General features: G+C 69.9%; 48 protein-coding genes and 3 pseudogenes (1 of these 51 cut by a window edge). 24 read left to right on the top strand and 27 right to left on the bottom strand.

Annotation, left to right across the window (positions count from 1 at the left end):
* From ABZS64_RS12705 to ABZS64_RS12690, 4 genes are all read right to left on the bottom strand, one after another.
* Positions 1 to 58, bottom strand: partial view of an NADP-dependent succinic semialdehyde dehydrogenase gene (locus tag ABZS64_RS12705; protein ID WP_355827232.1) — the 5' portion only. It extends 1352 nt beyond the left edge of the window; 58 of the gene's 1410 nt are visible here — the first part of the coding sequence; it begins with the start codon at positions 56 to 58; the stop codon falls past the left edge of the window.
* Positions 59 to 75: 17 nt separating this feature from the next.
* Entirely contained in the window at positions 76 to 474 is a 399-nt protein-coding gene (locus tag ABZS64_RS12700; RefSeq protein ID WP_355827229.1) for a hypothetical protein, read from the bottom strand.
* A 96-nt stretch (positions 475 to 570) separates the two neighbouring features.
* Entirely contained in the window at positions 571 to 831 is a 261-nt protein-coding gene (locus ABZS64_RS12695; protein WP_355827226.1) for a hypothetical protein, read from the bottom strand.
* Between the two features lie 40 nt (positions 832 to 871).
* On the bottom strand, positions 872 to 1513 hold the full coding sequence (locus tag ABZS64_RS12690) for a DUF6629 family protein (protein WP_355827223.1): 642 nt from the start codon (positions 1511 to 1513) through the stop codon (positions 872 to 874).
* Positions 1514 to 1630: 117 nt separating this feature from the next.
* Between ABZS64_RS12690 and ABZS64_RS12685 the strand changes: the two genes are divergently transcribed.
* Positions 1631 to 1972: a nuclear transport factor 2 family protein gene (locus ABZS64_RS12685; protein ID WP_355827220.1), complete on the top strand. Its 342-nt coding sequence runs from the start codon at positions 1631 to 1633 to the stop codon at positions 1970 to 1972.
* Positions 1973 to 2059: 87 nt separating this feature from the next.
* Positions 2060 to 2527: a DUF4442 domain-containing protein gene (locus ABZS64_RS12680; protein ID WP_355827217.1), complete on the top strand. Its 468-nt coding sequence runs from the start codon at positions 2060 to 2062 to the stop codon at positions 2525 to 2527.
* 39 nt (positions 2528 to 2566) lie between these two features.
* Here the strand turns inward: ABZS64_RS12680 and ABZS64_RS12675 are convergent, their stop codons facing one another.
* On the bottom strand, positions 2567 to 3064 hold the full coding sequence (locus ABZS64_RS12675) for a MarR family transcriptional regulator (RefSeq protein ID WP_355827214.1): 498 nt from the start codon (positions 3062 to 3064) through the stop codon (positions 2567 to 2569).
* Between the two features lie 69 nt (positions 3065 to 3133).
* On the opposite strand from ABZS64_RS12675, the gene ABZS64_RS12670 reads away from it, so the two are divergent.
* Both ABZS64_RS12670 and ABZS64_RS12665 read left to right on the top strand, forming a co-directional pair.
* Positions 3134 to 4027, top strand: a complete 894-nt coding sequence (locus ABZS64_RS12670) for an EamA family transporter (protein WP_355827211.1) — start codon at positions 3134 to 3136, stop codon at positions 4025 to 4027.
* Positions 4018 to 4656: an NAD(P)H-binding protein gene (locus ABZS64_RS12665; RefSeq protein ID WP_355827208.1), complete on the top strand. Its 639-nt coding sequence runs from the start codon at positions 4018 to 4020 to the stop codon at positions 4654 to 4656. Before ABZS64_RS12670 ends, ABZS64_RS12665 begins: the two co-directional genes overlap by 10 nt.
* Here the strand turns inward: ABZS64_RS12665 and ABZS64_RS12660 are convergent.
* Positions 4650 to 5009, bottom strand: coding sequence for a VOC family protein (locus ABZS64_RS12660; RefSeq protein ID WP_355827497.1), 360 nt, complete (start codon positions 5007 to 5009; stop codon positions 4650 to 4652). The two genes, ABZS64_RS12665 and ABZS64_RS12660, sit on opposite strands and share 7 nt — an antisense overlap.
* A gap of 88 nt (positions 5010 to 5097) precedes the next feature.
* Complete coding sequence (locus tag ABZS64_RS12655; RefSeq protein ID WP_355827205.1) at positions 5098 to 5487, bottom strand: MerR family transcriptional regulator; 390 nt, start codon at positions 5485 to 5487, stop codon at positions 5098 to 5100.
* A gap of 46 nt (positions 5488 to 5533) precedes the next feature.
* On the opposite strand from ABZS64_RS12655, the gene ABZS64_RS12650 reads away from it, so the two are divergent.
* The 5 genes from ABZS64_RS12650 to ABZS64_RS12630 all read left to right on the top strand — a co-directional run bounded on the left by ABZS64_RS12650 (position 5534) and on the right by ABZS64_RS12630 (position 12793).
* Positions 5534 to 6823, top strand: coding sequence for an MFS transporter (locus ABZS64_RS12650; protein WP_355827202.1), 1290 nt, complete (start codon positions 5534 to 5536; stop codon positions 6821 to 6823).
* Positions 6804 to 8696, top strand: coding sequence for a methylmalonyl-CoA mutase family protein (locus tag ABZS64_RS12645; protein WP_355827199.1), 1893 nt, complete (start codon positions 6804 to 6806; stop codon positions 8694 to 8696). The genes ABZS64_RS12650 and ABZS64_RS12645 overlap by 20 nt, the downstream gene beginning before the upstream one ends.
* Positions 8696 to 10897, top strand: coding sequence for a methylmalonyl-CoA mutase (gene scpA, locus ABZS64_RS12640; RefSeq protein WP_355827196.1), 2202 nt, complete (start codon positions 8696 to 8698; stop codon positions 10895 to 10897). Before ABZS64_RS12645 ends, scpA begins: the two co-directional genes overlap by 1 nt.
* A gap of 4 nt (positions 10898 to 10901) precedes the next feature.
* Positions 10902 to 11891, top strand: coding sequence for a methylmalonyl Co-A mutase-associated GTPase MeaB (gene meaB / locus ABZS64_RS12635; protein ID WP_355827193.1), 990 nt, complete (start codon positions 10902 to 10904; stop codon positions 11889 to 11891).
* Positions 11892 to 12040: 149 nt separating this feature from the next.
* Positions 12041 to 12793 (top strand): metalloregulator ArsR/SmtB family transcription factor, encoded by a 753-nt coding sequence (locus ABZS64_RS12630; protein WP_355827190.1) that lies wholly within the window; start codon positions 12041 to 12043, stop codon positions 12791 to 12793.
* 210 nt (positions 12794 to 13003) lie between these two features.
* Here ABZS64_RS12630 and ABZS64_RS12625 read toward each other — a convergent pair whose 3' ends face one another.
* Positions 13004 to 14218 (bottom strand): DUF2993 domain-containing protein, encoded by a 1215-nt coding sequence (locus tag ABZS64_RS12625; protein ID WP_355827188.1) that lies wholly within the window; start codon positions 14216 to 14218, stop codon positions 13004 to 13006.
* A gap of 149 nt (positions 14219 to 14367) precedes the next feature.
* Here ABZS64_RS12625 and ABZS64_RS12620 point away from each other — a divergent pair, with 149 nt between their 5' ends.
* Entirely contained in the window at positions 14368 to 14955 is a 588-nt protein-coding gene (locus tag ABZS64_RS12620) for a putative glycolipid-binding domain-containing protein (protein WP_355827185.1), read from the top strand.
* Between the two features lie 17 nt (positions 14956 to 14972).
* Here ABZS64_RS12620 and ABZS64_RS12615 read toward each other — a convergent pair whose 3' ends face one another.
* Together ABZS64_RS12615 and ABZS64_RS12610 are read right to left on the bottom strand one after the other, a co-directional pair.
* A complete protein-coding gene (locus tag ABZS64_RS12615) occupies positions 14973 to 15242 on the bottom strand; it encodes a hypothetical protein (RefSeq protein ID WP_355827182.1) in 270 nt (89 codons plus the stop codon).
* Positions 15239 to 16081, bottom strand: coding sequence for a phytanoyl-CoA dioxygenase family protein (locus ABZS64_RS12610; protein WP_355827180.1), 843 nt, complete (start codon positions 16079 to 16081; stop codon positions 15239 to 15241). The genes ABZS64_RS12615 and ABZS64_RS12610 overlap by 4 nt, the downstream gene beginning before the upstream one ends.
* Positions 16082 to 16151: 70 nt before the next feature.
* Here ABZS64_RS12610 and ABZS64_RS12605 point away from each other — a divergent pair, with 70 nt between their 5' ends.
* The gene (locus tag ABZS64_RS12605; protein WP_355827177.1) at positions 16152 to 16958 is read left to right on the top strand and encodes a helix-turn-helix domain-containing protein; all 807 of its coding nucleotides are present in this window, start codon (positions 16152 to 16154) and stop codon (positions 16956 to 16958) included.
* A 12-nt stretch (positions 16959 to 16970) separates the two neighbouring features.
* Here the strand turns inward: ABZS64_RS12605 and ABZS64_RS12600 are convergent, their stop codons facing one another.
* The 4 genes and pseudogenes from ABZS64_RS12600 to ABZS64_RS12585 form a co-directional block, all read right to left on the bottom strand.
* Positions 16971 to 17825 carry a carbohydrate ABC transporter permease gene (locus tag ABZS64_RS12600; protein ID WP_355827495.1) on the bottom strand — a complete coding sequence of 285 codons (855 nt, stop codon included), beginning with the start codon at positions 17823 to 17825 and terminating at the stop codon, positions 16971 to 16973.
* Positions 17826 to 17846: 21 nt separating this feature from the next.
* Complete coding sequence (locus tag ABZS64_RS12595; protein ID WP_355827174.1) at positions 17847 to 18806, bottom strand: sugar ABC transporter permease; 960 nt, start codon at positions 18804 to 18806, stop codon at positions 17847 to 17849.
* Position 18807: 1 nt separating this feature from the next.
* Positions 18808 to 20087: pseudogene (locus ABZS64_RS12590) on the bottom strand (extracellular solute-binding protein).
* Positions 20088 to 20140: 53 nt separating this feature from the next.
* Entirely contained in the window at positions 20141 to 21157 is a 1017-nt protein-coding gene (locus ABZS64_RS12585) for a PfkB family carbohydrate kinase (protein WP_355827171.1), read from the bottom strand.
* 137 nt (positions 21158 to 21294) lie between these two features.
* Between ABZS64_RS12585 and ABZS64_RS12580 the strand changes: the two genes are divergently transcribed.
* Genes ABZS64_RS12580 through ABZS64_RS12570 form a run of 3 tightly spaced genes read left to right on the top strand, consistent with a single transcriptional unit; the run spans position 21295 to position 26442 of the window.
* A complete protein-coding gene (locus ABZS64_RS12580; RefSeq protein ID WP_355827169.1) occupies positions 21295 to 22044 on the top strand; it encodes a DeoR/GlpR family DNA-binding transcription regulator in 750 nt (249 codons plus the stop codon).
* Positions 22041 to 23381 (top strand): 6-phospho-beta-glucosidase, encoded by a 1341-nt coding sequence (locus tag ABZS64_RS12575; RefSeq protein WP_355827166.1) that lies wholly within the window; start codon positions 22041 to 22043, stop codon positions 23379 to 23381. Before ABZS64_RS12580 ends, ABZS64_RS12575 begins: the two co-directional genes overlap by 4 nt.
* A gap of 10 nt (positions 23382 to 23391) precedes the next feature.
* Positions 23392 to 26442, top strand: a complete 3051-nt coding sequence (locus ABZS64_RS12570) for a glycoside hydrolase family 38 C-terminal domain-containing protein (RefSeq protein ID WP_355827163.1) — start codon at positions 23392 to 23394, stop codon at positions 26440 to 26442.
* Between the two features lie 10 nt (positions 26443 to 26452).
* On the opposite strand, the gene ABZS64_RS12565 is transcribed toward ABZS64_RS12570, so the two are convergent.
* Positions 26453 to 27394 carry a lytic polysaccharide monooxygenase gene (locus ABZS64_RS12565; protein ID WP_355827160.1) on the bottom strand — a complete coding sequence of 314 codons (942 nt, stop codon included), beginning with the start codon at positions 27392 to 27394 and terminating at the stop codon, positions 26453 to 26455.
* A gap of 216 nt (positions 27395 to 27610) precedes the next feature.
* Here ABZS64_RS12565 and ABZS64_RS12560 point away from each other — a divergent pair, with 216 nt between their 5' ends.
* The 4 genes from ABZS64_RS12560 (at position 27611) to ABZS64_RS12545 (ending at position 32561) form a co-directional block, all read left to right on the top strand.
* Positions 27611 to 28441 carry a hypothetical protein gene (locus ABZS64_RS12560; RefSeq protein ID WP_355827159.1) on the top strand — a complete coding sequence of 277 codons (831 nt, stop codon included), beginning with the start codon at positions 27611 to 27613 and terminating at the stop codon, positions 28439 to 28441.
* 83 nt (positions 28442 to 28524) lie between these two features.
* The gene (locus ABZS64_RS12555) at positions 28525 to 30882 is read left to right on the top strand and encodes an FHA domain-containing protein (protein WP_355827156.1); all 2358 of its coding nucleotides are present in this window, start codon (positions 28525 to 28527) and stop codon (positions 30880 to 30882) included.
* 15 nt (positions 30883 to 30897) lie between these two features.
* Complete coding sequence (locus ABZS64_RS12550) at positions 30898 to 31542, top strand: hypothetical protein (RefSeq protein WP_355827154.1); 645 nt, start codon at positions 30898 to 30900, stop codon at positions 31540 to 31542.
* A complete protein-coding gene (locus ABZS64_RS12545; RefSeq protein WP_355827151.1) occupies positions 31542 to 32561 on the top strand; it encodes a serine/threonine-protein kinase in 1020 nt (339 codons plus the stop codon). The genes ABZS64_RS12550 and ABZS64_RS12545 overlap by 1 nt, the downstream gene beginning before the upstream one ends.
* A 30-nt stretch (positions 32562 to 32591) precedes the next feature.
* Here the strand turns inward: ABZS64_RS12545 and ABZS64_RS12540 are convergent, their stop codons facing one another.
* Positions 32592 to 33860 carry a streptophobe family protein gene (locus tag ABZS64_RS12540; RefSeq protein ID WP_355827149.1) on the bottom strand — a complete coding sequence of 423 codons (1269 nt, stop codon included), beginning with the start codon at positions 33858 to 33860 and terminating at the stop codon, positions 32592 to 32594.
* A 464-nt stretch (positions 33861 to 34324) separates the two neighbouring features.
* Between ABZS64_RS12540 and ABZS64_RS12535 the strand changes: the two genes are divergently transcribed.
* Complete coding sequence (locus tag ABZS64_RS12535; protein ID WP_355827147.1) at positions 34325 to 35368, top strand: DUF6777 domain-containing protein; 1044 nt, start codon at positions 34325 to 34327, stop codon at positions 35366 to 35368.
* Between the two features lie 201 nt (positions 35369 to 35569).
* Here ABZS64_RS12535 and ABZS64_RS12530 read toward each other — a convergent pair whose 3' ends face one another.
* The 3 genes from ABZS64_RS12530 to ABZS64_RS12520 all read right to left on the bottom strand — a co-directional run bounded on the left by ABZS64_RS12530 (position 35570) and on the right by ABZS64_RS12520 (position 39056).
* Positions 35570 to 36451 (bottom strand): GNAT family N-acetyltransferase, encoded by an 882-nt coding sequence (locus tag ABZS64_RS12530; protein ID WP_355827144.1) that lies wholly within the window; start codon positions 36449 to 36451, stop codon positions 35570 to 35572.
* A gap of 53 nt (positions 36452 to 36504) precedes the next feature.
* On the bottom strand, positions 36505 to 37956 hold the full coding sequence (locus ABZS64_RS12525) for an amino acid permease (RefSeq protein WP_355827141.1): 1452 nt from the start codon (positions 37954 to 37956) through the stop codon (positions 36505 to 36507).
* A gap of 143 nt (positions 37957 to 38099) precedes the next feature.
* Positions 38100 to 39056, bottom strand: coding sequence for a hypothetical protein (locus ABZS64_RS12520; protein WP_355827138.1), 957 nt, complete (start codon positions 39054 to 39056; stop codon positions 38100 to 38102).
* Positions 39057 to 39416: 360 nt separating this feature from the next.
* On the opposite strand from ABZS64_RS12520, the gene ABZS64_RS12515 reads away from it, so the two are divergent.
* Both ABZS64_RS12515 and ABZS64_RS12510 read left to right on the top strand, forming a co-directional pair.
* Complete coding sequence (locus ABZS64_RS12515) at positions 39417 to 39851, top strand: DUF6299 family protein (RefSeq protein WP_355827135.1); 435 nt, start codon at positions 39417 to 39419, stop codon at positions 39849 to 39851.
* A gap of 160 nt (positions 39852 to 40011) precedes the next feature.
* Positions 40012 to 41484 (top strand): annotated as a pseudogene (locus tag ABZS64_RS12510) (beta-N-acetylglucosaminidase domain-containing protein); the annotation flags it as partial.
* A 77-nt stretch (positions 41485 to 41561) separates the two neighbouring features.
* Here the strand turns inward: ABZS64_RS12510 and ABZS64_RS12505 are convergent.
* From ABZS64_RS12505 to ABZS64_RS12485, 5 genes and pseudogenes are all read right to left on the bottom strand, one after another.
* Positions 41562 to 42608 (bottom strand): annotated as a pseudogene (locus ABZS64_RS12505) (ROK family protein); the annotation flags it as partial.
* Positions 42605 to 44065: an FAD-dependent monooxygenase gene (locus tag ABZS64_RS12500; RefSeq protein ID WP_355827132.1), complete on the bottom strand. Its 1461-nt coding sequence runs from the start codon at positions 44063 to 44065 to the stop codon at positions 42605 to 42607. The pseudogene ABZS64_RS12505 and the gene ABZS64_RS12500, both read right to left, overlap by 4 nt.
* Positions 44062 to 45249 carry an MAB_1171c family putative transporter gene (locus tag ABZS64_RS12495; protein WP_355827129.1) on the bottom strand — a complete coding sequence of 396 codons (1188 nt, stop codon included), beginning with the start codon at positions 45247 to 45249 and terminating at the stop codon, positions 44062 to 44064. The genes ABZS64_RS12500 and ABZS64_RS12495 overlap by 4 nt, the downstream gene beginning before the upstream one ends.
* A gap of 3 nt (positions 45250 to 45252) precedes the next feature.
* Positions 45253 to 45786, bottom strand: a complete 534-nt coding sequence (locus tag ABZS64_RS12490; RefSeq protein ID WP_355827492.1) for a toxin-antitoxin system, toxin component — start codon at positions 45784 to 45786, stop codon at positions 45253 to 45255.
* A gap of 45 nt (positions 45787 to 45831) precedes the next feature.
* A complete protein-coding gene (locus ABZS64_RS12485) occupies positions 45832 to 46464 on the bottom strand; it encodes a helix-turn-helix transcriptional regulator (protein ID WP_355827128.1) in 633 nt (210 codons plus the stop codon).
* A gap of 232 nt (positions 46465 to 46696) precedes the next feature.
* Between ABZS64_RS12485 and ABZS64_RS12480 the strand changes: the two genes are divergently transcribed.
* The gene (locus tag ABZS64_RS12480; RefSeq protein ID WP_355827125.1) at positions 46697 to 47797 is read left to right on the top strand and encodes a helix-turn-helix domain-containing protein; all 1101 of its coding nucleotides are present in this window, start codon (positions 46697 to 46699) and stop codon (positions 47795 to 47797) included.
* 56 nt (positions 47798 to 47853) lie between these two features.
* Here ABZS64_RS12480 and ABZS64_RS12475 read toward each other — a convergent pair whose 3' ends face one another.
* Complete coding sequence (locus tag ABZS64_RS12475; RefSeq protein ID WP_355827123.1) at positions 47854 to 48519, bottom strand: response regulator transcription factor; 666 nt, start codon at positions 48517 to 48519, stop codon at positions 47854 to 47856.
* Complete coding sequence (locus ABZS64_RS12470; RefSeq protein WP_355827120.1) at positions 48486 to 49772, bottom strand: sensor domain-containing protein; 1287 nt, start codon at positions 49770 to 49772, stop codon at positions 48486 to 48488. The genes ABZS64_RS12475 and ABZS64_RS12470 overlap by 34 nt, the downstream gene beginning before the upstream one ends.
* A 124-nt stretch (positions 49773 to 49896) precedes the next feature.
* On the opposite strand from ABZS64_RS12470, the gene ABZS64_RS12465 reads away from it, so the two are divergent.
* The gene (locus tag ABZS64_RS12465; protein WP_355827117.1) at positions 49897 to 51789 is read left to right on the top strand and encodes an FtsX-like permease family protein; all 1893 of its coding nucleotides are present in this window, start codon (positions 49897 to 49899) and stop codon (positions 51787 to 51789) included.
* Between the two features lie 244 nt (positions 51790 to 52033).
* On the opposite strand, the gene rph is transcribed toward ABZS64_RS12465, so the two are convergent.
* Positions 52034 to 54631 (bottom strand): rifamycin-inactivating phosphotransferase, encoded by a 2598-nt coding sequence (gene rph / locus ABZS64_RS12460; protein ID WP_355827114.1) that lies wholly within the window; start codon positions 54629 to 54631, stop codon positions 52034 to 52036.
* Between the two features lie 862 nt (positions 54632 to 55493).
* On the opposite strand from rph, the gene ABZS64_RS12455 reads away from it, so the two are divergent.
* Positions 55494 to 56980, top strand: a 1487-nt coding sequence (locus ABZS64_RS12455) for a hypothetical protein (RefSeq protein ID WP_355827111.1), incomplete at its 3' end; no start/stop codon positions are given.

Raw genomic sequence — 56980 nt, 5'->3', positions numbered from 1 at the left:
GCGCGTCGAACGTCCGCAGCGTCTCACCGGTTGCGGGATTCACCGTGGCGATGGGCATGGCAGGTCCTCCTCGAACTATCCGCTGCCGCTCTCGAGAAGAAGCTGGACGTCCTTCTCCTGGTCACCCGCGGCCATGCCCTGTGCCTTGACGGCAAAGGCGTCCGCCAGCGTCTCGGTCATCCGGTCCACTCCCCAGTACGTGCCCTGAAGATCCACCCTGACGGGCGCCGTCAACCGCACCGGTCCGGGTTTGGCGTGCGAGGGCGACACCTCGAAGGTCGACGTCCACACAGTCGTGTGCTCGGCCGAGATGTCGTGAGGAGTGTCGTGGGAGGTGTAGTCGGGTACGTCGTTCTCCGCGCGATCCGAGGCGAACGACTGCGTCAACAGCCGGAAGACGCTGTGCGCATCCTCCTTCGCGCAACTACTGAGCGTCACGACGACCGGCGTCGTGTACTCCTGTGTCGTGTTCACGGTGATTCCTGCCTCTCGGGATGCTGTGCGCGGTCCCGGCTCCGGAAGGTGTGCCTCCTCCAGACTCACCCGGTGGGGCACCGTCTGCGACCGGACTCAGCCGGAGGGCTCGTCCGGCACGGGCTGCTCCGGGTGCACGCCGCCACTGCGCGGCGCTCCGCTGCGGCCTGCGCCCGACTCGTCCATGTCCGGAAGGCTCGGGTCGGGGTCCTGTGCGTCGTCGTCCGTGTCCTGCAGTCCGGGTGTCTCCAGCGGGTCACCGTCTTCCTGCGCCTGCTGATCGGGCAGGTCGCGGGGCACCTGCGTGCCGGGGTCCTGCCCGTTGTCTGCGGGGTTCTGAGGCCTACGGCCGGTCATGGGTCCTCCTCCTCGAAGGGACGCCGGGCGGGTACCCGGACTATGCGCGGCCAACCGGGGCCAGATCCGGGCCGGTGGGGCGCTGCCGGGCCCAGCGGAAGAGGACCACGGAGGCCACCGCGGCGAGGGCGCACCACGTGGAGACGAATTCCAGCCGCCACAGCAGCGCGCAGGCCACGGCCCCGAGCCCGGCGACGGCGCCGAGCAGCCGGAGCACCGGGTCGCCGCTGAGCAGGAGTGAGCCGACCGTGGCCAGCAGATAGCCGACGATGATCAGCGGGGAGCGCGGCAGGTCCAGGACATAGCCGAGGGTGTGCCCCCGGATGTCCGCCGTCACCGTCCTGGTCGCCAGGCTGTAGGCGAGGACGGCAGCGGTGGCGATCCCGACGGCGGCGAGGACGGCGAGCCTGCGCCGGGCGGGCGGCGGCGCGGCGAGGAGTACGCCGAGGGGCACCCACACCGGCAGCAGGGGCAGTGCGATGACGGCCCAGGCGAAGGTGGCGGGACCCGTGCCGCCGCCGGAGCGCCAGACGACCGACTCGATGATCTGGTGGGCTCCGAGCAGCAACGGCAGCGCGGCGAGCGGCAGATCGCGGACTCGGCGTACCTGCGCGACGCAGGCCACCCCGATCGCGGCGACGCATGTGCCCGCCGCGAGGTCGGCTGTCGCACTCCAGCACATGGCGTCATCCAGGGAGACAAGGAGAGGGAAGGCGAAGGTCGGTCCAGCTATATCCCACAAGGCCCTGTGGATCCGTGAACACAATGGGTGCTCGCCGAGACCGGGAGGAAACAACCCATGTCCAACGTCGATGTCATCCGTGCGTGCCTGGAGAGTTACCTGGCTCAGGACCGCGATACCGCGGACCGTCTGATCGCCGAGGACTTCGTGTTCACCAGCCCGCAGGACGACCGGATCGACAAGGCGGCGTTCTTCGAGCGCTGCTTCCCCACAGCCGACCGCCTGCGGTCCCAGGAGATCATCGAGGCGGTTCCTGCCTCGGGTGACGGCGTCTTCCTCGCGTACGAGTACGAGCTCAAGAACGGCGAGCGCTACCGCAATGTCGAGCTGAGCACCGTCCGGGACGGCCGGATCACCGAGATCCAGGTCTTCTTCGGCGGCCGCGTTCCCGGCGCGTGACGGGCAGGGTCGAAGCGTCATTGCGAGGGACCGGATGTTGACCGGGCGGTCATGCGACCGTCGTCTCGGGCGGCCACTCTTTGACGTGTGGATGTCACGCCTCTGGCCCGCTCCCTCCTGGATCCCATTCCGGCGCACCGTACGGCCGGTATCGAGGTGCTGCGCGCCGCCGACGGTGCGGCGGAAGTCGCCCTGTCGACGCCCGAGGCGCTGACGAACGTGATCGGGTCCCTGCACTCCAGCGGACTGATCACGCTGATCGATGCCGCCGGACTCGCCGCGATGATCGGGGCGGTCGAAGACGAGAAGGAGTTCCACGGAATCGTCCCGCTGGGAGCCGTCGCGACCATGGAGTTCCTGGCGCCCGCGCGGGGCAGGCTGGTCGCCTCCTGCCGGCTGACTGAGCAGGCTCTGCGGGCGCTGCGCCCGGTCCTGGCGGGGGCCGCGCTGCGCGCCCGGCTCAGCACTCATACCGAGGTCGTCGACTCCACCGGCGTGCTGGTGTGCCGTGGCGGCTTCGACTGGAGCGTACGGCGCACGCCGGATGCGGCCTGACGGACGGCAACCAGGCCCCCGTATACGGAAATCCGGGCGTCAGTCCGTGCGGTCGCCCAGGGATTCCAGCAGATTCCGCAGGGCGTCGGCGAGTGCCTCGCGTTCCGTACCGCTCAGCGCGGCGAGCAGCCGGTTCTCGTTCCGTACGTGATCGGGCAGGGCCTCGTCGATCAGCGCCCGCCCTTCTTCGCTGAGCTCAACATGGACGACGCGACCGTCCGTCGCGCTGGGCGTGCGGGTCACCAGGCCGCGCTCCTCCAGCCGGTCGAGGCGCTGGGTGACGGCTCCCGAGGTGACCATCGAGGCCCGCATCAGCTCGGCGGGTGTCAGCCGGTGCGGCGGTTCGCTGCGGCGCAGGGTGGCCAGCACGTCGAACGACGCCGCGTCGAGCCCGTGGGCGGCGAAGGTGCGACGCAGTTCGGCCTCGATCAGCCGCGACAGCCGCTTCAGCCGCCCGATCACCGCCATGGGCGAAACGTCGAGGTCGGGGCGCGCGGCGCGCCACTGTTCCAGCACCCGGTCCACGTGATCTGCCATCGGTTCAGACTAGCGGATACCTTAGCGATGAGATACATTCTCTTAGTGCTAAGTAATCGGATCGGAATCGTGCTGGTGACAGCCCTGGCGCCCAGCATCTGGGGAACGACCTATCTGGTCACCACGGAACTGCTGCCGCCGGGCCGCCCGCTGCTGGCCGCCGTGGTCCGCGCCCTTCCCGCGGGTCTTCTGCTGGTCGCCCTGACCCGGCGGCTGCCGCAGGGGATCTGGTGGTGGCGCGCGCTGGTGCTCGGCGCCCTCAACATCGGCGTGTTCTTCGCGCTGCTCTTCGTCGCCGCGTACCGGCTGCCCGGCGGGGTTGCCGCCACCGTCGGCTCGCTGCAACCCCTGCTGGTCGCCGCACTGTCCGCCGGGCTGCTCCGCGAGCGCCTGTCCCGGCGTACCGTGCTGGCCGGAATTGCCGGAGTGGCCGGCGTGGGACTGCTCGTTCTGCGGGCGGACGCACAACTGGACGGCCTGGGCATCGCGGCGGCCCTCGGCGGCGCGGTCGCCATGGCCACCGGAGTCGTACTGAGCAAACGGTGGACCTCGCAGGCACCGCTGCTCGCCACCACGGGCTGGCAACTGGTGGCAGGCGGGCTGCTGTTGCTCCCGGTCGCCTTCCTCGTCGAAGGCCCGCCGCCGGCCGCGCCGACCGCCGCCAACCTGGCCGGCTACGGCTATCTCACGACCATCGGCGCCGCCCTCGCCTATGCCCTGTGGTTCCGGGGGATCCACGCCCTGTCACCCACCCAGGTCACCTTCCTCGGCCTGCTCAGCCCGGTCGTGGCCACCGCCCTCGGATGGCTCGTGCTCGACCAGCGGCTCACCTGGGCCCAGGCCCTGGGAGCGGCCGTCGTTCTCGCCGCCCTCGTCGTGGCGCAGATCCGCAGGACCCCTCCCCCCACCCAGCTCGTACTGCCCGTGCAGCCCGTACACAAGGAGAAGGAATCGTGCGCATAGTCGTCTTCGGAGCCGCAGGAAACGTCGGCGGCCGCGTAGTGGTCGAGGCCCTGTCCCGGGGCCATGAAGTCACCGCCGTGGTGCGCGATCCCGCCCGTTTCGCCGAGGTGCCGGCCGCCGCACACGCCCGCGCCGGGAACGCATCGGACATCGAGGACGTCGCGCGCCTCAGCGCCGGCCAGGATCTGGTGATCAGCGCGACACGCCCGGCCCCCGGCAGCGAAGGCGAGTTGGTCACGACCACCGAGGCGCTGCTGGCCGGAGCCGCGAAGACAGGCGTCCGGGTGCTCCTGGTCGGCGGCGCGGGAAGCCTGATCGTGCCCGGCACCGGTGGCGCCACCGTGATCGACGACCCCGAATTCCCCGCCGCCTGGCGGGAGATCGCGCTCGCCTGCAATGAACAGCTCGCGGTCTGCCTCGTCGAGACGGTGACGGACTGGGCCTATCTGAGTCCGGCAGCGCTGCTGGAGCCGGGAGAGCGGACCGGCATCTACCGGCTCGGCGCCGACGAGCTGTTGGCCGACGCCCAGGGCATTTCGGCGATCTCCATGGAGGATCTCGCCGTAGCTCTCCTGGACGAGGCCGAAGAACCGCGGCATCACCGGACCAGGTTCACGGTGGCCTACTGAGGCGGCTCGTGGAGGCCGAACGGTGAGCCCTGATCGTCGTGGCAGAGCTTGAAGCGGCCGAAGCGGGCAACCGTCTCGTCGTCGCTGCCCGCGTCGAAGTCGTCGACCGTGCCGCCCAGTTCACGGACCCGTTCGAGCACGGTCTTCATGTCGTCGACCCGGAAGAAGAGGTACGGGCTCGCGCCCGCGTCGCCGCCGTGCACGCCGCCGGGGACGTTGGGCGTGGTGATCGCATAGCCTCCGCCCTCGGTCGGGCCCGGCTCGAAGGTCCAGCCGAACAGGCCGCTGTAGAAGGTGCGGGCTGCCTCGAAGTCGCCCACGCCCAGTTCGAAGAAGGAGATCTCACCGGCCATCGCGGGTCCCGCCTTCCGTACGGAGACTGTCCGTCCCATCGTGTGCATCCACGGTACGGCCGCCCCCGCACCCGTGCACCCGGCCCGCTCACCCCGTCCGGGGCGGGTCCGCGGTGTCCGGCCGGACCGCTGCGAGATAGGCGAGGATCGCGTCGCGGTTGCGCGCCAGGCAGTCGATGCGCTGCTGGATCCGGTCCGCCTCGCCCCGCAGCAGCGCCTCGGTCTCCTCCGTCAGGCACTGCGGATGCACATGGATCTCGTCCGGCTCGGTCAGGAAGGGCAGGATCCTGCGGATGATCTCCGTGGTCAGGCCGGAGTCGAGCAGCCCGCGGATCTGCTGGACCCGGTAGACGGCGGGCGCGTCGTAGGTGCGGTAGCCGTTCTCGGCCCGCTCCGGGTGCAGCAGGTCCTGTTCCTCGTAGTAGCGCAGCATCCTGGTGGGGATGCCGGTTCGCCTGGACAGTTCGCCGATCTTCATGGCTCTCCTTGCCTTCACACTGATGTGAAGGTTTCACCATGGTCGCATGCCGATCGCACCCGAGCGGGACGCGCTCAAGCCGCCCGCGCCCAAGCTGCCGCTGTCGGGGCTGCTCGCCCTGTTCACCGCGGCCTTCACCGCAGTGACGACCGAGCTGCTGCCGGGCGGGCTGCTGCCTCTGATGAGCGCAAGCCTCCAGGTGTCCCAGGGCCACATCGGATTCCTGGTCACCGGGTACGCGGCCGCCTCCTTCCTCTCGGCGATTCCGCTCACCGCCGCGCTGCGCGGCCTGCCCCGGCGAACCGTGCTCGTCGGCGCGCTCACCGGCTTCGCGCTCTGCAACACCGTCACCGCGCTCTCGTCCTCGTACGCGCTCACCTTCGGCGCCCGGCTGCTGGCCGGCGCCATGGGCGGCACTCTGTGGGCGATGCTGGCCGGCTATGCGGCACGTATGGTTCCCGCCGAGCGCCGCGGACGGGCCATCGCGATCGTCCTGGCCGGGATCACCGTCGCGCTCTGCCTCGGCATCCCCGCGGGCACCGCGCTCGCCGAGGTCCTCGGCTGGCGCGCCGCGTTCGCCGCACCGGCCGTCCTCGCCGTGGTCCTCGTGGCCTGGGTGGTGCGGAAGGTCCCCGACTTCCCCGGTGAGGCGGCGGCCGACCGTGTTCCGCTGCGTCGCATCGCCGCGCTGCCCAGCATCCCCGCCGTTCTGCTCATCACCCTGCTCCTGCTCCTTGGCCACCAGACGATGTACACGTACATGTCGCCGCTCGCCGAGCGCGCGGGACTTGCCGACGCGACTCTGGTTCTCTTCGTCTTCGGCATCTCCACGGTCGCGGGGATCTGGACCGTCGGCGTCCTCGTCGACCGCCACCTCCGGCCGACCCTGCTGACCGCACTGGCACTGATCGCGGCCGCGATGCTCGCCATCGGACTGTTCGGGCGGGCTCCCGCCGCCCTTCTGATCGCGACAGCCGCGTGGGGCGCGGCCTTCGGCGGGGCGCCCACCGTGCTGCAGACCGCACTGGTCGACTTCTCTGGACCCGCACATGCGGACGTGGCCACCTCCATGCAGGCCACCGTCTACAACATCGGCATCGCCGGCGGTTCCTTCACCGGTGGAATCGTCCTGGAACGCACAGTCGTGGGCGACTTGCCCTGGACCGCACTCCCGCTGATCGCCGCCGCACTCGCCGCCACCGGCGCCGCCCGCCGGATAGGCCATCGCACCGCAAGGATCAAGAGCGGTCCTGAGAGTGCAAGGTCACAGCCTTCTCCCCTGCTGCACCTTTGCGCCGTTGGCCTAACATCTGAGCATGACGGTCCTCCCCGATGACGGGTTCTCACTGGCCGCCGAATTCCCGGATGCGACCCACGAGCAGTGGCAGCTGCTGGTGGCCGGCGTGCTGCGCAAGGCAGGCAAGGACGTCCCGGACACGGCGGCCGATGACATGCTGTCCACGGCCATCGAGGACGGGCTCACCACCCGGCCTCTGTACACCGCGGACACGGCACGCGACGGCGCGGACGGCGCCGGCTATCCGGGTTTCGCCCCGTTCACCCGGGGCGGCAGGCCCGAGGGCGGCGCCGTCTCCGGCTGGGACGTACGCCAGCGCCATGAACGACCCGATCCGGTACGGACGAACGAGGCGGTGCTCGCGGACCTGGAGAACGGGGTCACCTCGCTCTGGCTGTCCGTCGGCGCGGCCGGTGTTCCGGTTGCCTCACTCGCCACCGCTCTGGAGGGCGTCTATCTCGACCTCGCCCCGGTCGTACTCGATGCGGGGGCCGAATTCGACGCCGCGGCACGGGAGTTGCTGCGGCTGTACGAGGAGCGGGGCGTCGCACCCGAGGCCGCGCTCGGCAACCTCGGCGCCGACCCGCTGGGGCACGCCGCGCGCACCGGCCGGTACGAGGACATCGCCGGGCTCACACCCGCAGCGGCCGAACTCGCCCTGCTCTGCCACGGCAAGTACCCCGGGCTGCGGGCGCTGACCGTCGACGCCCTGCCGTACCACGAGGCCGGGGCATCGGCCGCCCAGGAGCTCGGCTGTTCGCTGGCCACCGGTGTCGCGCTGCTGCGCGGGCTGACCGCCGCGGGACTGTCCGCCGAAGCGGCCTGCGGCCAGCTGGAGTTCCGGTACGCCGCGACCGCCGACCAGTTCCTCACGATCGCGAAGCTGCGTGCCGCGCGGCGCGTGTGGGCCCGGGTCGCCGAGGCGTGCGGGGCGGATCCGGCCGCGGGCGCCCAGCGCCAGCACGCTGTGACGTCCCCGGTGATGATGACCCGCCGCGACCCCTGGGTGAACATGCTCCGCACCACGGTCGCCTCGCTCGCAGCGGGCGTCGGCGGCGCCGATGCGGTGACCGTGCTCCCCTTCGACCACGCGCTCGGACTGCCCGACGGCTTCGCCCGGCGGATCGCCCGCAACACCTCGACGATCCTGGTCGAGGAGTCGCATGTGGGCCGGGTCATCGACCCGGCGGGCGGCTCCTGGTACGTGGAACAGCTCACCGACGAACTGGCGCACGCCGCCTGGGCCTGGTTCCAGGAGATCGAGCGCGCCGGGGGCCAGGAGGCCGCGTTGCGCGGGGGTCTGGTGTCCGAGCGGATCGGCGCCACCTGGGAGAACCGCTCCAAGAACCTGGCCAAGCGGCGCGAACCGGTCACCGGTGTCAGCGAGTTCCCGATCCTCACCCAGCCTCCGGTCGAGCGCGACCCCGCGCCCGCGGCACCCTCCGGCGGCCTGCCGAAGGTCCGCCGCGACGAGGCCTTCGAGGCGCTGCGTGCCCGCTCCGACGCGCATCTGGAGGCGGCCGGCACCCGGCCGCGCGTCTTCCTCGCGGCGCTCGGCCCGGCGGCAGCGCACACAGCACGCGCGTCGTTCGCCGCCAACCTCTTCCAGGCGGGCGGCATCGAACCGGTCCATGACCCGGTATCGGTCGATGAGGCCTCGGTCGCGGCGGCGTTCACCGCCAGTGGTGCGAGCGTGGCGTGCATCTGCTCGAGTGACGCGCTCTATGCCGAGCAGGCCGCGCCGGTGGCCGAGGCGCTGAGGGCGGCCGGGGCTCTGCGGGTTTTCCTCGCGGGCCGTCCCGGCGAGCAGCGTGAGACGTATGTAGGGGCCGGAGTCGACGAGTTCGTCGTCGCGGGCGGCGACGCGGTCGCCGTCCTGACCTCCGCGCTGGACCGGATGGGAGTGGCGTGATGGGAATCCCCGACTTCTCAGGAATCGAGCTCGGGCCCGGCGACACGTCCGGGGTGTCCGGCGACCAGTGGCGCAGCGCCGTCAAGGAGGCCACCGGCAATGGCGCGGGCGACCTGGCGTGGGACACGCCCGAGGGCATTCCCGTCAAGCCGCTGTACACCGGCGAGGATCTGGCGGGACTCGACTTTCTCGGTACGTATCCGGGCATCGCGCCGTATCTGCGCGGCCCGTATCCGACGATGTACGTCAATCAGCCCTGGACGATCCGTCAGTACGCCGGGTTCTCCACCGCCGAGGAGTCCAACGCCTTCTACCGGCGCAATCTCGCCGCCGGGCAGAAGGGTCTGTCGGTCGCCTTCGACCTGCCCACCCACCGCGGCTACGACAGCGACCACCCGCGGGTGACGGGCGATGTCGGCATGGCCGGTGTGGCTATCGACTCGATCTACGACATGCGCCAGCTGTTCGACGGCATCCCGCTGGACAGGATGAGTGTGTCGATGACGATGAACGGCGCGGTGCTGCCCGTGCTGGCGCTGTACATCGTGGCCGCCGAAGAACAGGGCGTACCGCCCGAGAAGCTGGCCGGGACCATCCAGAACGACATCCTCAAGGAGTTCATGGTCCGCAACACCTACATCTATCCGCCGCGGCCCTCGATGCGGATCATCTCGGACATCTTCTCCTACACCTCGCAGAAGATGCCCCGCTACAACTCGATCTCTATCTCCGGCTATCACATCCAGGAGGCCGGAGCGACGGCCGATCTGGAGCTCGCGTACACACTCGCCGACGGGATGGAGTATCTGCGGGCAGGCATCGGCGCGGGACTCGACGTGGACGCGTTCGCGCCGCGGCTGTCGTTCTTCTGGGCGATCGGCATGAACTTCTTCATGGAGATCGCCAAGCTGCGCGCCGCGCGGCTGCTGTGGGCGAAGCTCGTGAAGAAGTTCGACCCGCAGAACCCCAAGTCGCTCTCGCTGCGCACCCATTGCCAGACCTCGGGCTGGTCCCTGACGGCGCAGGACGTCTTCAACAACGTCACCCGCACCTGCGTGGAGGCGATGGCAGCCACCCAGGGGCACACCCAGTCGCTGCACACCAACGCCCTGGACGAGGCACTGGCACTGCCGACGGACTTCTCCGCGCGCATCGCCCGCAACACCCAGCTGCTGCTCCAGCAGGAGTCGGGAACCTGTCGGGTCATCGACCCCTGGGGCGGCAGTGCGTACATCGAGAAGCTGACGCACGACCTCGCACGCCGCGCCTGGCAGCACATCGAGGAGGTCGAGGCCGCGGGCGGTATGGCGAAGGCCATCGACGCCGGTATCCCGAAGCTGCGCATCGAGGAGGCGGCGGCCCGTACGCAGGCCCGTATCGACTCCGGACGCCAGCCCGTCATCGGCGTGAACAAGTATCGCGTCGAGACCGACGAGCAGATCGATGTGCTCAAGGTCGACAACTCCTCGGTGCGCGCCCAGCAGATCGAGAAGCTGCGGCGGCTGCGCGCCGAGCGCGACGAGAACGCCTGCCAGGACGCGCTGCGCGCGCTGACCGCTTCCGCCGAGGCGGGTCCGGGCCCCGGTCTTGAGGGCAATCTGCTGGCGCTCGCCGTCGACGCGGCGCGTGCGATGGCGACCGTCGGTGAGATCTCCGACGCCCTGGAGAAGGTGTACGGACGGCACTCGGGGCAGATCCGTACGATCTCCGGTGTGTACCGGAACGAGGCAGGGACGTCACCCGCGGTGGAGCAGACCCGCACGCTGGTCGAGGAGTTCGAGGAGGCCGAGGGCCGCCGCCCGCGCATCCTGGTCGCCAAGATGGGCCAGGACGGCCACGACCGCGGCCAGAAAGTGATCGCGACGGCCTTTGCCGACCTCGGCTTCGACGTGGATGTCGGCCCGCTGTTCCAGACGCCGGAAGAGGTGGCACGCCAGGCGGTCGAGGCGGACGTCCATATCGTCGGCGTCTCCTCGCTGGCCGCCGGGCATCTCACGCTCGTACCGGCGCTGAGAGAGCAACTGGCCGCCGAGGGACGGGAAGACATCATGATCGTGGTGGGCGGTGTGATTCCGCCCCAGGACGTGCAGACGCTGCACGAGGCCGGAGCAGCCGCGGTCTTCCCGCCCGGAACGGTGATCCCGGATGCGGCCAAGGACCTGGTGAAGACGCTGGGTGCCTCGCTCGGCCACGAGTTGTAGGCCCATGCCACCCACAATCGACATCGACAGCTATGTCAAAGGCGTGCGTGACGGGTCGCGGGCGTACATCGCCCGTGCCATCACGCTCGTCGAGTCGACGCGCGCCGATCACCGGGCGCTGGCGCAGCGGCTGCTGACCGAGCTGCTGCCGTACTCCGGTGCGGCGCGGCGGGTGGGTGTCAGCGGTGTGCCCGGCGTCGGCAAGTCCACCTTCATCGACGCGCTCGGCACCATGCTCACCGGCCTCGGCCACCGGGTCGCGGTCCTCGCCGTCGATCCGTCGTCGACCCGTACGGGCGGCTCCATCCTGGGCGACAAGACCCGGATGGAGCGGCTCGCGGTGGATCCGGCGGCCTTTGTGCGGCCCTCCCCCACCTCGGGCACGCTGGGCGGAGTGGCCAAGGCGACCCGCGAGACCATCATCGTGATGGAGGCCGCGGGCTACGACGTGGTGCTCGTGGAGACGGTCGGGGTCGGCCAGTCGGAGACCGCCGTGGCCAACATGGTGGACTCCTTCCTGCTGCTGAGCCTGGCCCGTACCGGTGACCAGCTCCAGGGCATCAAGAAGGGCGTCCTCGAGCTGGCCGACGTCATCGCCGTGAACAAGGCGGACGGCCCGCACGAGCGCGACGCACGCTCGGCAGCCCGTGAACTGGCGGGTGCGCTGCGGCTGATGCATCCCGCCGACGCGGCCTGGACTCCCCCGGTGCTGTCCTGCAGCGCCCGCGAGAGCACCGGGCTCGACACCCTCTGGGAGCGTCTCGAGCAGCACCGGGCGCTGCTGGACTCGACCGGCAGGCTCGCCGCGAAGCGCCGTGACCAGCAGATCGACTGGGCCTGGACGATGGTCCACGACGAACTGCGGGACCGGCTGCGCAGCCATCCCGGGGTGCGCGCGCTGGCGCCCGGCCTCGAACAGCAGGTCCGGGACGGCGGGCTGACGGCGACGCTCGCCGCCGAACGGATCCTGGACGCATTTCAGCAGCCGCGCTGAGGGTCCCACTCACCGCTGCGGTGCAATTCCTGATGTCCACCTTGCGACGCCCCTGCCTGAAGGCAGGGGCGTCGCAGCTGCGCGATCAGCCCGGGCGTGCCATTGCCCGCCATTGACAGGTGACCAAATGGTCACCTATTTTGGAAGGCATGGACGAGGTGTTCAAGGCACTGGCCGACCCGACGCGCCGCAGCCTCCTCGACGAGCTCTTCCGGGAGGACGGGCAGACGCTCAGCGCGCTCGAGGCGCGCTTCGACATCAGCCGCTTCGGCGTGATGAAGCACCTCAAGCAGCTCGAGGAAGCAGGCCTGATCGTCACCAGGCGCCGCGGCCGGGAGAAGCTCCATTTCCTGAATCCCGTCCCCATCCGGCTCGTCCACGACCGGTGGGTGAGCAAATACGCGGAACCCTGGGCGGCCGCACTCAGCGGCCTCAAGAGCCGACTGGAGAGCCCCATGGAGAAGGTCTTCGAGATTTACATCCGCACCACCCCTGAGCGCCTCTGGGAGGCGATCACCGATCCCGATATCAGGAGCAAGTACAACTTCGGCATGCGGGTCACCTCGGACTGGAAGCCCGGCGGGCGCTTCGAGATGAGCTCCCCCAAGGCCGAAGGCCTGCTCGGCGAGGGGGAGATCCTCGAAATCGATCCACCGCGCAGGCTCGTCCAGAGCATGGTTGCGCTCTGGAGCGACGAGGTGAAGGCCGAGGGCACGTCGAGGGTCACCTGGGACATCGAGCCCGTCGGCGACTCCTGTCGGCTGACCGTCACGCACGACCAGCTGCGCGAGGGCGCGAACGACGAGCTGTACGGCGGTTGGCCGATGATCCTCTCCGGCCTGAAGACCTGGCTGGAGACGGGCGAGCTGCTGACCACGCCGGGGTCACTCATGTACACCTAGGTCCTGTCCGGTCGATCAGGCCGGATCAGTGAGCGGTCTGGCGATGGGGGCACCTCCCGTGCCCGAGAGGCTACGGGGGAGTGCCGTGCCAGGGCACGCGAGCCCGGCAAGATCGGCCGGACAGGACCTAGACCGGCCCCGGCGACCGGCTTTTCCGGTACGGCTGTGCGCGGCGGGAGGGACTCGTACCGGAAGAGCCGCCGGGTCACCTCAGGAACCGCCGCCCGCCTGCCCGATACGCAGGCCCGAGCCGACGACGCGGGCCTTGATGCCGTCCTGCTCCACGGTGATGTTCTGCAGCTGCAACTCCCTCAGCGATCGCGGAAGTTCGAACGAGAGCGACAGGCGCTCGGAGAGCTCCGGGGGCTTGAGCGCGACCAGCGCCTCGACCAGGCCGGGATCGATGCCCACCTTCCGCAGCAGCTGCGGATGCTCGAGCACCACATCGACGAGATTGACCTTCATCAGCCGCTCGATGAACTTCGGTGCGTCGGTGAGCCGGTGGAGCTCCTCCTCGCTCCGCAGCGCCCGGCGCACCTGCTCCCTGGGCACTCCCAGCCGGTCCACGATCGCGGGCACTGACAGCAGGGACTTCAGCCGGCCGCCTTCCTGGCTGATCAGCTCGGCCGCCTCGCGGTGGAGCCGCAGGCCGGAGTGTTCCGGGTCCTTGCCGGGCCGGTAGGTGGCCACCCGGGGGATGTCGAGCTGCATACCGTCCAGGGTGGTGGTCAGGGACCGCTCGCTGTCGCGCTGGATGTGCGCCTGTGCCCGTACGCGCAGATCCTGTCCGGCGACAGCGAGTTCACCGTTCACCCGCACGGCGTCGGCGCCGCTGCCGGTGAACTTCAGCTGTGAGGCGCCCAGTTCACGGTTCAGATCGTCGAAGGAGAGCAGCACCTCGCCGTCCAGACTGCCGATGACGGCACCCTTGATCGAGCTCGGGGCGTCTCCGACGATGCGTATGTCCGTGGCGGTGGCCCGCACCTCGGCCAGCGAGACACGATCGGCGGAGACGTCGGGCACAGTGACATCGACGCGGTCGATCCGCTCGTCGAGCAGCTGGGTGAGAAACGGAAAACCGTGGATGTCGACCTCGGGCCTGGTGGCGAGCCCGAGCGACTTCTGGAGCTTGTCCGCCGCCTTGCTCTGCGCGTAGTACTCCGCGAGGCGGTCGGCGAGCAGCAGACAGAGGGTGCACAGGACGGCCGCGGCGGCCAGCTTCACCACCGCGGGCAGCGCCGAGAACCGGCTCCTGCCCCGGTGGTTGGGCGGTGTCCAGTCGTCGTCGTCCGGGTCGGGCGTGAGCCCGAGCTCCAGTGGGTCCCGCGGGTCGTAGACACTGAAGTCCGGTTCTGGGTCTGCCAGTTGAGCGAGTTCTTCGTACGGATTTCGTGGATGCGCTGATATGCGTGTGGGGGGTCGCATCGCCTCATCCCACCACGCGGGACACCCTCGAACGCAAGTCCTACTACCGATGCGTAATGGTTTGAGCCAAAAATCGGCGACTCTGCGGCGGCGATGGCGTGGCGCGCGTCACCGTGCCCGCGGCGTCGCAGGCTCATAGGCTGGGGGACATGGTCACGTCTCACGTCCTCACATGGGAAGTCACCGAGAGCCAGGGGTACGAGACCGCGTGGATCGAGTTCCGTGGCTCGACGCTCCAGGCCCGCGGACGCGCCGTCGGAACCCGGCCCGAGGTGTACTGGATCTCGTACGACCTCGACACCGGCGAGGACTTCGTGACCCGTGAGCTGCATGTGCGCGCCGCGACCGCCCACGGTTCGCGCGAACTGCGCCTGCTGCACGACGGCTCCGGCCGGTGGACCGCGGACGGGAAGCATCTGCCCGAGGTCGACGGCGCGCTCGACTGCGATCTCGGGCTGTGTCCGCTCACCAACACCATGCCGGTCCTGCGGCACGGGCTCCACCTGGCGCCCGGTGAGCGGACGTTCCTGATGGCCTGGGTCTCGGTGCCGGATCTGACCGTGCACGCCTCGCGGCAGACGTACACGCATCTCGGACGCACCGGGAGCGGTGCACGCATCCGTTACGCCTCGGGCGACTTCCGCAGCGATCTCGAGTTCGACGCGGAAGGGCTTGTGATCGACTATCCGGGTCTCGCCCACCGCATGTCTGCGAGCGCGGGGCCGCGACCCGAGTAACGAGATCCGGGTGCCAGTCAGTTCACCTCGTGCAGCTTCTCGAAGAGGAACTCGTGCTTGAGGAAGGACGTGTCGTACTCATGGCCGGCCTGCGGGGGAAGCAGCTGGGAGGCCTGGAACAGCCGCCAGCCGTCCTGGAGCGCGGCCACCCCGGACTCGTAGGGAGGCTCGTCACTGTCCCCCGTGGTCGGCCTGGTGCCGCCGGTGCCGTCGTAGCGCGACCAGCCGACCACCTCCGAGTCGAGCGCGGATGTCGCCAGATACAGGACGAGGACCTGCTGCCTCATGAGGTGCTCCCGAGGGTCGGGCGGTTGTCCACGCGGGTCGCCCAGTAGTCGATGTCGAAGGAGTCGTCGCCGGTCAGGGCGCGCCAGAGGCGGACGCGGTTGTGGATCTCCAGCCGGCCGGTGGCGTGCTCGTACCACGGGAAGGTGGTGCTCAGTTCCTCGGCGACGGCAGGATCGGCGAGGTCTCCGGTGTCCCACAGGCGCACCTGCGGGACGGTCGGGTTGAAGCGGATCTTGAACATATAGCGGCGCGTTGCACTGTCGTTGCGCCGGCCGCCGTGCCACAGGCCGTGGTGCAGAAGCACCACCGTGCCCGCCGGGCAGGTCAGCCGCGTCTGGCCGCGCAGATTCTGGTACCGCCCGGTGTCGCTCTCATTGGTGCGGCGCAGATGGCTGCCCGGCACGCTGAGGGTGCCGCCCATCTCGGCGGTCACCTCGTGCGGGTAGTACATGAGCTGGACGTCGAAGGCGTCGGGGCGTACATCGATGATGGCGTCGCCGTGCAGCGGCTGAGCGTTGCCCTCGCGGGGCTCGCGGATGTGCACGGCGTGATGGTCGACGGTCGGCGCGGGGCCGACGAGGCTGCGCAGGGCCCCTTCGACCGGCGGGAGTTCGATGAGGCGGCGGGCGAACGACCCCTCGGGGAAGGCCTCCTCGGCCGGAGTGCCGAACGGCACCTCGGGGATTCCCTCGTCGAGGACCTCGATCGCACGGTCGTTCATCTCCTGGGGCACGACCGCGTCCAGCCGCAGTGAGCCGTACGCGACGAACCGCGCCATCCGGACCGAGGAGAGCAACTCGGTGCTGATGCTGGTACTGGTACAGGTGCTGGTAGGCATGCGGCAACCGTAGAAACGAACTGCGCGCCTGTCGTGGGCTGCAATCATCGACTACTGGTAATTTTTCACCATGGACCGTGTGGAGATCCGGCTGGACGAGCCCCCGCGTGTGTCGGACATCGGGGTCGGAGTGCACGGCGTCACCGGGCGGCACGACGTGTTCCGTCTCACCGGTCTGTGGCAGCTCCATCTGTACGGCTACGAGGGCGAGCTCGCCCTCGGCGGCACGACACATCGCATCCGTCCGGGCCGGGTGAGCCTGATCCCGCCCGGCGAAGAAGTCCACTTCCACTACCGCGGCCGGTCCGAGCACCTGTACGCGCACGTTCAGCTCTCCGTATCGGGCAAGCGCCACACCGTGCCGGTGATGCAGGACGCCGGAGCCGACGCGCCGCTGCTGTCCGCGCTGCTCCGGCGCGGCGTCACGGCGATGCCCGGTGCGCCGTCCAGGGCGGCCGCCGCCGCATGGGCCGCGCTCTGGCAGGTGGTGGAGCTGAGCACGCCCGCGCGCACCGAAGGGCCGCCGCCCGCGGTCGCTGCGGCCATGGCCCATATCGAGGCGCATCTGGCGGTGCCCCTGACGGTTCCGGAGATCGCGCGGGCGGCCGGGGTCTCGCACAACCACCTCACCCGGCTCTTCCGCGCCCAGACCGGCCTCACTGTGGTCGCCTACATCCGCCGCAGGCGCCTGGAACGGGCCCGCCATCTGCTGCGCGCCTCTACACTCGCCATCCCCGCGGTGGCGGCTGCGGTGGGCATTCCCGATCTGCAGGCCTTCAACAAGGCCTGCCACCGCGAACTGGGCGGCTCCCCCCGCGCCGTCCGTACCTCCGACTCGCCGCTCTACACGCGGCAGAGCGTCCGGGACCGGCCCTGATCGGCCGCAGCGTCAGCGAATGGCCCCCTTGGCCAGATCGGCGATCATCTGCCGGGCTCCGATCGCGAAGACGATGAGCAGCGGAATCAGTGCGAGCAGCGCGCCGGTCATCACCATGCCGTAATCCGTCGTGCCGTGTACCCCGTTGAGCTGCGACAGCGCGACCTGCAGCGTCACATGGTCGGGGTTGACCAGGGCGATCAGCGGCCAGGCGTAGTCGTTCCACTGGCCCATGAAGGTGAAGATGCCGAGGAAGGCGAGGCCGGGACGGACGACCGGCAGGGCCACATGCCAGTACTGGCGCAGGAAGCCGCAGCCGTCCAGCCGGGAGGCGTCCATCAGCTCGTCGTGGATCGCGCGCTTCATGTACTGGCGCATCCAGAAGATACCGAAGGCGTTCGCGGCGGCCGGGACGACGAGGGCCGTGAGGGAGCCGATCCAGCCGATCCGGGCCATGATCACGAACTGCGGGATGGCCTGGAGCTGGGCAGGGACCATGAAGATGCCCATCATGATCACGAACAGGGCCCGGCGGCCGGGGAAGCGGAACTTCGCGAAGACGAAGGCGGCCAGCGAGTCGAAGAACAGCACCAGGAAGGTCACGGAGCCCGCGACGATCAGGGAGTTGAGCATCGAACCGAAGAAGTCGACGCTGTCGAAGAGATTGCGGAGGTTCTCGCCGAAGTGCGAACCGGGCAGCAGCTTCGGCGGGAACTGGAAGATGTCGCTCGTCGTGTGCGTCGACATGACGACGGTCCAGTAGAACGGGAACAGCGAGAGGACCACGCCGCCGATCAGCGCGAGATGCAGGGCGAGGCCCCGGGGCCGCGCGCCCTTGACGGCCTTCGTCCCCTTCATGGTGCTCATGGTGCCCATGGCGGTCTCCCTCTACTTTTCCCGGCGCTGGACCAGGCGCCAGTTGATGATCGAAAAGACGGCGACGATCAGGAAGATGCCCCACGCGATCGCGGCGCCGTAGCCGAAGTCGTTGTTGTCGAAGGTCTGCTGGAAGAAGTAGAGGACCATCGTCTGGCCGGCGTTGTCCGGACCGCCCGCGAAGGTCGAGGTGTTGGCGGTGGTCTGAAGCAGCACCTGCGGCTCGGAGAAGCTCTGCAGTCCGGTGACCGTCGACACCACGAGCGTGAAGAGGATGACCGGCCGCATCAGCGGCACGGTGACCCGGAAGAAGGTCTGCACGGGCCCTGCGCCGTCGACGCGAGCGGCCTCGTACAACTCGGTCGGGATGGTCTGCAGACCGGCGAGGAAGATGATCGCGTTGTAGCCGGTCCACTGCCAGGTCATCAGCGAGGCGATGGCGACCTTGATCCCCCAGGGCGTGTTCAGCCACGCCACCGAGTCCAGACCGATGCCCTGGATCACCGCGTTGACCAGGCCGAAGTTGGTGCTGAAGATCGACCCGAAGATGATCGCGATCGCGACGACCGAGGTCACGTTGGGCAGGAAGTACGCCAAGCGGTAGAAGCTCTTGAAGCGCACAGCGGAGTTGAGCATCACCGCTGTCACCAGCGCGATGAAGAGCATGGGGAGCGTAGCGACGGCCCAGATGATCAGGGTGTTGCCGATGGCGTGCCAGAACTGCGCGTCGCCGAGGAGATAGCGGTACTGGGACAGGCCCGCGTACTCCATCCGGCCGAGGCCGTCCCAGCGGTGGAACGACAGATAGAGCGAGAAGCCGACGGGTATCAGGCCAAAGCACAGGAACAGCAGGTAGAAGGGCGAGATGGCGAGGTAGAGCCGCCAGTACCCGAGGATCGAGCGGGACTTGGGCGGCGCGGCCGCCGGAGCCGCAACGGCGGCGCGGTTCTCGATCGTGGGTGCCACGGTCATCTCAGCTCACCCCCAGATGGTCCGCGATGCGCCGGCATTTGCTCATGGCGTCCTTCCAGGCCTGGTCCGGGTCCTTGCCCAGGGTGTGCACCTTGGTGAGCTCGTCGTTGACGGGCTGCTGCAGAGCCGTGTCGTACGGGCTGTTGTAGGCGACCGGGATCTTCTCGGCGGCCGGGCCGAAGACATCGATGGTGATCTGCCCGCCGAAGAAGGGGTCCGGGTCGCGCATGGCCTTGTGTCCGTACGAAGCGGGGGTGGAGGGGAAGAGCGAGGCGTCGACGAAGCCGCGGGTCTGGTTGTCCGCATTGAGCAGCCAGGTGATGATCGCGAAGGCCTGCTCGGGCTCCCGGCATGCCTTGGTGACCGCGAGGAAGGAGCCGCCGATGTTGGCGGCTCCGCCCGGCATCTGGGCAACCCGCCACTTGCCCTTCGTCTTCGGCACGGCCAGCTTGAGGTCGCCGGCCGCCCACGAGGCGTTGAGCTGGCTGGGGAGCCGGCCCTGCTCCATGCCGCGTTGCTGTCCGGTGTGCCGCTGACCACCTTCGATATCAGTCCGCGGCGGCGTGCCTCGATCGCCAGGTCCCAGGCGTCGGTCACATGCTTCTGGTCGCCGATGAAGTGCCGGTCCTTGTCCACGAACCGCTGGGTGCTCTGGTTGAGGGCGTTCCCGAAGATGGAGAGCGGGTCGATGACGAGGTACGCGCCCGGGATCCGCTTCTTCAGCCGCTCACCGGCCGCGAAGTACTTCTCCCAGGTGTCCGTCTCCGCCGCGACATCGGCAGGTTCGGCCGGCAGACCGGCCCTGTCGAAGACATCGGCGCGGTAGTAGTGGACGACGGGCCCGGTGTCGATGGGGAACCCGACCATGCGCCCGTCGGGGGCGATGCCCTGCTCCCACTTCCACGGCAGGTACTGGTCCACCAGCCGGTCGGCGCCGAGGGTGCGCAGGTCCACGAACTGGTCGGCGTTCGGGAGATACGAGGCCATGTCCTCGCCCTTGAGCCCGGTGATGTCCGGCACGAAGGCCCGGCCCGCCATGGTGGTCAGCAGCTTGGACCGGAAGTAGCCACCGATCTGCACCGGCCTGAGCTCGACATCGGTGAAGCGGCTCCTGGCCTTGTCCACGACCTTGTCGCTCAGTCCGCCGGTCCAGTACCACAGGGTCATGTTGCGGCCGGTGGAGCCACGAGGAACCGCGCAGCCTGCCGCAGCGGAGCCGAGCGCCGCGGCGGCCGTCGTGGCCAGTCCCGCGCGCAGCAGCCCTCTTCGGGAGAGGTGCACTGCTCCCACCGCCTTTCGGTGTGATCGGACGTTCGGGGTGTTCGGACGGATGGTCAGCGGGGGGTGACGGGTGCGTGGGCGGGGGCCGGCCCGGGGTCGGCCGGTATGCGGTCGGCCAGGAAGCCGTAGGCGCGCGCCAGTTCGCGGTCGCGTGAGCCGGTCGTACGCCACCACCGGTCGATGCCGTGCCAGCCGGGCGCGGCGAACGCGCCGGTGTGGTGCTGTACGGACAGGCCCGCGGCGAGGCAGGCGAAGCGCAGCCGGTCGGCGAGTGGCCAGCCGCCCAGGGTGGCGGCGACGAAGCTCGCGCCGAAGATGTCCCCGGCGCCGGTGGCGTCGATGGCATCGATGTCGAGGGCCGCGACCTGGGCATGTTCGCCGGTCGTCTGGTCGACGGCGAGTGCGCCCGCCCGGCCGCAGGTGATCACAGCCAGAGGGGTCAGCTCGGCGAGTCCGGTGAGGGCGGCAGCGGGGCTGTCGGTGCGGGTGTAGCCCATGGCTTCGGTGTCATTGGGCAGAAAGGCATGACAGAGGGAGAGCTGCTTGAGCACCTCGCCGGACCACTGTTCGGTGGGGTCCCAGCCGATGTCGGCGAAGATCAGGGTGCCGGTGGCCGCGGCCTTGGCGAGCCACTCCTGTGGTTCGGCGCCGATGTGAACGAGGGCGCTGCGGGCGGACGGCGGGTCGCCGAGCAGTTCGTCCTGGGTGTAGCCGGGTTCCTGGCCGTGGGTGACCAGGGCCCGGTCGTGGTCATGGGCGAGGGAGACGGTGACCGGGGTGTTCCAGTTCTCCGCCGTACGGGACAGGGAAAGGTCGATGCCCTCCTGCGCCGCGAGGATCTCCCGGCAGTGCGCGCCGTAGAAGTCGTCGCCGAAGACCGTGGCGAGCGAGGTGGCAAGGCCGTAGCGGGCGGCCGCGACGGCGAGGTTGGCGATCCCGCCGGGGCCGCAGCCCATCCCCCGGGTCCAGATCTCCTCGCCCGGGGTGGGCGGTTTGCCCAGTCCGGTGAGGACGAGGTCGTAGAAGAGCAGCCCGGTGAGCAGGACATCGGGCCCGGTCTCCTCGTCCACATGCACGTCCTCTCGCCAAGGAGTCGTCAAAGAGCTGCAAGGTGTGCACAGGATCGTGCGCCCGGCGCGCAGGATTGGCAAGAGTTGAGCACGAAGATGCATAGAAATGCTTGAGATTGACGAGTAGCGTTCCTGACGTGCTGGCTGAGCGACGACACCAACTCATCCTGCGGGCCCTGCGATCAGGTGGCCCCGCAGCCGTAACCGACCTGTCCGAGCGGCTCGGCGTCAGCCCCGCGACCATCCGGCGCGACCTGGTCAAGCTGGAGGAGGAGGGCCTGCTCACGCGGGTCCACGGGGGAGCCGCCGTCGAGGAGGGCGATCAGCCTTTCGCAGAGGTCGCCGAGATCCGGGTGCCCGCGAAGGACGCGATAGCGGTCCGGGCCGCGGCCATGGTCGAGGAGGGACAGTCCGTCCTGCTCGACATCGGCACCACCGCCTACCGCCTGGCCCGGCAGCTGCACGGCCGCAGGCTCACCGTGATAACCAGCAATCTCGTGGTGTACGAGGAACTGGCCGACGACACCGGGATCGAGCTGATCCTGCTCGGCGGCATGGTCCGCCGGGAGTACCGCTCCCTGGTCGGCTTCCTCACCGAGGACAACCTCCGCCAGCTGCACGCGGACTGGCTCTTCCTGGGCACGAGCGGCATCCGCCCCGACGGCCAGGTCATGGACACCACCGTGGTCGAAGTCCCGGTCAAGCGCGCGATGATCGCGGCCGCCGACTCGGTGGTGCTTCTCGCCGACGCGGGCAAGTTCCCCGGTACCGGCATGGCGAAGGTCTGCGGCCCCGCGGCCCTCGACACAGTGGTGACCAACGCGCCCGCGGACCCGGCGACGAGCGCGGCGTTCGACGAGGCCGGAGTGAAGGTGGTTGAGGTATGAGGCTCACGATCCTCGGCGGCGGGGGCTTCCGCCTGCCGCTGGTGTACGGCGCGCTGCTCGGCGATCACGCCGAGGGCCGCATCACCCGGGTGACCCTTCACGACCTGGACACCGCCCGGCTGACCGCGATCGCGCGGGTCCTCGCCGACCAGGCCGAAGGGGTGCCCGACGCACCGCAGGTCACCGTCACCACCGACCTCGACGAGGCGCTGCGCGGCGCGGACTTCGTCTTCTCCGCCATCCGCGTCGGCGGCCTGGAGGGTCGCGCGGCGGACGAGCGGATCGCCCTGGCCGAGGACGTTCTGGGCCAGGAGACGGTCGGCGCGGGCGGTATCGCGTACGGACTGCGGACCGTCCCTGTCGCCGTAGACATCGCGCGCCGGGTAGCCCGTCTTGCCCCCGACGCCTGGGTCATCAACTTCACCAACCCGGCCGGTCTGGTCACCGAGGCCATGGCCCGCCACCTCGGCGACCGTGTCATCGGCATCTGCGACTCGCCGGTGGGACTCGGCCGCCGCGTCGCCCATGCTCTGGGCGCCGATCCCGCTACGGCATGGTTCGACTATGCGGGCCTCAACCACCTCGGCTGGCTGCGCGGCCTGCACATCGACGGCCGCGACCAACTCCCCCGGCTGCTCGCCGACCCCGAGCTGCTCGGCTCCTTCGAGGAGGGCAAGCTCTTCGGCCCCGACTGGCTCCAGTCGCTCGGCGCCATCCCCAACGAGTATCTGCACTACTACTACTTCAACCGCGAGGCGGTACGCGCCTATCAGGAGGCCAAGCAGACCCGTGGGGCCTTCCTCCAGGAGCAACAGGCCGCGTTCTACGCGAAGATGGAGCGGCCGGACGCTCCGGCGCTCGAGACGTGGGACCGCACCCGCGCCGAGCGCGAGGCCACCTATATGGCACACAACCGCGAGGCCGCGGGGGCGGGTGAGCGCGACGCGTGCGACCTGGAGTCGGGCGGCTACGAGAAGGTCGCCCTCGCCCTGATGCGGGCCATCGCCCACAACCAGCGCACCACGCTCATCCTCAACGTCCGCAACCGCACGACCCTTTCGGCGCTGGACGAGGAAGCCGTCGTCGAGGTGCCGTGCTTCGTCGACGCGAACGGCGCGCACCCTGCCCCCGTATCGCCGCTGCCGCTCCACGCCACCGGCCTGGTCTGCTCCGTCAAGGCCGTCGAACGTGAGGTCCTGGCCGCGGCCGACAGCGGCTCGCGCACGACCGCGGTGAAGGCCTTCGCCCTGCACCCCCTCGTCGATTCCGTGACTGTCGCCCGCCGTCTCGTCGACGGCTACACCAGCGTCCACCCCGCGCTCGCGTATCTGAGGTAGGAGCCCGCACATGCACGACGAACGCCGCCGCATCGAGGAGCGCGTCGAACGCATCCTGGAGCAGCGCATCCAGCCCGCCGCCTACGCCGCGACACTCCCGCTCGACGTCGCGGCCTGGGAGGCCCCGGACGAGCCGGTGCCCTTCGCCGAGGCCGTGTCCCAGACGTACGAACCGTTCGCGATGGGCACTCTGTGGGGGCCGCCGTGGGGCACGACCTGGTTCCAGGTCCGCGGCGAGGTCCCCGCCGGGTGGGCGGGCCGCCGCGTCGAGACCGTCTTCGACCTCGGCTTCGTCGGCGACTGGCCGGGGAACCAGGCCGAGGCCCTGGTCCACACCCCGGACGGCAGCCCGCTCAAGGCCGTCAACCCGCAGAACCAGTACGTACCGGTGGCCCATCCGGCGGCGGGCGGAGAGCGGATCGACTACTTCATCGAGGCCGCGTCCAACCCCGACATCCTCGCCAACGACTTCCGCGGACCTACCCCACTCGGCGACAAGGCAACCGCGGGCCGTAAGCCCCTGTACACCTTCGCCCGCGCCGATCTCGCCGTACTCGACGAGGAGGTGTGGCACCTGGGCCTCGACGTTCAAGTCCTGCGCGAACTGATGCTGGAGCTCGGCGAGCACGAGCCGCGCCGGCACGAGATCATGCTCGCGCTCGACCATGCGCTCGACGCCCTGGATCTGGACGACATCTCCGGCACGGCGGCGGATGTACGGGAGCTGCTGCGGCCGGTCCTGACGCGTCCCGCGCACGCGAGCGCGCACACGATGTCGGCCGTCGGCCATGCCCACATCGACAGCGCCTGGCTCTGGCCGATCCGCGAGACCAAGCGCAAGACGTCGCGGACCTTCTCCAATGTGACCGCGCTGGCCGAGGAGTACGAGGAGTTCGTCTTCGCCTGCTCGCAGGCCCAGCAGTACGAATGGGTCCGCGACACCTACCCGAAGGTGTGGGAGCGCATCAAGAAGGCCGTCGCGGACGGCCAGTGGGCACCGGTCGGCGGAATGTGGGTGGAGTCCGACGGGAATCTGCCCGGCGGCGAGGCCGTCGCCCGCCAGTTCGTCCATGGCAAGCGCTTCTTCATCGAGCACTTCGGCATCGAGACGAAGGGCGTCTGGCTGCCGGACTCCTTCGGCTACAACGCTGCCTATCCGCAGCTGGCGAAGCTGGCCGGCAACGAGTGGTTCCTCACCCAGAAGCTGTCCTGGAACCAGACCAACAAACTGCCCCACCACTCCTTCTGGTGGGAGGGCATCGACGGCTCGCGGATCTTCACGCACTTCCCGCCGGTGGACACCTACAACGCGGAGTTCTCCGGCAAGGAGATGGCGCACGCGGTCCGCAACTACCAGGACAAGGGCCGCGGTACGCGCTCGCTCGCACCCTTCGGGCACGGGGACGGCGGCGGCGGCCCCACGCGCGAGATGATGGAACGCGCAAGGCGACTGGCGAATCTGGAGGGCTCCGCGAGGGTCAGGGTCGAGCATCCGGACGCCTTCTTCGCCGCGGCCCGGGAGGAGATCCCTGCCGACCAGGTCTGGTCCGGCGAGCTCTATCTGGAGCTGCACCGCGCCACGTACACCTCGCAGGCCCGCACCAAGCAGGGCAACCGCCGCAGTGAACACCGGCTGCGTGAGGCCGAGTTGTGGGCGACAGCAGCGGCGCTGCACGCGCCGGGCTACGCCTATCCGTACGAGAAGCTGGACCGGCTGTGGAAGACGGTCCTGCTGCACCAGTTCCACGACATCCTGCCGGGTTCGTCGATCGCCTGGGTGCACCGCGAGGCGGAGGCGGAGTACGCGCGGGTGGCACGGGAACTGGAGGCGCTGACCGGGGAGGCGCTCACCGCGCTGGGCTCGGGCACTGCGTACGTCTTCAACACGGCCCCGCGCGCCCGCGCCGAGGTGATCACCGGCCGGGACGGCACCCCCGTCCACACCGAGGTCCCGGCGAGCGGCAGCGCCCCGCTCGGCGCGGGGACGGCCCCGCAGCCGGTCTCGGTGACGGACCGCGTCCTCGACAACGGCCTGGTCCGCGTCGAGTTCGCCGCGGACGGCACACTGGCGTCCGTGCGCGATCTGGTCGCGGACCGCGAAGTCCTCGCCGCCCCCGGCAATCTGCTGCGGCTGCACAGCGATCTGCCCAACTACTGGGACGCCTGGGACATCGACAAGCACTACAAGAACCGCTTCACCGATCTGCTCGACGCCGAGTCGGTCACCGTCGTCGAGAGCGGCCCGCTGGTCGCCGCGGTACGGATCGAGCGCGCCTTCGGCAAGGGGTCGCGCATCGTTCAGACCGTCAAGGTCCGGGCCGGCAGCCGCCGTATCGACGTGGAGACCGAGATCGACTGGCACGAGGCCGAGAAGATCCTCAAAGCCGCCTTCCCGGTCGACGTCCGTGCCGAACGGTCCACCGCGGAGATCCAGTTCGGTCATGTCCACCGGCCCACCCACACCAACACCAGCTGGGAAGCGGCCCGTTTCGAGGTCTGCGGACACCGGTGGGTGCATGTCGGCGAGCCTGGCTACGGCGTCGCGGTCATCAATGACTCGACGTACGGACACGATGTCACGCGCACGACCCGCGACGACGGCGGGACGACCACGACGGTCCGCCTCAGCCTGGTCCGCGCGCCCCGGGTCCCGGACCCCGAGGCGGACCAGGGCAAGCACCGCTTCACCTACGCGCTGCTGCCGGGCGCCACGGTCGAGGACGCGATCGCGGAGGGGTACGCCCTCAATCTGCCGCTGCGCGTGGCGGACGCGGACCGGAGCATCGAGCCGCTGGTGAGCAGCGACAATCCGGCCGTGACGGTCGAGGCGGTGAAGCTCGCGGACGACCGCTCTGGCGACGTGGTCGTACGGCTCTACGAGGCTCACGGCGGCCGCGCGCAGGCGACCGTGCGCACGGGCTTCCCGCCGGCCGGGGCGCAGATCACGGATCTGCTGGAGCGTCCCCTGCCGGGCGAGCAGGTGTCCGTGCGGGAGGACGGTGGGGTGGCGCTGACGCTGCGGCCGTTCCAGATCCTGACGCTGCGCCTTTCCCGCTCGTAGAGCGGGGCTCCTACGTACGGACGCGGCGCCTGAGGACGATGGACAGCACCACGGCGACCAGCGCGAGCAGGGCGGCGGCCCCGCCGATCAGCACGGCCGAGTCGTCTTCCCGTTGCGCCGCGGCCGCGGCCTGCCGGCCGATGGGCTCGGCGGGCGGCCGGGCGGCCTGCTGCCCACCGGCCGGGGCGTCGCTCGGCGCCGCCTCGGTCGGCGCGGCGTCACTCGGCGGCGTCTCGGTCGGCGGTGGGTCGCTGGGTGGCGCCACGCTCGGCTCCGTACCGCCGCCCTGCGGGCTGTCGTTGGACTGCTCGCGGTCCGCCATCACCACGTCGGAGCAGGAGTAGTACGTGTCCGGTGTGCTGGAGTTCCGCCAGATCGTGTACAGAACATGACGGCCCGTGAGACCTTCCGGGAGCCTGCCGGAGATCCGGTAGGAACCGTCGCGCAGCTCCGGGTCGGTGGCCGTCGCGAAGGGCGCGGGCTGCAGATCGGCCCAGCGCAGCGGCTCCGACGGATCGTAGCTCTGCTTGGTGAGATACAGGCTGAACGTTCCCTCGTGCGGGATGGTCGACCGATAGGTGAGCGTGAAGGCGGATCCGGCCTTCAGGGGCGTCGCAGGCCAGTCCGTACGGGCCAGGTCCAGCCCCCTGTACTCGTCCAGGCCGGCGCTGCACAGCTGTCCGTCCGGGATGACCTGCCGGTCTCTGCCGCGTACGTCGGCGACGCGCAGGTTGTCCCAGTCCTCGAAGGCCGATCCCCCGTTGGCGGCGATGGCGGCCCGGCAGGCCGCCGAGGCTCGCTGCACGCCCTGGGAGCTGCAGGCGGCGACCCGGCTGACGGGATCGGTGGGCGCGCCGTGTGCCTGGGCGGCGCCGGCGGCGGCGACGGTGAGTACGAGTGGCACGGCACCGACGAGCGCGACGGCAGCTGCAGTGCGACGATGGACAGTCATCCGCGGCAGACCTCCTGGGTGGGCGGGGTGGCCTGCCGTGTATTACGACGCCGCCCGGCGTAGCGTTCATTACGGGCCACGACCCGAGCGGAACGGCCAAAGATCCGTACATCCGCGCAGGTGGCCGGTTCCGCCCCCGCGCCCTACCGGCCGCCACCGGACGTCGGATAGACGTTTCCAGTCACAGGCTGTTCCCCAACCGCGGAGGTATGTCGCATGAACCGAGGACGGACAAGCACCACCACACCCGGCAAGAGCCGCTTCGACGACATCTACAACCGGCCGGACCCGCGCGCCTACTTCCGCCGCCTCGCCCCGCTGGAGTACGAGATACCGCACCAAGCCCAGGACGTGTTCCTCCGGGCCCGCGCCGCCCGGGCCGCGGTCCCCGGCACCGGCGGCCCCGTCACGGTCCTCGATCTGTGCTGCTCGTACGGCATCAACGCCGCGCTGCTCAACCACGACCTCACGCTCGCCGAGCTGTACGCGCACTACACAGGCCCCGATGCGGAAGGTCTCAGCACCGCCGAACTCATCGATCTGGACAAGGAGTTCTACGCCTCGCGACGCCGTACGGACGCGACCCCGGTCATCGGCCTCGACGCCGCCGACCAGGCCGTCCGCTATGCCGTTGCCGTCGGCCTGCTCGACGAGGGGTACGCCGAGAACCTGGAGCAGCACTCGCCCAGCCCCCGGCTGCGGCGCGCCGTCGCGGGCACCGGGCTGATCACGGTCACCGGCGGCATCGGCTACATCACCCGTCGCACTTTCGAAGCGCTCATGGAGTGTGCCGAGGTTCCGCTCTGGGTCACCGCGTTCGTTCTGCGGACCGTCGACTACGAGCCGGTGATCTCCGCTCTGTCTGCTTTCGGCCTGGTCACCGGGACGGACCCGTCGGGGACCTATCCGCAGCGCCTGTTCACCGGTCCGGCGGAACAGCGCAATGCCGTGGAACAGACCCGTATGGCGGGTCACGACCCGACCGGTCTTGAGACCGAGGGCCGCTACTACACCCAGCTCTTCCAGTCCCGCCCCCGCGCGGCCTGACAGCGGGCAGAGCCGGCGGGCGACGGGGCACGGGCGGCGGATCGCGGCGGGCGCAGACATGGACCAATCGCTAGAATTCGAACATGGGAGAGCGGCCTGTCGCGCCGACTGCGCCCGAACTCGTCCTCGAAACCGACGCGGGCTCCACGGTGATGAGTCCGAGCCGGGACTATCACGTCGGGCGCGACCCATTGAGCGACATCGTCATCGACGATGCCCGGGTGTCCTGGCACCACGCGGTGCTGCGGCCCGAGGCCGACCACTGGACGATCGAGGACGAGGACAGCACCAACGGCACCTACACCGACGGCCGGCGGATCCACGAATTGGGCGTCGGCCCCGGCAGTGTCATCCGGTTCGGCAATGCCGCCGACGGCCCGCGCGCCGTTCTCGTGGGCAGGGATCCCCCGGCCGCTGTACCGCATGCGGCGGACCGCCCGTCCGCCGTCTCCATGCCCTCCGCGACCGGCACGTTCCGGCAGCCGACCACCGTGCGTCCGCTGCCGGTGCGCACCGTACGCATCGGGCGCGCCCCGGACAGCGACCTGGTCATCGATGATCTCGTCGTCTCGCGCCGGCACGCGGAGCTGGAAGCCCACCCGGACGGTACCTACGAGATCGTCGACCTCGGTTCGCACAACGGCACCTACCTCAACGGCCAGCCGGTCGGCCGCGCACCGGTTCTGCCCGGAGACATCGTCGGTATCGGCCACTCGGCCTTCTGTCTCGTCGGCGACGAGCTGCAGGAGTACGTCGACACCGGCGAGGTCTCGCTCGACGTCCAGGGCCTGGCGGTCTCGGTGGACCGGGGCCGTAAGACACTCCTCGACCATGTGTCGTTCCCCGTGGGCGAGAAGTGTCTGCTGGCCGTGGTGGGGCCGAGCGGCGCGGGCAAGTCCACGCTCCTCAACGCGCTCACCGGGCTCCGGCCCGCAGACCAGGGCACCGTCCTCTATGACGGCCGCGACCTGTACCGCGACTACGCGGAGCTGCGCCAGCGCATCGGGCTCGTACCGCAGGACGACATCCTGCACTCGCAGCTCGGTGTGCGCCGGGCTCTGGGATACGCCGCCGAGCTGCGCTTTCCGCAGGACACCGCGAAGGCCGAACGGCAGGCCAGGGTGGCCGAGGTGGTGCGGGAGCTGGGGCTGGAGCAGCGAGTGGCCCAGCCGATCCACAGTCTGTCGGGCGGCCAGCGCAAGCGGGTCAGCGTGGCCCTGGAGCTGCTGACGAAGCCGTCGCTGCTCTTTCTCGACGAGCCGACGTCCGGGCTCGATCCCGGCATGGACCGCTCGGTGATGCGTATGCTCCGCGGCCTCGCCGACGACGGCCGGACCGTCATCGTCGTCACGCACAGCGTCCTCAGCCTGGATGTCTGCGACCGGCTGCTGGTACTGGCGCCCGGAGGCCGGATCGCCTATTACGGGCCGCCGGACGACGCGCTCCCCTTCTTCGGCTTCGAGGAGTGGCCGGAGGCGTTCGAGGCCTTCGAGAACGACCGGGACCGGGACTGGGCGGGGACGTATCGCGACTCGCCCTTCCACCGGCAGTACATCGCGAACTCCACGGCCCAGCCGCTGCTGCCGCAGGGCGGGGCGGCGGGCCACGTCGCGCCGCCGCCGAAGGCGCAGAGCTGGGGGACGCAGCTGTGGACCCTGGTGCGCCGGTACGCGGCCGCGCTCGGCGCGGACCGGACCTTCCTGGTCATCATGGTCGCGCTGCCGTTCGTGATGGGAGCGATGACACGTGCCCTGGCCGGCAGCAAGCTGACCCAGGAAACGGCGATGAACGCCCTGCTCCTCCTGTGTGTGGGCGGGGTATTGACGGGCGCGGCCAACGCCGTACGGGAGCTGGTCAAGGAACGGGTCATCTACCAGCGGGAACGCGCCGTCGGGCTGTCCCGGTCCGCGTATCTGATGTCCAAGGTCGTGGTGCTCGGCACGATCACGGTGCTGCAGGCCGTCGTCCTGACGCTGGTCGGTCTCGTCGGCGTCGACCTCTCCGCCCCGGGCGGCGAAGGGGTGCTGATGCCGCCGCTTGTGGAGATCACCCTGGCCGTGGCGCTGCTGTCCTTCACCGCGATGATGCTCGGTCTGCTGGTGTCCGCGCTGGTGCGCAAGGAGGAGGTCACCATGCCGCTGCTGGTGCTCCTCGCCATCGTCCAGGTCGTGTTCTGCGGTGCGCTGTTGAAACTGGACGGGGTTCCCGGGATCGAGCAGCTGGCGTGGCTGGTGCCCGCCCGGTGGGCACTCGGCGCGATGGCGGGGACGATCGGGCTGTCCCGCATCGTCCCCGGCAAACTGACGGCGGATCCCCTCTTCGAGCACGACACCGCGGTGTGGCTGCTCAACATGGGCATGCTGGTGGTGCTCTCGGTCGTCTTCGGATACGCGGTCGCGAAGCTGCTGCGCCGCCATGAACCCGCCATCATGCGGAAGTAGGGGCGAGGATCACTGATGACGATCGATGACTTCCGCCCGACACACGTCGTCCCCCAGGACGGACTGCCCGCCTGGGAGGCCCCGGACGTGTCCCTGCCGACCGAGCCGCTGGACCCGCTGCTTCCCGTACGGCTGGTCGAGCGGCGCGGGGACTGGGGGCAGATCCTGTGCGCGAACGGCTGGTCGGCGTGGGTCGACGGCCGTCTGCTGGTCTCCGTACCGCAGGAACCCCCGGCCGCCGGGCGGCCGATGGCCCGTACGGCAGATCCGCGGCCGCTGATGGCACGCGTCGAGGAGACGCTGAGCCTGTACCGCAGCGCGGCGGAGGATCTGTCGGCCGGGCGGACCGACGGGGAGACGTTCCACCGCCGGACGCGGGGGCTGCGGGTGGGGATGGTCGTGGACGGCGAGTCGGTCTGGCTGTACGACGCCGAGCACGAGCGGTGGGTGTACTGCGACGGGCAGAGGCTCCGCACGTACGCGGCGCCGTACGGGCCCGCCGCCGGGACGCCGCCGTCGGAGCCGGGTACCGGGCCACCGCCGGAACCGACGCGGGTGGCCGGCCCTGGCGAGGTGGAGGAGACGCGCCCGGTGCCGCCTGTAGGAGATTCCCCGGGCGACTACCCAGGCCATCCGCCCACGCGGCCCGGTGAGCCCTGATGGCCCCTGCCCCGCGCGACACCAGCCTGCCCGCCGGAAGGCCCTCCGAGCTGCTCGGAAAGCAGATCGCCGGGTATCTCGTCGAGAGCGAGATCGGCCGCGGCGGCATGGCGGTCGTCTACCGTGCCAAGGACCTGCGGCTCGACCGCACCGTCGCCCTCAAACTGCTCGCCCCCGAACTCGCCCGCAACGACACGTTCCGTCAGCGCTTCACGCACGAGTCACGGGTCGCCGCCGCCATCGACCACCCGCACATCGTGCCGATTTTCGAGGCGGGCGAGACCGACGGCATCCTCTACATCGCCATGCGCTTTGTCGCCGGACAGGATCTGCGCGGCCTTCTGGACCGCAAGGGGCCGCTCTCCGTGCGTGCAGCGGGCCGGATCGCCGCCCAGGTCGCGTCCGCGCTCGACGCCGCCCACGACCACGATCTGGTGCACCGGGACGTCAAGCCGGGCAACATCCTGATCGCGGCGGGCACGGACAGCGAGCACCCCGAGCACGTCTACCTCACGGACTTCGGGCTGACGAAGAAGTCGCTGTCGCTGACGGGGTTCACGACGGTCGGCCAGTTCGTCGGGACCCTCGACTATGTGGCCCCGGAGCAGATCTCGGGCCGCCCGGTGGACGGCCGGTGCGACGTCTACAGCCTTGCCTGTGTCGTCTACGAGACGATGGCAGGGACGCCTCCCTTCCAACGTGACGACGACATGGCGCTGTTGTGGGCCCATCAGTTCGATCCGCCGCCGCCGCTGACCGGGCAGCGCCCCGATCTTCCGGCCGGGCTCGACGACGTACTGGCGAAGGCTCTCGCCAAGTCGCCGGACGACCGCTACGACAGCTGCCTGGAGTTCGTCTCGGCGCTGCGCGTCGCGGGCACGGCGAAGGCGGCCGGCGGCGACCATGCGCCGACGCAGGTGGATGTGCGCGCGGCCAGGAAGGTCCAGGAGATGGGGCCGCCGCCCCTGCCGCCGCGCTGGGCGAGGCCGGTGTTTCCCGGGCTCGGCCCTGATGTGTGACCGGCGTTTGAACGTGGTTCGACCGTTGGCTCAGACCTCGCCCCGGCGGTGTACGCGCGAGGCGAGCAGGCTGCCGAGGAATCCGGTGACCAGTCCCCAGAGGACAGCCAGGCCGAGCGCGGACCACAGTTGCGGACTCAGCGTCACCACTCCCGCCAGGCCGCCGCCGAGGTCACCGATGCCCAGCAGGGACAGGCCGTAGTGCGCGTCGACCGGCGCGACGAGGCAGATGGTCAGCACCGTGAGCGTGAGGCCCACGGCCATGTGGAGGGCGTGCTGCCATGCCCGCATCCTGGCAGGTGACCGCGCAGCCATCAGGAAGGCGGCACCCAGCAGCATCACCGCGGCGACGACGACCAGCCACCACACCCGCTCGTCGTAGTCGGAGAGCGAGCTCAGATTGAGCGTGGAGTTCTCCGGTGTGCGCAGCACCGAGTCCAGCACGTGCGGCATGGGGAGCCCGAAGGGGCCGTCGACCCTTCCGTCCCAGGAGGCGCCGAGACCGAGAGTGAGGGCGAGCCAGACGAGGTTGGGCAGTCCGAGCAGGATGACGGCGAAGGTCTCGGCGGTATGGCCGCGGGTCGCGGCGACGACCAGTCCGATGACCACTCCCACGACGACGTAGGCGAGCAGCAGCACGACCATGGCGAACGCGGCCGGGCGCACCGACTCCTGGAAACGCAGCAGACGGGCGGGGAGCGGCGCTTTGCGCGATACGAGCAGGGCCAGGACCAGGAGTCCCGCCAGCCACACCAGGCCGAGGACCAGCGTGAGCGCGAAGTCGGCGCGGAAACCCACCTTGGGGGATGCGTCGAGCAGGTCGCCGATGTCGCCGACGGTTCCTTCGCCGAGCGGGATGTCGAACGTGTGGCGGGCAAGGGCCGAGAGGCCGATGAGCGCCAGCGCCCAGAGCACGGCCAACCGCCCTGCCCAGCCCATGAGTTCGCGCGTCCCGGCGACGGCTCGGTGCCGTAGCGGACGCAGAAATCCGGCGGCGATGACGAGGGCACCGGCGAGGGTGACCGACAGGGGCAGCACGCTGAGGTCGGCCTTGGTCTCGGCGATGAATCCGGCGTCGCCCGAGAGTTCCACGGTGCCGCCGACGGCCATGACGACGACGGCCGCGACGACGCTGGGAAACGCGTTTCCCGGGAGGTCGGCTGCGCCCGCGGCCCACAGGCCGAGTGCGGCCGTGGCGAAGAGGGCGATCAGCCCGGCGAGTACCGCCACCAGGGCGTCGCCCCAGCCGTGGGAGGCACGCGTCGTACGGCTCCGGTCGCCGGTCTCCTGGAAGCTCACGCTGCCACGCTAAGCAGGGGTCCGGCGCTCCGCCCGCCGGGTGGGCCGACCGCGTCGGCTTGCGGGCCGTACGGGTATGGAGCACACAATAGGCACGGTATGCGTGATAGTGGGCATCTTTCGCTATTGCCCGTATTCACTGGCATTCCTGTGTCGAGCTTCCTGCGCTGAACGACTCCTGCGCCGGATGATTCCTACGCTGGAAGGAAGGGCTCGTGAGCGCCCAACCGCCGTCGTCCGACCGCCCCACAGGCCCCCCGTCCGGCCCCCTCTCCGGCCCGACGCAGCAAAGTCCCACGCCGCCGCCCGGGACTCCCCCAGGGCCCCCGACAGGTGGCGGCGGTGGACCGGGAGGCTCTGGCGGAGGCGGCGGGCCGGCGCAGGGCCCAGGCGGGGAGCCGGAGCGCCCCTGGTGGCGGTCCGTCCCCAGAATCGCGACGATCGGCATTGCGCTGGTCGCCGCCGTGGTGCTGGCCATCGTCCTCACCCGTCCGGGGGGAGGCGGCACGGCCGCGGCCGACGAGATCATCAGGGACCCCGTCAACTCTGCGGGCGAGGCTCCGTACACGCCCCCGTCGACGGACACTGAGGCCCCACCCAAGGAGCCGCCCGCCCCGCCCGCGACGAACCTCAACGGTGACGACAGCGGCGTGTACGGCGGGACGCAGCAGACGGCCAGCTGCAACGTCGAGAAGCAGATCGGCTATCTCTCCAAGGACCCGGCCAAGAACAGCGCGTTCGCCTCTGTGCTGGGCATCACCTCCGCCCAGGTTCCCGGGTATCTGCGGTCGCTGACCCCCCTTCGGCTGAGCTATGACACCCGGGTCACCAACCACGGCTACAAGAACGGCGCGTCCACCGAGTATCAGTCGGTGCTGCAGGCCGGTACGGCCGTCCTCGTCGACGACCACGGCGTTCCGCGCGTGCGCTGCGCATGCGGCAATCCGCTGCAAACGCCGAAGGAGGTGAAGGGCGGCGCCCGGATGACGGGCCCGAAGTGGTCCGGATTCCAGCCGACGAGGATTGTGGAGGTGCGGCCCTCCGTCACGGTGATCAACGTGTTCATCGTCTTCGACCCGCACCGCAAGGACTGGTTCGAGCGGAAGCCCGGTGACCACCACGGCCGTCACGACAAGAAGGTTCCGCCACCGCCGCCCGTGACCCGCCCGCCCACGTCCCCGAAGACGTCCTCGCCGTCCACGGGTGTGTCGCCGCAGAAGCCCTGCCCTCCCCCGGCACAGCCCTCGCCCGGGTCCAGCAGTCCCTGCCCGCCGACGTCCCCGTCGTCCGAGAGCCCGTCGTCCAACAGCCCTTCGTCCGAGTCGCCGTCCTCCGAGTCGCCCTCGTCGAAGTCGCCTTCTTCTGAGTCGTCGTCGGAAACACCGGCGTCGGGCTCCTCGGCCCCTGAGTCGCCGTCGACCGGCTCCTCCGCGGCCTTGAAGCCCGACGCGTCCAACAGCTCAAGCACGCCCGTCTCCCCGGCCACGAGCTCGGCCTCGACGTCCTGACTCACACCGGGGGCGTGAGCACGCCCACCGGAGTCCGTCTAGGCCCTGTCCGGCCGATCTTGCCGGGGCTCGCGTGCCCTGGCACGGCACCTCGCTGCGTTGTCGTCAGTCGCCGACGCTCCGCGTCGGCTCCTTCCTCCGCCTTGCGATGCACCACGCCAGACCCCGCTCCCTGATCCGGCCTGATCGACCGGACAGGACCTAGCCGAGTTCGAGCGTCGTGACGCCGAAGGTGCGCTCCGCGCGGATCTCGGGGACCGGGCCGGTGTACATGCGCACGGTGTGCGAGCGCGCTTCGAGACCGCGCGCCGTGACCAAGGCCCCTGCTGCCTGCCGGGGTTCGGGGATGTCGATGGACACTTCGTCCTCGGGCCCGAGACGGGCGGTGAGGCTGTCGAAGAGCGCCTCGGCGTCCTCGGGCGTGTCGGCGAACAGCGGCCCGATCCGATGGCCGTCGCGGGCCGGGCGGATCACGCCGTAACCGGTGATGCGCCCCGCGCGCACACGGGCGTGGGCGACATGCCCCGGCGCAGTCAGCCAGCGCGACACAAAGGCGCGCCGGGCGGCGGGGAAGCACTGCCGGTCGTATGCCGCGATCGCGTCGATGTGCGCCGCAGTGACAGGCACGACGTCCGTCGCCGGGGTGCCGGAGCGCTCGGGGCGGCCGCCGTAACGGAGGGTGTCATGGGCGGACTTGAACCCGGCGCGGCCGTAGGTGGATTGCTGCTCGGGGACGGCGTCCAGGCCGATGGTGCGGGTTCCGGCGTGCGGGAAGGCCGCCTGCCAGGTGGCTAGACCACGACCCTGCCGACGGTGGTCGGGGTGGACGAGGTAGTAGCCGAGGAAGGAGTACTGCTCCGAGTAGTTGACGATCGAGACGGACGAGATCACAGCGTCGCCCACGCGGCCGATGAAGAAGCCCGTGGGGTCGGTGGGGTGGAAACAGGCCACGTCGCCGCGGCCCGGATTCCACCCCTCCTCGGCGGCCCACCCCGCCACCTGGTGCCAGTCCTCCAACGAGGCGGCGGTGACGGTGAGTTCACCGGTGCCTTGTGCCTGAGGGGCTTCGCCGAGGGGGTTCATGCGTTCTGTATCCCTTCCCGTGGATGATGTGTGCGGTGTCGATCAGCTGCCGGTCAGATCAGGTCCATGGCGGCCACTTCGTCGGGGCTGCCGTAGCTGACCGGCCCCTGGAAGCGGCGACGGGCGGTGGCGAACCACCACACCGTGGCGATGAGCAGCACCACTCCCAGTGCGATCGGGGCGTAGTTGAACGTCGTCCCGCTGATCGGAGAGACCTGGGGCAGCATGAACAGCACACTGCTGAAGACGATCCAGGTCACGGCGATCACGCCTACCAGCTTGCCGTAACGCCCCAGGTTCCACGGGCCGGGCTCGAAGTCGTTCAGCCGCAGCCGCAGGAAGATCGGCACCCCGTAGGCGAGATAGAGCCCGACGACGTTGACGCTCACAATCGCGGTGAAGGCCGTGTGGGACCACCAGGCGGGAATGATCAGCGCCATGGAGCAGGCCGCGGCGAGCCACACCGCATTGACCGGTGTACGGGTCCGCAGGGACACCGAATGCCACCAACGGGAGCCGGGCATCGCGCCGTCGCGGGAGAAGGCGAAGATCTGGCGGGTATTGCTGGTCATGTTGGCGAGGCCGCAGAAGAGCATGGCGCCGATCACGATCAGCAGAAGCAGTTTCGCTGTGCCCATGCCAAGCGCATCGATGAGAATCTGAACCGGTGGCGCGGCGGCGCTCGCCTCGGCCGCGTAATCGTCGATCGCGTACACAAGTGCGAGCATGAGGATCAGTCCGGTGCCCGCGGAGTAACCGATCGCCCGCATGATGCCCTTGGGCGTGTTGACCGTCGCCTTCACGGTCTCCTCGGACATGTGGAAACTGCCGTCGAAGCCGGTGAAGGTCCAGCTGGTCACGAGCAGGCCCAGCATTGCGGCGTAGATGCCATTGGTGAAACCAGTGTTGTTCGCGAAATGGGTGACGAACGAGGCCGACTGATGGTGCGTCGGTTTCACGGTCAGGGCGACGACGATCACTACCATGCCGATCAGCAGCCACCACACGGAGATACGGTTCAGCGCGGCGATCAGTTGCACCGTGTACGTATTGGCCAGTGCCTGGAGGACCAGGATCACCGCCGTGATGAGGACCGTGCGCTGCGCCGTCACCTCGTAGTCGGGCCACTGCATGACTATGAAGGCCTGGACGAAGGTGGCGGCGGCGTAGCCGGTCGCGGCCGTACCGCCCACCTGGCCCACGAAGTTCAGCCAGCCCGTGTACCAGGACCAGGCACCCTTGTGCCGCTTGGCGAGCTTGCCCGCGGAGAAGTACAGAGCGCCGCTCGTCGGGTAGGCGGAGGCGATCTCGCCCATCGCAGCGCCGACGAACAGCACCATGACCGACACGCCGATCCAGCCGAAGACAAGGATCCGCGGTCCGCCCGCGCCCATGCCGAAGCCGAACGCCGAGAAGATCCCGGAGAGGATGTTGATGATGGTGAAGGAGATGGCGAAATTGTCGAACGCCCGGAACCTGCGCGTGAGTTTCCGGGGATAGCCCATGGCATGCAGTGTCGCGTCGTCGTCGAGAGTGACCGACTCCGCATCATCACGGGTTTTCGAGCGAGTGGCAGACGTACGCTCGGACACAATCGCAGCCTTTCTCATTGGGGGTGTGAGAAGTGGTCGGGTTCATTGGGGGAATGTCAGGCGGCGCTGGGAATGGGGAGTCCGCAGGAGCGTCTCGCTCTGGTCAATTGATCCGCGGGGGGACCGAATGCACTCCATGGCATTCGGGAGGCATAGGGCCCCATCGCCGTAAATACTTCCCGCGCCTCGAATTCACGCTTAGCCATGTAGAGCGCGTGGGCCAGATACGAGAGATCGAGTACCGGAGTGAACCGGTAGCCGGCCACATGGGGAAACCAGTTGTTGTAGCTGCCCGTCGCGGCCGCCAGCCACTGGGGCTGCTGCCAGGTACGGTCGGCCAGCAGGGCGGAGGCGTCGTAGTCCTCGACGAGGGCGACCAGCGGCAGCAGTCTCAACGCGGAGGAGGGCGGAGCCCGGTGGCTGAGGAAGGAGGCGACGTCCCAGCGCGCGCTCGCCGTGCCGCCGTGCCGGGTGAAGAAGAAGGCCAGAAACCGGTGGTGTGCCTCACGGTGCCAGGGGTCGAGCCGGAGAATGTGGGCGAACAGCTGCCACGGGCCGGGCGGCCGGGTGAGCAAGCCGTTGGGGGCGGGATCCCGCGGCCGCTTGAGGCGGGACAGGGCCAGTTGGGCCACCCATGGCGTGGGGTCTTCCGGCAGCGCCTGCGCCGCTCGCTCGCATGCCGCCTGCGCTATCCCCACGAGCGTTCCCGCGCGGCGGTCGTGGGCATCGGCCATCCGTAAGGCCCGGAGCATGGCGACGCGCGCCCAGAGCAGGGACGACTCAGGGCCGGGCTCCTCGTCGAGCCACCGCTCGGCCAGATCGGAGTCCGCCGCCTCGGAGGCGAGCACCAGGGAGCGATGGGCCCGCACTTCGAAATCGTGGCGCGCGTCCAGGAGGGCTTCGTGCGCGCTCAGGTACCGACCCGCCTTCACATCGATACACGCCTGAGCCAACTGGCGGTCATCAGCAGCCGGATGCCAGACATACTGCCCCTCGAACGAGCCAGCAGCCACAAACCCCTCCCCTCCTGCAGACGACACCACCCATGCACAGATTCCGGCCAGGCAGAATTCAGCCGGACACCTTCCATTGATCCACGGCAGCGAGCACACCCTACTCACCAACAAGTCATATCGAAAACAGCAGTCACGGATGACCCACCATCAACTCATTCAGGTTTGCACTAACCGCCCATGGGCTCTTTTCCGTACCGCCACTCGCGGGCATCTATTTGGCATATGCACGCCCCTGTGAGATCTCCACACGGAATCCCGGGCGCCCGAGTCGGCCGCACTTCCACTCCCCGTTCCGCGCCGGTCGGCCATCCGTGAACGACTCCGACACCTCAGCCGACAAGGCTCGTTGGGCCCGGCATGATCACAGCTCGACGCACCTCGCTGCTCTTCTCCGCCTGTATCGCCGCAGCCCTCGCCACGGCTCTGACTCCCGGCAGTGCCACCGCGCAATTCGGCCCCGACACCGTCGCGCTCGACCCGTCCGGACAGGTCTCCGCCGACGGTACGGTCACGCTCACCGGCACCTACCGCTGCTCCTCGCGCTCGGGGCCTGTCTTCGTCGGCTCCAAGGTCATTCAGGGCGCCACGAAGGCCGATGTCGGCGGCACGATCGCAACCTGTGACGGACAGGACCACACCTGGCTCAACACGGCCCGTACCTCAGGCGGCTTCACGGCGGCCGCCGCACAGGGCGAGGCCACCCTGCTCCAACTCAATTCGTCGGGTGGGCTGATCCCGATTCCCGTCATCCTCAGCGCCGATCAGCGCGAGCTGACCCTGCACGAGCGCTGACTGCCCGCAAGTCCGCCAGGCCGGCGGCCCTGTCCGAATGCGCCCTGCGCTGCGGATACGGCCGCCGGTCGCGTTTTGGGGGTGCACGCGCTCTTGACAACGATGTCAGTCAGTGGTCCAGTCCTGCTTCATCGGGGTATGCGCAAGGAGGCACACTGCGATGGCGATCGGATCAACATTCCCGTCAGTCCCGGCCGGTTGGCGTTCCCGCGGCGCTCATGCCGTCGCGATGGCGCTCTCCCTGCTCGTCCCGGACGGCGGCGTGTTCGCCGCGGACGCCGGAAACACGACCGCCGGCCGGGCGAACGGCGCCCCGCCCTTGCATCCGACTCCCCGCTCGATAACGAGCCGCCCCGAAGACGTACGCATTCCCTCGGCCGTGACACTCGTGAGAGGCGCCTCGACCGACGGCTCCGCGCTCGCCATCGTCCAGGAAGTGCTGCGCGACGCGGGCGTGCGCACCATCCGGCTGGTGGACGACCACTCTCCCGCACGCGACGACCGGCTCACCGTTCATGTCGGCGGCCACAAAGAGAACGCCGCGACCGCGGACGCCCTGCACGCACTGGGAGTCCAGGGCGCCGAGACCATGGCCGCCGAGGGGTACGTCCTGGCGGTCGGCGAGGGCCGGGACGGGCGCGACCGGATCGTGCTCAGCGGCGTCGACGGCGCGGGGACGTACTACGCCGCGCAGACGCTTCGTCAGCTGGTGCGCGGCCCCCGGCTGGGCGGCTTGGTGATCCGCGACTGGCCGTCGCTGCGGTGGCGCGGCGTGGCCGACGGCACCTACGGGCCGCCCCCGTCGCATCAGCAGCGCCTCGCCGACTTCGACTTCCTCGGCCGTCACAAGCTCAACTCGTATCTCTACACGGCGAAGGACGACCCGTATCTGCGGGCCGACTGGCGCAAGCAGTACCCGGCCGATGAGCTCCGGCGGATCGGTGAACTGGTGCGCCGGGCCCACGCGAACCATGTCACGTTCGGCTGTGTCCTCTCACCGGGCCGGTCGGTCTGCTACTCGAAGCCTTCCGAGGCGGAGGCTCTGGCCGCAAAGTTCGATTCCCTGTGGGGGCTGGGCGTGCGCAGCTTCGTGGTGGCCTTCGACGACATCGGCCATCAACGCTGGTACTGCGAGGAGGACGGGGCCGCTTTCGGCACCGGCCCCGCTGCCGCGGCCCGAGCCCAGGCGCATCTGATCAACGCCGTGCTGGGAGCCTTCATCGACACACATCCGGGCGCCGAACCGCTGCAGATGGTGCCGACCGAGTACCGGGGAACCGCGCGGACCGACTACACGCGCCGTATCGCCGAGGATCTCCATCCCGGAGTCGTCGTCCAGTGGACCGGTATGGCTGCGATCGCGCCCCCGCTCACCCGTGCCGATGTGGCCGCCGCCCGCGAGATGTTCGGCCACCCCGTCGTGCTCCGGGACACCTGCCCGGTCCATGACTCTGCGCAGGGGCGGCTGCCGCTCGGCCCCTTCACCGGCCGTGAGTCCCGGCTCGGCGAGTCGCTGCTGGGGCTGACCGCCCACCCGATACCGCAGGCCCAGGCGTCCAGGATCGCCCTGTCCGGCGTCGCCGACTACGCCTGGAACGACACGGCGTACGACCCCGAACGGTCCTGGTCGGCGGCGGTTGACGAGCTGGCGGGCGGGGTCGAACGGACCGCCGAGGCGCTGCGTGCGTTCGCCGGGGTCCAGCGGTCCTCACCGCCGAGCACCACCGCGTCCGGGTCGAAGAGGTTCACCGCGCCCGACAGGACCCGGCCCAGCATCAGCCCGGCCTGTCCGAGGGTCGCGACGGCGCGCTGTTCGCCCGCCCTGGCCCGCCGTTCCAGCTCGGCCACGCCCCGCGCGCCGGTGCGCTCGTCGAGGCCCGCCGCCCGCAGCAGCGCCGACTGACCGGCGTACTGCTCCAGACAGCCGCGCGAGCCGCAGCGGCACTCGGGACCGTCCGGGGACACCACGGCATGGCCGATCTCACCGGCGAAACCGTGCGCGCCGCGCAGCAGTTCACCGTCCAGGACCAGCGCGCCGCCGACCCCTATCTCGCCCGTCAGATACAGAAAGCTGCGTATGTCGCCGAGGCCGCCGAACCACAGCTCCGCCAGGGCCGCCACATTGGCCTCGTTCTCCGACTGCACCGGCAGCTCGGGCTGAGCGGGCCGCAGCTTGGCGAGCGCATCGGCGAACGGGCCCTCGGCCGCGACACGCGTCCAGCCGAGGTTGGGCGCGTGCCGGACCGTACCGGCCGAGACGAGACCCGGAAGCGCCAACTGCACGCCGACCGGGTGCAGTTCCTGTTCGGCCGCCGAGACGAGGGCACGCGCGGCGATGACCGCGGCCCGGCTCAGGACCCGCTCGGGTGGCGCACCGCTGTTGTCGATGTGCTCGACCAGCCGCACCCGGTCGGTGCCCGCCAGGTCCACCACGCACACTGCGACGTAGTCGACGTTGATCTCGACCCCGATGCCTGCGACTCCGGTACGGGCGACCTTCAGCACCGTGCCCGGACGGCCTGCCTGGCCGCTGAACGTCTTGCCCGACTCCGTCAGGAACCCGCTCTCCAGCAGCTGCTCCACCAGCGAGGAGATGGCAGCCCGGGTCAGCCCCACGCGTGCCGAGACCCCGGCCCGGGTCACCTCGCCCTCGTCGCGGACCGCCCGCAGCACCAGGCTGAGGTTGTGCCGTCGTACCGTTTCCCGGTCGGCCTTGGGCTCCAGTGGTGTCTGGCTCCCAGGCCCGTTCAGCCTCACGCGTCCGCCGAATCGGTCTCGAGCTCCGTCTTCGGCTCGCTGCGGGGCTTGCCCGCGCTGTGCAGTTCCTCGTCGGTCAGCGGCGGTCCGGTCAGCGGCGGCAGGCCGGGCCCCCGCAGTGCGGCCAGCACGACCCGCGGCCTGACGAGTGCCGTGATGGGGGCCGACAGGGTCATCACGTCCGTCAGGGCGTCGACGACCAGGAAGTTTCCGGTCGACGTCAGCATGAGGCGGTCGACGTAGCGGCCGAGCAGCCTGTCCACCGCGCTGGGCTCCTTTCCGGTCGCCCCGGGGTAGAAGATGTCCAGGCCGGTGGCCAGGTCCCATGCCGTGCCCGTGGGCTTGGCGATGGCCCGCTGTGCCCGCCGGGCCAGCCCGGGTGCGGTGATCCCGAGTGTACGGATCTGATCGCGCAGGGCCCGTACGCCCTGTGCCGCCACCGACATGCCGTGCCCGTAGACCGGGTTGAAGGTGGCGACCGCGTCGCCCACCGCGACGAAGCCCTCGGGCCAGCCGCGGGCCTTCTCGAAGTACCGTCGCCGATTGGCGGTGTTGCCGAACGTGACCACATCGCTGAGCGGCTCCGCACCGGAGATGAGCTCGCCGACGACGGGGTGTCTGACGGAGCGGGCGAAGGCCTCGAAGGCGTCGGCGGCCTTGGTGGGCTCCCCGCCCCGGGTACCGGACAGGGTCACGAGCCAGCGCCCGTCCTCGACGGGGAGGATGACCGCGGCCTGTCCGGGCCGCGGCTCGCGCGCGTTGGACTGCACATTGACGATGGGGAACTCGCCCGCGCCCTCCGGAGCGCGGAAGAGACGGCTGGCGTACACCAGACCGGTGTCCACCTCGTCGACTCGTATGTCCTCGACGCCCAGCGCGCCCAGCAGCTGCGGCGCGCGAGTGCCGCGGCCGCTGCAGTCGACGACCAGATCGGCCGCAAGGACGCGCTCCGCGCCCTCGGCGGTCCGCACCCGTACGCCCGTCACACGGGACGAATCGCCTTCGAGGGCCAGCAGCTTGGTGCGCTGGAGCACCTTGACGCCCGGGGCGGGCAGGACCTGCTTGCGTACGACCCAGTCGAGCAGGTCACGGCTGCAGGCGATCAGATAGTGGGTCTCCTCGGTCCAGCGCCGGTACCAGCCCTGCGGCGAGAGCCCCACCATGGCGGTCGGCAGCGGGATGCGCCGGGCACCGGCCGCCAGCCAGCGGGCGGTGACACCGGGCAGCAGGGACTCGATCGCCTCGACTCCGCCGCACCACAGGATGTGCGCGTGACCTGCCTGGGGCAGATGCTTGCGGGGCTCGGGGCCGGTCGGGAGAGTGTCCCGCTCCACGATGGTGATCTCGTCGGCGAACTCGCCCAGCGCCGCGGCGGCCAGCATCCCGGCCAGTCCCGCGCCGATGACGACGGCGCGACGCGGGGCGCGGCCCTCGTCGGGTCTTTGGGGTTCGCTCATGGGTGGCTGCTCTCTGACATGGCCGCCGATCGGCGGGCTGCTGCGACGACAGGCGAGTGACGCAACGCCCGGGACATGCCGACGAGATCGCGTTGGGCCTGCTTGGGAAGGGGGGAGCGGGTGTCCGCCGAGGTGATGATCGTCCCCTGGGGGTCGGCGTCCCGTGCGACGACCGCGGCGGCCAGCATCGCCGCCTCGGCGACAGCGTCGGCCAGGTCCGCGTCGGCCCCGGCAGCGAGCGCCGCGGCATGGGAGTCGGCCCGCAGGGCGTGGTCGAAGTACGGGTCCAGGGCAAGGATGCCGTCATGGATGAAGGCTTCGCGCTGCGTCAGCCGGAGGTTCCCTGAGGACCACAGGGAGATGCGGACCGAGCCTGTTCCCTTGGGTGCCGCCGAGCGCAGTTCGCGCCACAGGGTGCCGAGCTTCCGGTAGGTGGACCAGGTGCGCCAGGCGTCCATGAACCGCTGGCCCGCGAGCGGGAGAATGAACCCCGCGGCGATGAATATGGCGGAGGCGGACGCCAGCGGCGGTGCGACCCGGGTGCTGAGCCAGTCCAGGTTGTATCCGGCCCAACGGGCCGACACAGCTGCGTACTTGACGGCGTCGAATCCGAGGTTGAGGAAGTAGCCGGTCATGATGAGCACCAGACCGGTGCGCAGCCAGCCGTGGACCCTCAGCGACCAGCGCCGGCACAGGACCGTCATCACGACCGCCGCCGTCGTGTGCGCCACGAGATAGAGGACGATCATCTCGCGCATGTACGGAGTGTTGGCGTAGTACGTGTCCAGGTCCCGCAGCCGCTCGACGGGGGCGTCGCCGAGGGCGAAGACGACGATCATCGCGACGATGACCGCGCTGTACGCGGTGATGACGCGTCGGGAGGAGCGCGCGGTGACCTCGGGCGGCCCCCCGCGCCAGTTGATGACGAGCACCAGACAGGACGCGCTGAAGGCCGTCAGGATGCAGTAGACGAGCGGAGCGGAGAAGTTGGGTATGCCGGTGATGCGGTTGACCGCGGCGATGGTGGGCGGTGCCGCGAAGAAGAACACCGAGACGGCAACGAGCAGCAGTGCGCTGACGGACCGCAGCAGCGGGTCACGCCAGCTGCGGCTGATTCCCGGTAGCCGGAATCCGAAGGCGACGGCGAGGGCGGCGCCCGGTATGTAGAAGTCCAGGCCTTCCACGCATCAGCCCTGCGGCTTTCGGTATCCCAGCGATGCCTCGATACGGCCCTCGATGACGTCCAGACCGGGAAGAAGACCACGCGCGGCCGGACTCGTCAGCAGAGAGCGGCACTTGGAGCTCAGCAGCAGCCCGAAGCTCTCCGCCTCGTTCTCCTCGGCGACGTCGAAGTGTGTACGGGCCGCGACCTTGCGGACGGTGTCCTGCAGGTCGGCGCCGTCGCTCAGCAGCCGTGCCGCGACAGCCGCGCCCTCGACATGGTGGCTGCAGTGACCGGCCTGCATGTGCCACAACTCGTGGCCGAGGATGACCAGTTGGTGATCCGGGGCGGTGCGCTCCTCGACGACGATCAGATCCTGGTCCGCCATGTCGAGCCAGAGCCCGCTGGCGGTTCCCGGGGGGAACGAGGCCATGCGGAACTGGACCGGCCGGCCGCGGCGGCTGCTCATTCTGTCGCACAGCGTGGCGTAGAGGTCCGTGGGTTCCGCGGGGACGGGCAGGTCGATTCCGGCGATCAGTTCGCCGCACAACCGCCGCATCTCTTTGCCTTTGTTCACCGTTCTCCCGTCGGTGCAGGGTTCACTTCAGGACTCCGACGGCTTGACGCTCTCCAGGAGCATGTCGAGCCATTCGGTGACCTTGTCGCGGTGTTTGTCGGTGGGGAGCTGGGCCGCGCGCCAGGCGATGCCCCGTACCCCGTGGTCCTGCAGCAGACGCTCCAGCGGGTCGCTGTCGCCGGCGTAGTCGTGCAGGAGCGTCTGCTCGGTGCGCTGCACGGCGCCGTCGAGCGCGTCGGCGTCCTCGGCGGTCAGAAAACCGGCGTGGACCTTGAAGAAGCGCTGGATGGCGTCGCAGTGCTCCATGGTCGGTCTGCGGTCGCCGTTGATGAGAGCGCCCGCCTGCTGCCGTGACATGCCCGCGCCGTCGGCGATCTCCTGCTGGGTGTAGCGGCGGCCGTTGGGCTTCAGCCTGGTCCTGCGCAGCAGATCGAAGCGCTGCAGAAAGCGCGCCTGGAGGTCGGGTTCGCCGGCGGGCTTGCCGTCGAGGAGATCGCCGACCACGTCGGCGGGGACGCCGGAAGCGTCGGAGAGCTGATGGAGGTCGAAGACCTCACTGTGAGGCACACCGAGCTTGCCCGCGAGTTCGGCCAGCCGGGAAATCGACGCCGCCAGGGGGTCTGCGGCTGTCTGGCCCGGAACCGAGAAGCCGTCTGTCACCAGTAGGTCTCCTAGATCACGCGAGGTCGCTCCGCACACAGTTGGCTGCCGGGAGAGTAACTGTTTCACGGAAGTGTAACCAGGTCCTGCCACAGCTGTGGCGCGATTTGAACGCTCAGCGGCGGTCAATGCCACGATAGTTGACATGGTCGTGCCCGGGTAGCAGGATCGCCACGCGGTGATGATCCAAATGGCCCTGCCGCAACGGGACTTCGAGAGGGTGGCGTTCTCGATGACACATGAGGCAGGCGTGGAACGGCCCGGTGCCCATGGGCGTCGGGGCCACGCAGCCACGGCGCGCGGCGCGGTCCGGGCGAGGCGGGTCACCGATGTCCTCAGGCGGCGCCGGGAGGAGCTCGGGCTCAGTGTCGAGGACGTGGCCGCCCGGCTGGAGATCAGCACCGGTGCGTACGGAAACTGGGAGCGTACGCCTGCCCAGGACTGGACCGACGAACTGCTCTGCGCCCTGGTCAAGGCCCTGGAGATGAGCGACCAGCAGGGCGGCTGGCTGTTCCGTCTAGCCGTCGACCGGGAACCGCCGGCTGCCTGGAACAGGCCCGTGGGGGCGTCCCTGCCCACGCTTCCGCTCGGGCCCGCGCGACCGTCGGGTCCGGCCTTTCCGTCCGGGCCCGTGCGCCCGTTCGCGCCTGTCACAGCACCTGCGCTGCCCGCCGTGCCCGCCCCGCCGTTGTCGCCCTCGGCGCCCGCCGGCCCGGATCCGGGTGATGCCCCGGACGCCGAGACACAGGCCTATCTGTACGACTATGCAGCGATGATGGATGCCGTGCCGATGCCCTCGGTGCTCTTCGACCGGCGCTGGGACGTGGCACACGCCAACCACTCCTTCGAGGCGCTGTTCCACGGCATCGCGTCGCACCCCACGGCCATGCCGAGCGAGAACTTCCTCCGGTTCGTGCTGTTCCACCCGGACGCGGGCGTGGTGCTCGGCGACCGCGAGACGAGCTGGTGTCTGCCCTTACTCGCCCAGCTCGACGCGGCTCTGGAGTGTTACCCGGAGGACCGAGTCCTTCAGGCCATTCGTGGCGACATCGCGGGCGACCCCATCATGGACGCCGCCTACCGGTTCGGACTGCCGCACTGGATGCGCGTCATGGGCGCGGCTGCCGTGCATCACGACGGAGCCGTACGACCGCTCTACCACCCCGATCCCCGCTGGGGCCGGACCGAGTGCCGGATCGTCGACGAGACCCCAGGGACCCTGCAGGACATGGGATTCACCCGGCTCACGCTCGTACTGCGCGAGGCACGGCCCGCCGTCTCGCCCGACGTGCGGCGCGGCAAGTCGCACCTGAGAGCGGTCTCCAGCGGCTGAGGCCCGGGCAGTTGACCTTGGGGGGTCTTTCGGATCGTGCCGGGCTCGGGGAGGGCTCAGGCCCGCAGGAACTCCAGCACCGCAAGCACCCGGCGGTGGGTCTCCTCGGTCGGGGGCAGGTCCAGCTTCATCAGGATGTTGCCGATGTGCTTGCCCACCGCGGCATCCGACACCACCAGCTCGCGGCAGATCGCCGCATTGGACCGGCCCTCGGCCATGAGCGCCAGCACCTCCCGCTCGCGCGGGGTCAGCCGCTCCAGCGGGTCCCGGCGGCGCCGCAGCAACTGGCGCACCACCTCAGGGTCGACCACCGTGCCGCCGGTCGCCACCGTGCCGACCGCCGCCAGGAAGTCCTCGACCTGGCCGATCCGGTCCTTCAGCAGATAGCCGACGCCCGAGCCGTCCCCGGAGTCCAACAGGTCTGCGGCGTAGGAGCGTTGGACGTACTGACTGAGGACAAGCACCGGCAGCCCCGGCAGCTGCTCGCGCAGGGCGACGGCGGCACGCAGCCCCTCGTCCGTCTGCCCCGGCGGCATCCGCACATCAGTGATCACGATGTCCGGCCCGTGCTCGGTGACCGCGGCGTGCAGTGCGTCGGCATCACCCACCGCGGCCACCACCCGGTGACCGAAGCGGGCGAGCAGGCCGATCAGCCCCTCGCGCAGCAGCACACCGTCCTCGGCCAGGACTATCCGGAGCGGGTCGGGCTGAGTGGGGTGCAAGGGATCTCCACGCGCAGCAGGGTCGGGCCGCCGGGCGGGCTGCTCACCGTCAGTGTGCCGTCCACCACCGAGACCCGGTCGGCCAGCCCGGTGAGGCCGGTACCGTTGGCCGGGTCGGCGCCGCCACCCCCGTCGTCCGACACGTCGATCGTCAACAGCCCGTCAGCGTAGTGCCCCTTGATCCGGGCGGCTTCGGCACCGCTGTGCTTGGCGATGTTGGCCAGCGCCTCGGACACCGCGAAGTAGCCGGCCGACTCGACTGCCGGCGGCAGCCGTCCAGGCAGGTCGAAGCGGACCTCGACGGGTACGGGCGAGCGGTCGACGGCATCCACGCAGGCGTCCGGCAGGCCGCGGTCGGTGAGCACCTGGGGGTGGATGCCGTTGATCAGCTCTCTCAGCTCGGAGAGGGCTTCGTCCGCCTCCCGGTGCGCGACGGCCAGGTGGGCGGCAAGCGCGCTGTCCGGCGGGGTGTCCAGCCGGGCCAGCCCCAGCGTCATCGAAAGGGCCACCAGCCGCTGTTGGGCGCCGTCGTGCAGATCGCGCTCGATCCGGCGCCGCTCCGCCTCGAAGGCGTCCACCAGCCTCGCCCGGGAGCTGACCAGTTCACCGATCCGCTGCTCCTGGCCACCCGGGGACAGCACCAGCCGGACCAGTGCCGCCCGGCCCGCCGCCACCGCCGTCAGCGGATACGCGAACAGCGCCGCCGCCACCAGCCCGACGATCCCCAACGCGCCCGCCGTGACCGGCGAATGGACCTCCCACAGCTTCAGGAGGTTCACCTGCTCGCCGTCCGCCAGCAGCAGAGGCAGCGCTGCCAGCAAGTACGCCGGCACCACCAGCGCACAGCCCACCACGACCAGGTCCACCGGCCACAGCACGAACCCCGCCAGCACGGTGAAGCCCAACTCCCTCCAGGTCGCCTGCTCCCGGTAACGCAGCCTCAGCCAGGCCGACAGCCCAGGGCGGGTCGGCAGCTGATGCGGATCCGCCACACGCGTGCCGTCGAGCAGCCGCAACAGCCACCGCTCCCACGCCGCGAACGGCACCCCCACCAGGGCCAGCCCCGCCAACAGCGGCAAGCCCACCAGCACCACCGCCAACACCCCGGCGGCGACCGCCGCCACCAGCAAGCCCGCGCAGAGCAGCGCCCCAGCCGCCCCGCTCACCAGGAGGTACCCGGCCGCCCGCCACGGTATCGCCGACCGCAGAAACCCCGGGCGCTTCAACTCCCGCCAGACGCCGTTCTCGCCCATCCGCCCCCCTCTCCCGCCCCACCCTAGGCACGGCTCCGCCTCTCGCACGGTAGGGCGGGCCCTACCATCCACAGTGGCCCCCGCCCCACTGACCCACCCCACTCCCGGCCGGTTGGCTTGCGGCATGAGGATGTTGCGGATTGCACTGAAGTCCCTCCGGACCCGTTGGGTTTCGCTCATCGGAGCGTTCACCGCCCTCGCGCTCGGCGTCGCGATGATGACGGTCATGCTGCTCGGGCTGGCCACCGCGATGGCGCTGCCCGGCGGCGAGGCCGTGGTGTCGCTGGTGGCGGCGCTCGGCACGGCGGGCGGGGTGAGCGCGTTCGTGTCGGCGTTCGTCGTCGCGTCCACCTTCTCGTACGTCGTGGCACAACGTCGGCGCGAACTCGGCCTGCTGCGCCTCGCCGGCGCCACTCGCGCCCAGGTGCGCCGCACCGTCCTCGCCGAGGCCCTCGTCCTCGGCATCGTGGCCTCCGCCACCGGCTGCGCACTCGGCCGGCTCGCGGCCCCCCGGATGGTGCGCTGGCTCGCGGACGTCGGCATGGCGCCGCCCGACCTCACGCTCGGGCAGCAGAACTGGCCCCTGCACGCCGCGTTCTGGACAGGCCTGCTGGTGGCCCTGGCCGGGGTGGCGGTGGCCGCCGGCCGCGCGGGCCGGCTCGGACCGCTGGACGCGCTGCGCACCGCGGACCTCGACGCCGGGGTGATGACCGCGGGCCGTTGGTTCTGGGGCCTGGGGCTGGTCCTCACCGCCGCCGCCCTGATCGTCACCGCTCTGGTCACCGACCCCGCCGATCTCCTGCATCGCAAGACGTACACCGTGCAGCCGATGGTGCTGATCTCCGCGTGCGGCCTGCTCGCGCCCGTCCTGGCGCGCCCACTGCTGCGCGCGTTCACCTGGCTGCCCGCCCGCTGGACCTCGTACGCCGGGCGGCTGGTCCGCGAGAACGCCTCGGCGGCGCTGCGCCGAACGGGCGCCGTCGCCGCGCCCGTGCTGGTGTCCGTGGCGCTGACGGGCTCGCTGGCCGGGGCCCTGGAGACGGTGAGCGCCGCCCGCACCACCGAGGCCCGCTCGCGGACCGCCGCCGACTTCGTCGCCGTACCGCACACTTCCTCCCCCGATGCCCTCGCCGCCGCTCTGCGCGCCGTCCCGGGCGTCACCGTCTCCCCCTCCGCCCTCACCACGCTCTCGCTGGTCGAACAGGACGGCACGGTGGTCAGGTCCGAGGCCAGGACTGCCGAACCGGCCACCCTGGCGACCACCGCCCGACTGCCGGTGCTCACAGGATCGGTGTCCGCACTGGACGACGACGGCATCGTGCTGCCTGAGGAGTGGGGCCAGACCACCGTCGGCGCCCCGGTACAGGTGGTGCGCGCGGACGGCAGCCGGGCGACCCTGCGGGTGGCCGCCGTCCTCCGTGACGGCCTGGGCGACAACGGGCTGTACGTCACCGCCCGCAACGGTCCGGGCGCCCGCGTCGATCGCATCGAGATCAGACTCACCGCCGCGGCCGACGTCACCACCCCCGACCTACTCCGCGCCGCCGCGCGCCCGTTCGGTACCACCGTCGCCACCCGGGAGGAGTGGCTGGCCGCCACCGCCCCCGCCGCGAGCCGCATCGCCTGGCTGCGGACCGTCCTGGTCCTGGGTCTCGCCCTGACCTACACCGGCATCGCGCTCGCCAACACCCTCGTGATGGCGACCACCGACCGGCGCCGCGAACTGGCCCTGCTGCGCCTGGCCGGCGCAACCCGGGCGCAGGTGATACGGCTGGTGACCACCGAGTCGGTGCTGGTGGTCGCGGTCGGCGCGGTGCTGGGGTGCGCGGTGGCCGCCATCCAACTGGGCACCATGCACGCCGGTTTGGCACTGCTCGGGGCCGGCGCACCACTGGTCGTGCCCTGGCGCTCCCTCGGCCTGGTGACAGGGGCGTGCCTGCTGATCGCGGCACCGTGCGCGGCGCTGGCCGCCGCCTGGGCACTGCGCCGTCGCCCGGTGACGGCGGCAGCCCGTTAGCCTCGGGCTTTCACGAGGGGCGCTGTCCGGTAGGTGATCGAGAAAGTAGAAAGTGCCTCTGAGCTGCAACGATAGGATCTGTTGAGGGTCCTGTACGTGGTAGCGGAAGAGGCGCTTCCCAGGTGAAGAACAGTTACGGGTCGTGTCCGCGTGTGCGCGTTGCGGGCGGCGGTCGTGGGGTGGTCATCAACTGCTTGGCGTTGTTCAGTCGGAAGCTACGGATGGGGCTTCTCGGTGTGGTCGGTCAAGACAGGATCTCGACGTACCCGTCGGTTCCGTGCACGCGGATCCGCTGCCCGTCCCGGATCAGCCGGGTGGCCTGCTCCACGCCCACGACGGCCGGCAGGCCGTACTCCCGGGCGATCACCGCGCCATGGGTCATCAGGCCGCCCACCTCCGTCACCAGGCCTGCGATTCCGACGAACAGTGGCGACCAGCTGGGGTCCGTGAAGGCCGTGACCAGGATGTCGCCCGCTTCGAGATCGGCCTTCGCCATGTCAAGGATGACGCGGGCCCTTCCCTCGATGGTCCCGGCGGAGACCGGTACGCCGATCAGGGCGCCGTCCGGCACGTCGTCGCGCCGGTACGCCCCGGTGACGGCCTCACCGTCCGATGTGAGCACCCGGGGCGGGGTGAGCGCGTGGTACGACCGGAACGCGTCCTTGCGCTCCTTGATGAGCCGGTCATCCACCTGCTTCGAGCGCACGACGTCGTGGAGTTCCTGGAACGTGAGGTAGAAGATGTCCTCCTTCTCAGGAAGCACGTCGGCCTGCACGAGGCGCTCGGCCTCCTCCAGCAGGGCCTGCTTGTAGACGAAGTAGCGGCTGATGATGCCGTACTTCGGGTACTCCCGGTACCCGATGAAGGTTCTGACCCGGTCGATCATCCGCTTGGCCTCGTCGGCTTTCTGGTCCCCGTCCGGCAGGGCCCGCAAGCGTGACAGCACGTCCTGTTCCATCTTCTGCGCCTTCTGCCGCCCTTGCTCGAAGCGCCGCTCGGCGGCGCCTGGCTCGAAGATCCTTACGTTGTCGAGGATCACGGGCACGAGCGTGGTGGGGCGCTCGCGCCAACGTGGCCTCGTGATGTCGATCTCGCCGACGCAGCGCATGCCGTACCGGTCGAGGTAGGCCTCTATGGCGTCGCGCGCTTCGGTCCCGCCCGCGAGCTTCGCCAGCTCGTCCAGGAAGCCCTCGTCCTCGACGCCCTGCAGGAACGCCACCACCTCCGACTGCGGGCGGATCACGTCCGCGACGTCGAGCAGCGCCAGTCCCATCTCCGACGTGACGTTGTCGGGGGCGGACAGCGTTAGCGTGTCAGCCGCGTTCTTCTCGCCCAGCCACTCCTGCAGCTTGTCGTTGAGCCACCACGTGGCCTCCATCCCCGCCATGATCACCTGCATGCTCAACGGGTCGCTGAGGACCCGTTTGTGCTCCTCGAAGGCCTCCAGCAGGAAGTCGAACAGCGCCGGTCCGGTCTTCGTCCGGATGTCGCGCTCCAGGGCGGCGATGGACACCTGGCTGCGCTCGATCAGCTCGGTGACGATGGCCGGATCGGGCTCGACCGGGGCGGACGCACCGCCGGCCGGCGGACCGCCGGGACCCCCGTCCGGAAGCGACGGGACGAAATCGTCGCGGTCGAGGACAGTCTCCAGCGCGTCCCTGACCAGCGGATCGCCTCTCCCCATGAGGTCCAGGAGGCCGGCGCGGCTCGCGGGCGAGGCCAGGCGCCGGGTGACGTCGACGAACAGCCTCCCGCCGGCCTCGTGCATCGGCACCATGGCCGTCAGCTGCCACATGGAGAACCCCAGGGGCTTCATGGGGTCGGTCATCATCTGCTGATGACCGACGGAGACGTAGACGTGATTCTCCTGATCGCCTGCCTCGGGGATGGGGAACAGCGTCGTGATCGGCCGGCTCTGAACGATCTGGAAGCCCTCATCGACCAGGCACCATTCGATGTCCTGCGGGCGGCCGAAGTGCGCTTCGATCCGCCGCCCGAGCTGCACGAGCCGCACGACCTGCGCATCCGTCAGCGCCGGCTGCTCCTGCCGCTGCGCGTCGATCGCCACTTCCTGCGTACCGCCGGCCGGCAGGGCGTGAACGGCACGCTGTTTGGCGGCGATCGCCTTGGCGACGACTTCGCCGTGTCGCACCTTGAAGACGTCCGGGTTCACCAGGCCGGAGACCAGGGCCTCGCCGAGGCCGAAGCCGGCGTCCACGGTGGCGACCTTCCGGTTGCCCGTGACGGGGTCGGCCGTGAACAGGATGCCGGCCGCATGCGGGAAGACCATCTGCTGCACGACCACGGCCATGTGGACCGTACGGTGGTCGAAGCCGTTGCGCAGGCGGTAGGTCACGGCCCGCTCGGTGAACAGCGACGCCCAGCACCGGCCGACGTGCCGCAGGACCGCCGCCGGCCCCACAACGTTGAGGTATGTGTCCTGCTGGCCCGCGAAAGAGGCCGTCGGCAAGTCCTCCGCCGTCGCGCTGGATCGGACAGCGTAGGCAGCTTGCTCGCCGAGCTGGGCGAGCGCCCGGGTGATCGCCGCCGCGAGATCGCCCGGGATGGCGATCCCTTCGATGGTCCGGCGGATCTCCGCACTGAGCGTGCGGATCCCCTCCCGGTCGTCCGGGTTCAGGCGCGGCAACTGTTCGAGCCGATCGTCGATCGACGGCGCTTCCGCCATGATCCGCCGGAAGGCGTCCGTCGTCACGCAGAAGCCAGCCGGCACGCGGATGCCTTCGATCCGCGACAGCCCGCCCAGGTGCGCGCCCTTGCCGCCGACGACCGCGACCTGCGTCTCGTCAACCTCTTGAAGATCCCACACGTACTGCTCGATCATCGCGATACCTCCGAGGCAGTCGTGTCCCGATGCACTGCACTGGCCGATCGAATCACCGGCGCCACCAGCTCTGTCGAACCTCTTGTCTGGCACGTCCTCGTCTCTGGTTGCCTTCCCTCTGACGAGTCGGCCGGCCGCTCCGCCCGGTCGGGCGGCGCGCACCCCCGCACCTCCGCCACGAGCGCTCGCGACCGCACTGCCGGTCCCACCACTGGTTCGACGTCACCGCGTCCCCCATACGTCGACAACACCCGCACGTCGTGCCCTCATTTCCGCAGGTTGTGGCCTCGGCCGACGATTCTGCGCCACCACCCGGGTCTTGCCGCAAGCCCCCCGGTGCGCTATATCTTGGTAGTGGCAGGGAGAGCTCTCCTTGCCTTTTCCTTTTGGCGTCCGCTGGAACTGACAAGCCTCTCGCGAAGCGGTGCCGCGCCGCGTACGGGTACGCGTCGTTGGCCCAGGCGGATGTCCCATCGGCCTACGGACGCAGCCGCGGAACCAGACGTTCTTTCCCTTGTCGGCAAGGCCCGAACGTCGAGCGCGCCGCCATCTCCCGCAGGTCGTCGCGCCACGCGAGCGCTGGGCCAAGCTCGCCAAACGGACGCTTGACGGCCGTAGCTCAAATCGGCCGGCACCCAAGCGAACGGCCCCACGCCGCCCCGCCCAGATCGTGGCCCAGCTGTCCGGCCGCACCATCACTCAGGGGTTGAATCTGGAGTGGTCGCCGCCAAGGGAGTTGTGCGAACGGGCCTGAGTTTCGGCCTGCTCATGCGGCATTACCCGGCCTTGGTCCGGATTTTCCCGGGGATTAATGTTTCACCTTGTGGAATTAAACATACGCACACGCCGCAGGGGCGGGCTCATGGCGGCGCTCGTCGCCCTGTCCTCCCTGGCGGCCATCATGACGGGCACTCAACAGGCCGCCGCCGCACCGGAAGACGGACGGTTCGAGAAGGTGGATGCGTCCGATTTCGTTCTCTATCCGCGCGAGATGCCGGGCGTTGACCCCGGAGAGCTCGGGGACCAGACGGCCAGGTCGGTGATCGAGGGCTCAGAGGCAACGAAGGCCGTGACAAAAGCGTCGCCGCTGAGCGTCGCCCAGTCGCGGCAGCACACCGGCCGGAACCTGTGCCACACGACCGGCCTCAACGGCACCTTCAAGTACAACGGGTTCTGCTGGGACAAGACGGACGACGGCACCAGCGCCTACAACCCCGCCGGAGGCTGGCACCCGCAGGGCATGACGGCCTCGCACGACGCCTACGCGAGCGGCACCGCGGACGGTCATCACCTGTATATGCAGGGCTGGTACTACGGCAGCGGTTCAGACGGCAACGGGTCCACTGTCCGCGACCAGAAGGCCCGTGTCTCCATACTCGAGTCGACCGGCAACGACTGGAGCTACGGGCATGTGCTGCTCGTCAGGCCCACCGGCAGCCGGACCAACCCCAACTTCCGCGAGGTCGACAACGTCCACGCCGACGGCATGGTGTGGTACGGGAACAGGCTGTTCGTGGCCAACGGCGGCGAACTGCAGATCTACGACCTGAACCACCTGTGGAAGATGAACTCCGTCTCCGAAGACGTGGGGATCAAGGGCGGTGTCTCGTCGGCCGGCCATCATCAATGGGCTCTGCCCATGGTCGCCCGCTACGGGTACCAGACCAAGGCCCAGGAAGTCGCATGGGAACAGCAGAACCCCGGCAGGAAAGCCCTCCGAGCCTGTGACAAGCTCATTGCTTGCCTGAGCTCCCTGAGCCTGGACCGCAGCAGTGGGAGCCTGGTGTCCGGGGAGTACCGGAGCAACTCCGATCAATTGCAATACCTCAAGCCGCCAAAGCCGATCGACACGCGTCCGGCGCGCGTGATCACCTGGCCGCTCGCGTCCATAGGTGAAGGGGGGACGGCCCCCATCACGGCAACATCCGCCCATGTCGCCCCCGTCCGCCAGCTCCAGGGAGTAGCCACCGACGGCACCTACTACTACCTGTCCGCGGAGTGCCCCGTCGGCTACATGGGAGACGGCCGGCCTGGAGACGAACTCAGCTACTCCTGCATCTACCAGGCCCAGCCGGGCGGCCGCGCATCGGTGCTGACCCGCTCACCGGCTCTCACCCAGAACCTGTCCTACGCGCCCAGCTCGGGCCGCCTGTGGGGCAGCAACGAACAGACCAACCATCGCGTCGTCTTCTCCCTGCAGCCCAGGCGGGCCGACAGCGCCGTCTACCTCAGCAATGACTACAGCGCCCTTTGTGCCGGTGCGGGCAATAAGCTCACCAACGGTTCGAAGGTCATCCAGTGGGGATGCACCAACGCCCAGGACGAGCGGTGGGTGTTCGAGGACACCAC

This window comes from Streptomyces sp. NPDC005408 (genome assembly GCF_040606445.1).
Classification (GTDB): Bacteria; Actinomycetota; Actinomycetes; order Streptomycetales; family Streptomycetaceae; genus Streptomyces.
This window is presented reverse-complemented; position numbering and strand designations above follow the sequence as displayed.

What these genes read in the sequence shown, in the direction of transcription:
- ABZS64_RS12565 (WP_355827160.1), bottom strand. Translation starts at nt 27,394, where the DNA reads ATGACTGTCCATCGTCGCACTGCAGCTGCCGTCGCGCTCGTCGGTGCC.
- ABZS64_RS12465 (WP_355827117.1), top strand. Translation starts at nt 49,897, where the DNA reads ATGAGGATGTTGCGGATTGCACTGAAGTCCCTCCGGACCCGTTGGGTT.
- ABZS64_RS12605 (WP_355827177.1), top strand. Translation starts at nt 16,152, where the DNA reads ATGGACCGTGTGGAGATCCGGCTGGACGAGCCCCCGCGTGTGTCGGAC.
- ABZS64_RS12545 (WP_355827151.1), top strand. Translation starts at nt 31,542, where the DNA reads ATGGCCCCTGCCCCGCGCGACACCAGCCTGCCCGCCGGAAGGCCCTCC.
- ABZS64_RS12675 (WP_355827214.1), bottom strand. Translation starts at nt 3,064, where the DNA reads ATGGCAGATCACGTGGACCGGGTGCTGGAACAGTGGCGCGCCGCGCGC.
- ABZS64_RS12630 (WP_355827190.1), top strand. Translation starts at nt 12,041, where the DNA reads ATGGACGAGGTGTTCAAGGCACTGGCCGACCCGACGCGCCGCAGCCTC.
- ABZS64_RS12695 (WP_355827226.1), bottom strand. Translation starts at nt 831, where the DNA reads ATGACCGGCCGTAGGCCTCAGAACCCCGCAGACAACGGGCAGGACCCC.
- rph (WP_355827114.1), bottom strand. Translation starts at nt 54,631, where the DNA reads ATGATCGAGCAGTACGTGTGGGATCTTCAAGAGGTTGACGAGACGCAG.
- ABZS64_RS12600 (WP_355827495.1), bottom strand. Translation starts at nt 17,825, where the DNA reads ATGAGCACCATGAAGGGGACGAAGGCCGTCAAGGGCGCGCGGCCCCGG.
- ABZS64_RS12550 (WP_355827154.1), top strand. Translation starts at nt 30,898, where the DNA reads ATGACGATCGATGACTTCCGCCCGACACACGTCGTCCCCCAGGACGGA.
- ABZS64_RS12610 (WP_355827180.1), bottom strand. Translation starts at nt 16,081, where the DNA reads ATGCCTACCAGCACCTGTACCAGTACCAGCATCAGCACCGAGTTGCTC.
- ABZS64_RS12615 (WP_355827182.1), bottom strand. Translation starts at nt 15,242, where the DNA reads ATGAGGCAGCAGGTCCTCGTCCTGTATCTGGCGACATCCGCGCTCGAC.
- ABZS64_RS12500 (WP_355827132.1), bottom strand. Translation starts at nt 44,065, where the DNA reads ATGAGCGAACCCCAAAGACCCGACGAGGGCCGCGCCCCGCGTCGCGCC.
- ABZS64_RS12480 (WP_355827125.1), top strand. Translation starts at nt 46,697, where the DNA reads ATGACACATGAGGCAGGCGTGGAACGGCCCGGTGCCCATGGGCGTCGG.
- ABZS64_RS12690 (WP_355827223.1), bottom strand. Translation starts at nt 1,513, where the DNA reads ATGTGCTGGAGTGCGACAGCCGACCTCGCGGCGGGCACATGCGTCGCC.
- ABZS64_RS12525 (WP_355827141.1), bottom strand. Translation starts at nt 37,956, where the DNA reads ATGGGCTATCCCCGGAAACTCACGCGCAGGTTCCGGGCGTTCGACAAT.
- ABZS64_RS12490 (WP_355827492.1), bottom strand. Translation starts at nt 45,786, where the DNA reads ATGCGGCGGTTGTGCGGCGAACTGATCGCCGGAATCGACCTGCCCGTC.
- ABZS64_RS12650 (WP_355827202.1), top strand. Translation starts at nt 5,534, where the DNA reads ATGCCGATCGCACCCGAGCGGGACGCGCTCAAGCCGCCCGCGCCCAAG.
- ABZS64_RS12655 (WP_355827205.1), bottom strand. Translation starts at nt 5,487, where the DNA reads ATGAAGATCGGCGAACTGTCCAGGCGAACCGGCATCCCCACCAGGATG.
- ABZS64_RS12570 (WP_355827163.1), top strand. Translation starts at nt 23,392, where the DNA reads ATGCACGACGAACGCCGCCGCATCGAGGAGCGCGTCGAACGCATCCTG.
- ABZS64_RS12575 (WP_355827166.1), top strand. Translation starts at nt 22,041, where the DNA reads ATGAGGCTCACGATCCTCGGCGGCGGGGGCTTCCGCCTGCCGCTGGTG.
- ABZS64_RS12515 (WP_355827135.1), top strand. Translation starts at nt 39,417, where the DNA reads ATGATCACAGCTCGACGCACCTCGCTGCTCTTCTCCGCCTGTATCGCC.
- ABZS64_RS12560 (WP_355827159.1), top strand. Translation starts at nt 27,611, where the DNA reads ATGAACCGAGGACGGACAAGCACCACCACACCCGGCAAGAGCCGCTTC.
- ABZS64_RS12595 (WP_355827174.1), bottom strand. Translation starts at nt 18,806, where the DNA reads ATGACCGTGGCACCCACGATCGAGAACCGCGCCGCCGTTGCGGCTCCG.
- ABZS64_RS12555 (WP_355827156.1), top strand. Translation starts at nt 28,525, where the DNA reads ATGGGAGAGCGGCCTGTCGCGCCGACTGCGCCCGAACTCGTCCTCGAA.
- ABZS64_RS12645 (WP_355827199.1), top strand. Translation starts at nt 6,804, where the DNA reads ATGACGGTCCTCCCCGATGACGGGTTCTCACTGGCCGCCGAATTCCCG.
- ABZS64_RS12685 (WP_355827220.1), top strand. Translation starts at nt 1,631, where the DNA reads ATGTCCAACGTCGATGTCATCCGTGCGTGCCTGGAGAGTTACCTGGCT.
- ABZS64_RS12530 (WP_355827144.1), bottom strand. Translation starts at nt 36,451, where the DNA reads ATGAACCCCCTCGGCGAAGCCCCTCAGGCACAAGGCACCGGTGAACTC.
- ABZS64_RS12660 (WP_355827497.1), bottom strand. Translation starts at nt 5,009, where the DNA reads ATGGCCGGTGAGATCTCCTTCTTCGAACTGGGCGTGGGCGACTTCGAG.
- ABZS64_RS12620 (WP_355827185.1), top strand. Translation starts at nt 14,368, where the DNA reads ATGGTCACGTCTCACGTCCTCACATGGGAAGTCACCGAGAGCCAGGGG.
- ABZS64_RS12470 (WP_355827120.1), bottom strand. Translation starts at nt 49,772, where the DNA reads ATGGGCGAGAACGGCGTCTGGCGGGAGTTGAAGCGCCCGGGGTTTCTG.
- ABZS64_RS12625 (WP_355827188.1), bottom strand. Translation starts at nt 14,218, where the DNA reads ATGCGACCCCCCACACGCATATCAGCGCATCCACGAAATCCGTACGAA.
- scpA (WP_355827196.1), top strand. Translation starts at nt 8,696, where the DNA reads ATGGGAATCCCCGACTTCTCAGGAATCGAGCTCGGGCCCGGCGACACG.
- meaB (WP_355827193.1), top strand. Translation starts at nt 10,902, where the DNA reads ATGCCACCCACAATCGACATCGACAGCTATGTCAAAGGCGTGCGTGAC.